This window comes from Kitasatospora saccharophila, assembly GCF_039529925.1.
Taxonomy (GTDB): domain Bacteria; phylum Actinomycetota; class Actinomycetes; order Streptomycetales; family Streptomycetaceae; genus Kitasatospora; species Kitasatospora saccharophila.
Genome location: NZ_BAAANS010000006.1, coordinates 109322 through 165943 on the forward strand (window position 1 = coordinate 109322; position 56622 = coordinate 165943).

Below are 56622 nucleotides of genomic sequence, written 5' to 3' on the forward strand. Positions count from 1 at the left end.
CCGTCCGGCTACGACCTGCTGGCGGACGGCCAGATCGCCGGACGCACCTCGCCCGGCCTGCTCGACCTGGCGGCCGCGCTGGCCACCGGCTTCGCGGGCGCGGTCGCGCTGGCCCGCCGGGACGTGGCGGCGGTGCTGCCGGGCGTGGCGATCGCGATCTCGCTGGTGCCGCCGCTGGTGGTGGTCGGGGTCTGCGCCGGGCAGGGCGCCTGGTGGCTGGCGCTGGGCGCGCTGGTGCTGTTCGTCTCCAACCTGCTGGCGCTGGTCTTCGCCGGGATGGTGGTGTTCGCCGCCATCGGCGCGGGGCCCTCCAGGCGCGGCCCGCGCCGCGCGTACGCCACGGTGGGGGTGCTGTTCGCGGCGGTCGGCGTGCTGCTCGCGGGCAGCACGGTCGGCACCGTGCTGGTGCACGTGTGGACCAACCGCACCTCGGCCGCCGCGACCGCCTGGCTGTCCGCCGTTCCCGGCGCGCAGGTGGTCGACGTCCAGGCGCGCTCGCGCACCCTGCACGTCGCCGTCCGCACCCCCGCCGAACTCCCGCCCGTGGAAGGGCTGTTGGCCGCGCTGCGCGGCGAAGTCCCGGACGGCGTGCCGGTGGTGGTCACCACCACCGAGGGCCGCCGCATCGAGGCGGGCCGGGTCGGGCGCTGAACCCCGGGGCGGCGGGTCGGGGGAGCGGGGTCAGCGGCGGCGGACGGGGACGGCGGCGAGGCTGGCGAGGAGGGCGATGACGTTGATGCGCACGGTCTTGTCGTTGGTCGACGCCTGGTGGGCTTCGATGGTCTGCCGGTCCACGTCCTGGCCGGGCGGGGTGAGGCCCACCATCATCAGGTCGACGCCGTAGCCGACGTAGCGGGCGTGGTCGGCCGCGGCGTTGGCGGCCGTGACGTGGTCGATGCGGACCGGGTCCGCGCCGCGGATCAGGGCGGGGGTGGGCGCCGGGCCCAGGACGCCCCTGATCCACTGGGTGACGGCCTCCCGGGAGCAGCCCGGTTCCAGGTCGCTCGCCGACGAGGCGGCGAGCGCCAGGTGGATCAGGAGCAGGGCGAACCAGTTGGTGGTTTCGGCGGGAGGCGTCTTCACGCCCGCCGGCGGCATCACGGACTCGTACAGGCCGGCGGCGTCACCGGCCTGCACGGCGGAGATGACGGCGCTCACGGCCCTGTCGATGGCAGCTTGCTCGCCGGACACGTAGCAGGTCCCCCTCGCATGTCGGTGGCTGGGAGTCCAACGTAGCGTTCCCGCAAGCGGATCCGGGCCGATTCGGCACGGCTCACTCCCCGGTGGGATACTCCGGCGCCGCGGGGCGCCGCGGGGCCCGAGGGGCGCCGGACACGCCGTTCACCGGAAAGGGTGACGGTCACCCGGGCGGTCGCCGATCCTTCCTAGGATTCGGCCCCATGAACGAGCAACTCACCATGCCCACCGCGGTGCAGGAGGCGTACGGGCCGGACGACGTGAGCCGGAAGCCCGTCTTCGCCGGAGGGTTCATCAACTTCGGGCACTGGCAGGACATCGACCTCGGCCGGCCGCTCGACGGCGCCGCCCGGATCCGCAGCCAGGAGAACCTCTACCGGTGCGTCCTGGACGCCGCCCTCCCGCCGGGCGCACCGGCCCCGCGGGTCCTGGAGGTCGGCTGCGGGATCGGCATGGGGTGCGCGCTGGCCCTGCGCGAGTACGGCGCGGCGCTCACCGGGATGGACATCCACCCCGAGCAGCTGCGCCGGGCCCGCGCCGCGCACGCCGAACTGCTCGCCGCCGAGCCCGAACGGCTGCGGTTCGTCCACGGGACGGCCGAGCAACTGCCCTTCGAGGAGGGCGAGTTCGATGCGCTGGTCAGCGTGGAGGCGGCCCAGCAGTTCCCGGAGCTGACCCCCTTCGCGGCCGAGACGGCGCGGGTGCTGCGCCCGGGCGGCCGGGTGGCCGTGGCCACCTTCTTCGCCGTCGACGACGCGCCCGGGCGGCGGGCCCGACTCGCCGAGCTGCTGCCCGAGTTCCCCGCCGGGCTCGACCACGCGCGCCCGGTGCGGGCGCTCACCGACGCCTTCGCCGCCGCCGGGCTGACGGAGGTCCGGGCCACTTCGATCGGGCCGCACGTCTGGTCCGGCTGGGACGCCTGGGTCAGCAAGTTCTGGGCCCCCGAGACCCGGCCCCGCAACTTCCTGCGGGCCTACCGGGAGGGCTGCTACGACTACTACCTGGTGACGGCCGGAGCACCGCGCTGACGGCCGGCGGGCCGGGGGCGGGCCCGGGCCGTCAGCGGTCCGCCGCCAACGGCACGCCCAGCAGCGCTTCGAGCCGGGCGATCGTCCCGACCGGGTCCCCGGCGTGCACGGTGGCCATTCCCAGTTCCTCGGCGGCGGGCAGGTAGCCGGCGGTGTCGTCGACGAACACGCAGGCGGAGCCGGGGAGTTCGAGCAGTTCCAGCACCACCCGGTAGATCGCCGGGTCGGGCTTGCGCAGGGCGTGCCGCTCGGAGAGGACGACGGCGTCGTAGCGGCTGTCGAGCTGGTAGTCGGCGTAGAGGTTCCACGGGTCCAGGCCGCCGCTGTTGGACAGGATGCCGACCTTGACGCCCGCCGCGCGGGCCCGTGCGGCCGCGTCGATCATGCGCCGCTCGGGCCGCAGGTCGGCGAACATCCGCCGCATCAGGTCGTCCGGGGGCACGCCGAGGGCCGGGGCGATCAGCCGGTTCCACTCGGTCTGGGTGAGCCGGCCCAGCTCCAGGTCGTGGGTGAGCCGCCGGCTGTCCTCGTCCAGGTACATGGCGGTCAGGCAGGCCCCCTCGGGCAGGCCCTCGCGCTGCTCGAAGGCGCGGACCGCCCGGGGGAGCGGGGTGGTGAGCACGCCGCCGAAGTCGAGGACCAGGCCGGTGCGGTTCACGCGGGCACTCCACCGGTCAGGGCCGACGGCGCGGGCGGGGCCGACGGGGTCGATGGCGCGGGCGGGGTCGAGGGAGCCGACGGGGTGGTGGGGGCCGACGGGGTGGTGGGGGCCGACGGGGTGGTGGGGCGGATCGTCGCGGGCAGGGGGCCGTGCGGGTGAAGGGTGGCGGCGAAGACGGGGGCGGGCGGCGGGGTGCGCAACTCCGCTGCGTAGTGCGGGAGTACGGCTTCGAGCAGCACCTCCATCTCCAGCAGGGCGAACTGCCGCCCCAGGCAGACCCGGGGGCCGAGCCCGAAGGGCAGGTGGGTGTCGTGGGCCGGGCGATCGGGGCCGAGGAACCGGGCCGGGTCGAAGGCGTCGGGCTCGGGGACGCGCTCCGGATCGCGCTGGGTGAGGTAGGGGCAGGCCAGCACGCGGGTGCCGGCCTCGATGTCGAAGGGGCCCAACGGGCCGTCGGACTCGGCCTGGCGGGGCAGCAGCCAGACCGGCGGGTAGAGCCGCAGCGTCTCGGACACCAGCGCCTGCAGTGCCCGGCCGCGGGCGGGGGAGCCGACCGGGCCGCTGTCCAACGCCCAGGCGCGCCAGTGCGGTTGGGCGTGCAGCAGGAGGTGCAGCCAGGTCAGCGCGGTCGCCGTGGTCTCGTAGCCGGCCACCACCAGGGTGACCAACTCGTCGCGGACCAGGGCCTCGGGGTAGGGACCGCTCCCGTCGGCGAGGGCCGGATCGAGCAGGTCGTGCAGGATCCCGCGCGGGGTGCCGGAGGCGGAGTCGGTGGGGTCGGTGGGGGAGCCGGGGCTGGCGGGGAAGTCGGTTGCGCCGGTGCGGAGTTCGGCGCGGGCGGTGGCGATCACCTCGCGGGCGACCTCGTCGATCTCGGCGATCCGGTCCGCGAGCCGGGCGTCGGTGGCGGGGTCGGTGCCCATGGTCGGCAGGGCGGCCACCACCTCGTCCAGGACGGCCAGTCGGCGGGCCGTCGCCGGGTCGAGCTCCCGGCCGGTGAGCACCCGCCAGATCGCGTCCAGGGCGTAGTGGCGCATGTCCTCGCCGAGGTCCGTGGTGGCGTCCGCACGGGTGGAGAGTGCGGCCCACCGGTCGGCGGTGCGGCGGGCCGCGGCGGTGATGTGCGGGAGGCTGCGGCGCAGTCCGACGCCGGTGAAGTAGCCCTGCAGGCGGCGGCGTTGGCGCTTCCACCGCTCCCCGGAGGCCGAGATCAGGCCGTCGCCGAGCAGGACGCGGGCCCGGTGCGACTGCTTGGTGAACCGCGCGTCGCCGTCCACCAGCAGGGCGCGGAGCTGCTCGGCCCCGGTCACCAGGACGGCCCGCCGGCCGCCGAGGTCGAGGCCGGTCGTCGGCCCCAACCGCTGTGCCGCCCGCAGCAGTTCGATCAGGCTCCGGGGGTCCTCGACCGTCCGGCTGTCCAGGTCGGGCGGTACGCGGGTGGCGGTCATCTGAACTCCACGGATAGCGGTGGCGGGCCGTTCTCGACCGCCTTGACATCGCGCAGCGTATCGCCTTACATACGCACCGTGACGAATCGATCTTCCGGTGCGAGCACTGGCGAGCCCGTCGACTACGTGGACGGCGCGGACCGGCGGGTCGCCACCGGAGTGCGGGGGCGCAGACCGCTGGACGGGCTCTTCCACCGGGTCGCGGCGACCGTCGTGCACGACGGCCGGGGCCGGGTCCTGGTCTACCGGCGGCCGGACCTGGCCCGGGTGCTGCCGGGGCACCACGACGTCCTGGTGGGCGGCTCGGTGCGCTCCGGGGAGAGCTACCTGGACGCCGCGGTAAGGGAGTTGGCGGAGGAGTTCGCCGTATCGGCCCGGCCCGAGGAGAGCTGGCGGGAGCCGCGCGACTCGCCCGACGGGCCCTGCCGGCTGGCCGTGCACCACTGGCGGCTGCCCGCCGACGCCCGACTCGCGCCGCTGGACGCCGAGGTGGCGTGGCACGCGCTGCGGCCGCTGGAGGAACTGCTCGCCCGGCCGCCCCGGCCGTTCAACCCGGTCGGCCGGGACGCCCTGCTGCGCCTCGCCCGGCTGGGCGTCCTGGGCACCCCGGGGGTCCCGAGCGTCCCGGGCGTTCCGGTGCCGCAGTAGCGGCCAGGGGCCCGCCCGGACCCGCGACCCGACGACCCCGAGGAACACATGATCACGGCCGGGATCCCCGCCGCCCCCTCCCCGCTGGTCGGTACCCCCGCACAGCACCGCTGCCGCGACCGCCTGAGCCGCCGGGTGCTGGCGCTCCTCGGTGCCGACGGGCTGGTCCGCGCCCCGGTCGAGAGCCGGGTGCTGGAGTCCTCGCTGCTGCTCGTCCTGGTCGAGGACCTGCTGCCCGCCCACCCCGCCCGGGACCGCCTGGTCCGCCACCTCAAGCACACCCTGGACACCGCGCCGCCCGACGCCCTGCAGGTCGCCGTCGCCCGGAGCGTGCTGGACGGCTCCCCCGGGGCCGCCGCCGCGGCCGAGGCCGAACTGGACCGGTTCGGCCACTTCACGGCCGGCCGCAAGCGCCTGATGTTCCGCACCCTGCTGGCCGAACTCGGCGCCGTCCCGCACCCCGCCGTCCGCTGGGAGTCGTACGCGGCCCCGGGCGAACAGTCCTGGCTGCTGGTGGAGATGACCGCGCTCAAGGCCCTCGCCGCCCACGGCCGGGGCCGCCCCGAGCGGGTCGGCGACGGCGAGTGGGCGCTGCTGGCGGCGGTGGTCCGCGAGGAGCGGATCTGGGAGGGCAACTTCCTGGCCCGGCTGCTCGCCCTGCTCGCGCTGCGGCACCACCCCGCGCGGCGGGCAGCCGCCGCGCGCGGGACCGAGCACACGCTGCGCCACCTGCGGGCCGACGGCGGCCTGCCGTTCATCACCGGGATGGACGTGTTCGCCACCGCCCTCGCGGGCCTCGCCCTCACCGCCGCCGGGCACGCCGGACACCCCGCGCTGGCCGGCGCGGCCCGCGCGCTCGCCGAACTCCAGCACCGGGACGGCGGGTTCGGGTTCACCCGGGGCGTGCTCCAGAGCGACACCGACGACACCGCCTACTGCCTGGAACTCCTCCGGGCCACCGACCCCGTCCGGTACGCCGGGCAGGTCCGCCGGGCCGAGGACTACCTGCTGGCGCAGCGCAACGAGGACGGCGGGTTCCCCACCTTCGCCCGCGGGGTGGCCTCCGAGCGGGCCATGACCGCGGCCGCCGTCAACGCGCTGGCCCCCGCCGCCCGGTGCCGGGACGCGGTGGCCGACGCGCTGCACCACCTCACCGACCCCGCCCGGCTCGCGCTGCCCCCGGAGAGCAGCTGGAGCCGGAACACCACCAACGCGGCCTTCCGGACCGTCCTCGCCCTGCGCGCGGCCGAGCCCGGGGCGGCGGACGGGACGGGCCACGGCACGGCGGACGGGGTCGCCGTGCTGCGCGGGCGGATGCTCGACCACCTGCTGGCGGGCCAGGGCCCGGACGGCGGCTACGGGCACGACGCGGACGGGCCGAGCGACCCGATCAGCACCGCGTACGCGGCGATCGCCCTCGCCCACCTGCCGCCCGGCTCGCCGGGGGCGGCCCCCGCCCTGCGCCGGGCGGTCGACCACCTGACCGGCCGCCAGCGCCCGGACGGCGGGTTCACCTCGGTGCCCGACCAGGCCGGTCCGCGGCCGCTGCTGTACGACGCCCCGGTGCTCGCGGACGTGTGCGTCCTGCTCGGCCTGGGCCACGCCCTCCGCCCCCGGTGCTGACCGCCCCCGCCAGGCCCTGACCGCCGCCCGCCCCGCCCCGCCCCGGCCCGGCCCGCCCGCCTCGCCAGGCCCCGACCGTCCCCGCCCCGACCGCCCGCGTGACAAGGAACGTCCAAGCAGCATGCACGACTTCGCGCCCTCCGCCCCCGGCGGGCTCCCGCTGATCGGCCACACGGCCCGGCTGGTCCGCGACCGCCTCGGCTTCCTGGAGGAGCTCCGCGACCGGGGGCCGGCGGTCTGGATCCGGCTCGGCCGCCGACGGGTGCTCGTGCTGGGCGACCACCGGCCGGTGCGCGAACTCCTCACCCGGCGGGCCGCCGACTTCGGACTGAGCCCGCACTTCCGGGTGATGAAGCAGATCATCGGCAACGGCCTGCTCGCCACCGACGGCCCCTTCCACCGGCAGCAGCGCCGGACCGTGCTGCCGGTGCTCGCGCAGTCCAGGATGCCCCGGTACGCGGAGGTGATGGCCGCCCTGGCCGGGCAGCGGGCCGCGAGCTGGAGCCCGGGCCAACAGCTTGACCTCGACCGGGAGTTCACCCACCTGGCGACCGAATCCGTGGTGCGCTGCCTGTTCGGCGCCGACGTCACCGGGCGGGAGCTCGACCAGGTGGTGCGGGCCGTTCCCGAGCTGATGGCCTGGGCCGGCACCCGGAGTATGGACCCGACCGGACTGCTGGCCCGGCTGCCGCTGCCGCTCAACCGGCGCTTCCGGCACGGCATGTCCGACCTGACCCGCCTCGTCGACGCGCTCGTCGCCCGCCGCCGCGACGCCACCGGCACCCCGGACGACCTGCTCGCCGCCCTGCTGGCGGCGCGGGACCAGGAGAGCGGGCGGCCGCTGCCGCCCCAGCAGGTCCACGACGAGATCATGACCTTCCTGATCGCGGCCGTCGAGTCGGTCTCCCGCACGCTGTCCTGGACCGTCCACCAGCTCTCCGCCCACCCCGAGGTCCGGGCGGCGCTGGAGGCCGAGGTGGACGGGCGGCTGGCCGGCCGCCCGGTGACCGCCGCCGACCTGCCCCACCTCCCGCTGACCCGGCGGGTGCTCACCGAGGTGCTGCGCCTCTACCCGCCGGGCTACCTGGTCTCCCGCACCGCCGTGCGCGACACCCGGCTGGCCGACCGGGTCGACGTTCCCGCGGGCACCATGGTGATGTTCTCCTACTACGCCCTGCAGCGGGACCCGCGGTTCTTCCCCGAGCCCGCCCGGTTCCGCCCCGACCGCTGGGCCGGGCCGGACGCGGGCCGGTGCCGCGAGGCGTTCCTGCCCTTCGGGCTCGGCGCCCACGGCTGCCTGGGCGAGTCCTTCGCCTGGACCGAGATGGCCGTCGTGCTGGCCACGGTCACCGCGCGCTGGCGGCTGGACTCCCCGAACCCCGCGCCCCCGGAGCCGGTCGCGGCGTTCTCCCTGACCCTCACCGACACCCGGGTGACCGCCGGGGCCCGCCCCGGCCGCGCCGCCGCCCCCCGCGACCCCCTCGCCCCCGCGGCGGCCCCCGCGCCCACCTCCGTACCGCAACCCGTACCGCAACCCGCGCCGGAACCCGCACCGGGATCCGCGCCGACCGGAAGCCGTGTGACCACATGACCGTCGAGCAACTCAAGGCCGTCCTCGCCACCATGGGCACCGAGGCCGACATCGACGCGGACACGCTCCGCGAGGAGGTCGGCCTGGACTCGCTGGGCCTGGCCGAACTCGCCGAGGTGCTGCGCGTCCAGCACGGCCTGCACGTCCCCGAGGAGGTGCTGCGCGGCACCGTCACCATCGGCGACCTCGCGGCGGTCACCGCCGGTGCCGGGAGCGCGCGTTGACGCCGACCCCGAGCCCGAGCCCGATCGCGGTCCCGGTCGCCGTCACCGGCATCGGCCTGTTCACCCCGGCCGGGGACGGGACCGCCGCCACCTGGGAGCGCGTCCTCAAGGCGCTGCCGACCTGCGTGGTCACCCGCCTCCCCGACCCGCGCGAGGGGGTCGGGGAGGAGACCGTCAGCAGCTACCTCAGCTGCCCGGCCCCGCCCTTCGCCGCCGAACGGCTCGGCACCGCCCGGCACCGCCGCCTGGACCGCTGCGTGCAGTTCGCCCTGCTCGCCGCCGTCGAGGCGGTCCGCGACGCGGGCATCGGCGTCGACCCGCACACGCTCGCGGCCGACTGGGACGCCGACCGCACCGCCGTCCTGGCCGGGACCGGCGCGGGCTGCGTCACCGCGTACGACGCGCACCACCTGAAGCTGCGCGCGGACGGCCCGGCCGCGCTGTCGCCGTTCGCCGTCCCCTCCTCGCTGCCGAACTCGATCGCCGCGCAGGTGTCCATCGCCCTGCAGGCCCGCGGGCCCAGCACCACCGTCGGCTCCGCCTGCGCCGCGGGCGCCACCGCCCTCGGCCTCGCCGCCGACCTGCTGCGCCTGGGCCGCTGCGACACGGCGGTGGTGGTCGGCACCGACGCCCTGCTCACCCCGTTCCACCTCGCGGGCTTCGACCGGATCGGCGCGCTCTCGCACCGGCTGGACGACCCCGCCGGCGCCCCCCGGCCGTTCGACGCCGACCGGGACGGGTTCGTCGCGGGCGAGGGCGCGGGCGTGCTGGTCCTCGAACGGGCCGAGCACGCCGCCGCCCGCGGCGCCCGGGTCCGGGCCCGCCTGCTCGGACACGGCTCGGCCAGCGAGGCGTACAACGCGGTCCGCCCCCGCGACGACGGCTCCGGCCTCACCGCCGCCGTCCGGGCCGCCCTCGCCGACGCGCGGCTCGACCCGGCCGACATCGGCTACGTCAACGCGCACGCCACCGGCACCCCGCAGGGGGACGAGGTGGAGGCGGCCGCGCTGGCCCGGCTGCTGCCGCACCGGCCGCCGGTCTCCTCCACCAAGGGCGTCACCGGCCACCTGTTCGGGGCGGCCGGCACGGTCGAGGCCGCGCTCACCGCGCTCGCCGTGGCCGAGGGCACCGCCCCGCCGACCGCCAACCTCGCGCACCCCTCGCCCGGCACCACCGGCCTGCACCTGCCCACCGCCCCGCTCCGGCTCGGCCCGGTCCGGGCGGGCCTGAGCGTCTCCGCCGGCTTCGGCGGGCACAACGCCGCCCTCGTCCTCGCCCCCGCCTAGGAGCCGTCCCGTGGCTCTGCCGCACCCCGCCGCCCTCCGGTCCGCCGCCCCGCCGCCCGCCCGGCCGCTCTCCAGCCGCGACCGGCTGATCATGGAGATCGCCGGCCTCGGCCCCGACCCCCGTCTCCACCTCGGCACCCTGCTCACCTTCCCGGGCCGGGCGCCCGGGCCCGACCGGCTCGCCGAGCACCTCCGCGAGCGCCTCCCCGCGCTGCCCGAACTCACCCTCCGCCCCGACGCCCGGCGGCGGCGCTGGGAGCCCGCGCCCGCCTTCGACGTCCGCGACCACGTGCACGCCCTGACCGTGCCCGGCGACCTGCTGGCCGACCCCGCCACCGCCCTGGACGCCGTCCTCGACCAGCCGCTCGACCACACCCGGCCGCTCTGGGGCCTGTGGATCGTCGGCTCCGCCACCGCCGACGGCTTCGCCCTCGCCTACCGCGCCCACCACGCCTTCCAGGACGGACGCGCCGTCACCGAGACGGTCGATCTGCTCCTCGGGCCCCCGTCCGGACGCACTCCCGGACGCGCCCCCGGACGCCCTGCCGGAACCGCCGCACCCGCGCCCCGCGCCCCGCGCGGCTCCGCCCTCGCCGCCGCGCTCCGCGAGGACCTGCTGCCCCGGCAGCGCCACCGCCCGACCGACTGGCCCCCCGCCCGGCAGCCGGCGGCCGGCGCCCGGCGGGCCGTGCTCGGCACGTACGACCTCGGCCGCCTGCACGCGCTCACCCGCCGGACCGGCGCGGGCACCAGCCACCTCACCCTGGCCGTCCTGACCGGGGCGCTGCGCGCCTGGCACCCGGACACCTGGCGGGACGCCCCCGCGCCGCTCCCCGCCACCTTCGCGCTCAGCGTCCGCGCCCCCGACGACCCGTACCGGCTGCTCGGCAACCGCGGCGCCGTCGCGGTGCTCCCGCTGCCCTGCCAGCAGCCCTCGCCGGCCGCCCGGCTGGAGAGCCTGCGCGCCGAAGCCTCCGCCGCCCGGCTCGCGGACCTCGCGCGCCGGCACAGCGCGCTGTTCGACCGGCTGCCGCACTGGTGCGCCCGCAAGGGCCTCAAACGCACCATCGACGCCCGCCGGGTGCCCCTCGCGCTGGCCGACGTCCGGCTCCGGGCCGACCCGACCTGGCAGGGCACCCCCGCGCGGCACGTCCACCTGATCCCGCCGTCCGTCCCCGGGCAGCCGCTGTTCGCGGCCTGGACCACCCACCGCCGGCAGTTGCGGCTCACCTTCCTCGCGGACACCGCCCTGCCCGGACTCGACGCCCTGCCCGGCCACTTCGACCGGGCGCTCACCGAACTGGACGCCGCGACGGCCCCCTGACGCCCCCGCCACCCGCCACCCGCCACCACCGCCCCTCCGAGGAACTTCCCGTGCCCCACCTCTCCGCGCCCCTGGCCCCCGGAGCCGTGCCGTTCGCCGGCCACGCCCCCGCCCTGCTGCGCGACCCGACCGGCTGGCTGAGCCGCTGCGCCGAGACCGGCCACCCCGTCCAGCAGGTCAGGCTCTGGAACCGGCCCGGCGTGTTGGTCACCGACCCCGAACTGGCCCACACCGTCCTGGTGACCCGCACCGACGCCTTCGACAAGGACGGCCACTTCTACGGCAACGCCCGCACCGTCCTCGGCGACATCCTCGGCGTCGCCCCCGGCCCGCTCAACCTCCGGCTGCGCCGCCGCCTCCAGCCCGCCTTCCACCGGACCCGGATCGTCGAGGCCGTCCCCGCGATGTGCCTGGAGGCCCGGCGGCTGGTCGAGGGCTGGCGGGCCGGCCGCCGGATCGACGCGATGGAGGCCGTCGCGCCGTACGTCCACCGCAGCGCCGTGCGGACCATGCTGCCCGTCGTCCCGACCGCCGAGGTCGACCGGCTCGCCGCGGCCTCCGAACGGCTGCTGTCCTCGCTCTACCTCTGCGCCCTGCTGCCCGCCCGCGCGATGCCGCTGCTGGAACGGCGGCTGCGCCCCGCCCTGGAGGCCCTGCGCCGGGCCGAGGCCACCGCCCTCCCGAAGTACCGGGACGACCCCCGGGCGGCCGGGCTGCTCGCCGCCCTCACCGCGGCGGGCCCCGACGACCCGGGTGAACCGCTCTCCGCGGCGGAGGTCGGCGACTACTTCGTCTCGCTCCTGATGGCCAGCGGCGAATCCACCCACAGCGCGCTGGCCTGGCTGCTGCACCACCTGGCCCGGCACCAGGACCTCCAGCAGCGGATCGCCGACGAGATCGCCGAGGCCGCCCCCGACGGGCCGGGCACCCACGCCGACCTGTCCCGGATGCCGTTCCTGCACAGCACCATCGTGGAGACCCTGCGGCTGCGGCCGCCGACCTGGATGCTGGTGCGCACCGCCGTCCGCCCCGCCGAACTCGGGGGCCACCGCCTCCCGGCGGGCACCGACGTCTACCTGAGCCCCCACCAGTTCCACCACGACCCGGCCGCCTACCCGGACCCCGCGGACTTCGTCCCCGCCCGGTGGCCGGAGAGCGGCCCGTCCGCCCGGGACCACACCTACCTCCCGTTCGGGGCCGGCCCCCGCAAGTGCCCCGGCGACCACTTCGCGATGGCCTCGGTCGCCGTGGTGACCGCCACCCTGCTCGCCAAGTGGCGGCTGCTCCCGGCCGGTTCCGCCCCGCGGGTCCGCTTCCGCACCGTGCAGGTGCCCGTGCGGTGCCGGCTGACGGTCCGGGCCCGCTGACCACCCCCGACCCCACCCGATGGTCCGACGGCAGGGCCGCGCCACGGCGGCGCTACGGGCGGACGGGCCGCCCGGCAGAGCGGAACGGCATGTTCACCATAGCCGGCGTTGGCGAACGGCCGACTCAACTTCCAGCCTGTGAAGGTGAATCGGAAGATTCATGACGGTCCGTCAGTTCAACCGCGCAGCTCCGACCGGGCCAGCGCCGTCACCGACAGCAGCAGCACCGCCATGCCCAGCAGTGCCGCCGGGGTCAGCGGCTCGCCCAGCACGGCCGCCGCGAACACGGTGGCGCTGAGCGGCTCGATCAGCGCCACCACCGAGGCCGTCGCGGCCCGGATCACCGCCGCCCCCGCGAAGTACAGCGCGTAGGCGAGGGCGGTCGGCACGGTGGCGAGGTAGCCGAGCAGCAGCAGCGTCGAGGGCAGCGCACCGGTGGACGGCAGCGCGCCCTCGACCAGGGCGAACGGGAACAGGCAGACCGCGCACACCCCGAACGACCACAGGGTGGTGGCCGCCGGGTCGTCGGCGGCGCCGGTGCGCGCCGCCCGGTGCCGGGTGGCCACGGTGATCGCCGCGTAACCCGCCGCCGAGACCAACGCCCAGGCCAGGCCCGCCGGTTCGGACCCGCCGCCGACCCCGGCCGCGCCGCCGCCGAGCACCAGCACGCCCAGGCCGAGCACCGCCCCGGCCACCGCCGCCAGCCCGGCCCGGCCGAGCCGCTCGCCCATCAGCAGCCGCCCGCCGAACGCCACCAGCACCGGCGCCGACCCGAGCGTCACCACGGTGGCCACGGCCAGTCCGGCGTCCCGGACGGCCAGGAAGTACGCGGCCTGGAACAGCGTCAGCCCCAGGCCGTTGAGCAGGATCCGGTGCACGGCGGGCCGCGGGGCCCGGCGCGCCGGGGCGAACGGGCGCAGCGCCAGCAGCACGGCCGCGCCGCCGACCGAGCGCCAGAACGTCAGGGCCAGCGGGCCGAGGCCGCTGCGCTGGAACAGCAGCGCGGCCGCCGCCCCGGCGGTGCCCCAGGCGGTGGCGGCGAGGGCGACGTACAGCAGGCCCCGCCGGGCGGGCAGGGCGGAGGAGGAAGAGAAGGAGGACAACGGGGGACTCCCGGTAAGCCGTCACGGTCGGTGGGCCACGGAAGCGGGCAGCACCGACCGGCCCGGGGCGGCCGTCCACGGAGGGGGACGGGCCCGGGCGGGCTCAGGAAGTGGCCGGCCGCCCGCTCAGCGAGCGGGAGGGGGCAGGACGCCGCGATGCATGCCCGCCACTGTACGGGACGGCGGCGGGCCTGCGGGCGGGGCGTGCGGGCGGGACGGTGCCGGGGCGCTCAGGGGGCGGGGTGCTCAGGCTGGCGGTGTGCGCAGACTGGCGGGGTGCTCAGGGTGCCGGGGCGAGGGTGGCGACCAGGTCGGGGGCGGTGAGGCGGCGCAGGGCGTCCGGTGCGGCGTCCAGCGGGCCGGGGTGCAGGCGGTACAGCTCGCCGTGCAGGCCCGCCGCGGCGGGCAGGTCGGCCTCCAGCAGGGCGAGGAACGCCCGTCGCCCGGCGAGCAGTTCGGGCAGCGGCCCGCTGACCGGCGGCCCGTCCGGGGCGTGCCGCAGGCGCAGCCGCTCGGCGAACTCGCCGAGCTGCTCGGCGGGTTCGCGCCGCCAGCGGCGGACGGTGCCGTCCAGGCCGCGCACCAGCACCTCGCCGGTGGTGTGGGCGGCCCGGGCGCAGGCCACGTCCCACAGGGTGGCGCGCCGGTCGGGGGCGAAGTGGTCGAGCACGTCGGCGCAGAGCGCGGCCAGCTCGTCCCGGTGCCGGGCGACGCTGTGGTAGCCGCCGGTGGCCGAGGTGTTGAGGTCGGTCCAGGTGAAGCGGCGCTCCGCCAGGTCGACGATCAGCGGGACGGACACCTTGGCGTCCCCGGTCAGGTCCATCCGCTGCCGGACGGCCCGGGCCGACAGCGGCCCGCCGCCCGGACGGCCGTCGTCGATCCCGGCGAAACCGGTGAACGCCTCCGGGAGCCGGTCGAAGGACACGTCGTTGTAGCTGAACACGACCATCACCGCGTAGCGCGCCCCGGCGGCCTCCAGCGCGGCGAGGTCCAGGTCGACGAACTCGCTGGCGCCCTTCGGCGGCGGGGCCGCGACGTAGTCGCCGGAGTGCACGGCGGCCTGCCGCCCGAACGACAGCTGCGTGTAGTCGCACCGGCCCCGGAACGTCCAGTCGGCGTCGTACAGGGCCACCGACAGGTCCAGGTCGACGCGCTGGTGGTGCGGCTGCACCCAGTGCAGGAACAGCCGCAGCCGCTCGCCCGGCGGCAGCGGCAGCAGGCTGCCGCGCGGTACCGACACCAGCGCCCGGGACGCCGCACGCTCCGCGAACGGCACCGACATGCCGGTCAACGCCTCGTCCAGCAGGGCGACTTCGGGCGGCTCGGGCAGCGTCGCGGCGGACCGCCGGAGCAGCTCGGCCTCGATCGCGGCGACCACCGGGCCGCTCAGCGCGGCCGGGACGACGGTGCCGTGGTCCTCCCGCCCGTGCGCCGACGAGACCAGCCCGCGCGGGAAGTAGAGCCGCCGCTCGCCCGCGGAGCGCGGGCCGCGCAGCCGGCCGTAGGCGCCGAGCAGCGGCCCCGGGCCGACCCGGGGCAGCGCCCGGGCCAGCACCGCCGACAGCTCGGCGGGCGCCGGCGCACCGGGCGCCATGATCGTGTGCACCCGCAGCAGGTGGTGCAGGCGGCGCACCAACTCGCCCGGCCGGTGCGCCAGTTCGGCCAGTGCGCCGGAGACGTCGCCGACCGCGAGCAGGCCCTCCACCCGGCTGGCGAACCCGGTGTGGGCCACCCGGCGGCGGCCGCGCACCCGCTCCACCCGCAGCGGCGCGGGCGGCTCGGCGAGAGCGGCGGGGGCGGCGTCCAGGTCGGTGCCGCGCAGCAGCGCGAACGCCGCCGCCGCGGACGGGAACTGGCGGACGTACTCGAACGGGTGCAGCAACTCGCCCACGCGCAGCCAGGGTTCGCGGTGGCGACGGAGGTCCTCGGCCAGCGAGGCGGTCGGCAGCGCGTCCAGCACGCCCAGCAGGCCGCGGCGCAGCGGCCGCGGCAGCTTGCGCAGCCGCAGTCGGCGGGCCGTGCCCGGCAGCAGGTCCGGCTCGGCGCCCGAGTGCGCCCATAGCAGGCGCAGCACGTCGGTGGCGGTGGTGAGCCGCTCGGCCAGCGCCGGCAGCGCCGACGCGCCCTCGCGGCGCAGCAGTTCGGCCAGCGCCAGCGCCTTGGTCTCGCGGACCGGGACCTCGGCGGGCAGCAGCGCCGCCAGGTCCGCCGGGGCGTGCGCCAGCAGGGTGGCCAGGTCGTCGCGGTCCTGCGGGTTCAGCGGCGTGCGGCGGGTCAGCAGACCGGTCAGCTCGGCCAGCGCGGCCGTGGTCTCGTCCTCGTTCAGCAACCGCAGCGGGCGCAGCACCGAACCGCGCGGCTCCCGCGGCTCCGGGTCGCCCTTGCGCGGCGGGGCCTGCTCGCGCACGGCCTTGCGCTTGCCGCCGAACAGGAACGGGTGGACGGCCAGCGCCGTCCCGCAGGACGGGCAGCGCGGCGCGCCCTCCTGCGCGTCCAGGCAGTCCGGGCACAGCAGGTGCGCGCACGGGGCGAGCAGGCCGATGCCGACCTCCGCGCCGCGCCGCCCGCAGCGGGCGCACGGCTGGTGCGGCTGGGCGCGCAGGAACGCCCGCATCCGGCGGCTGTGGTGCAGCTGTGCGACCTCCGGCACCGCGTCCGGGAAACGGCGGAACAGCGGGGTGTGCTCGCGGTGGGTGCCCAGCAGGTGGTCGATCCGGCCGAGCAGCGCGCCGCCCAGCTCGGCCAGCCGCAGCGGCGCCAACCGGGCCAGCGCGGAGCGCAGTTCGACGGTCAGCAGGTAGCCGCGGTTCGCCAGGTCGGCGTCCAGCGCGGTCAGCCCGCGCAGGCTCCACGGGTCGGCGGCGGGCAGCAGCCCGGCCGGGTCCACCGCGACGGCGGTGCGGCGACGGAGCAGGAAGGAGCCGAGGTCGAGGTCGACACGGACGTCGAACGTCACCGGGATGGCTCGGGGCATGCGGAAGGAACCCCCAGGGGGAGGCGGAAGACGAAGAAGCGGGCGGAGAGGGGGCGCGCTGGTTCTTTTCGGAAAAGGGAGAAGGAAGCACGCCGCGGAGCCGCCCGCGACCGCCACCCTAGGGCCGACGCGCTTCCCGCACCAACGAATTAACCGCCCACGGGATCCGGGCCCGGCCGCCGGTCGGCCGGCTCAGGCCGGGTAGGCGTGGGTCTGGGTGGCCTTGACGGCGGCCCAGACCCGGGTGCCGGGGGTCAGGTCGAGTTCGGCGGCGGCGGTGGGGGTGAGGTCGGCGGCCATCGGGAGGGGGCCGGTGAGGTCGACCCGGAAGCGGTCGCCGTGCAGGTCGAGTCCGGCGACGGTGCAGGGGAAGAGGTTGCGGGCGCTGGTCTCGGGGCGGTGGCGGTGCAGGGTGACCGCGTCGGGCGGGAAGGCGACGAACGCGGGGCCGGTCAGGTCCTCGTCGGTGGCCAGCGCGGGGCCGTCGGGGAGGGTGACCCGGCGGCCGTCGGCGGTGCCCTGGTAGAGGTTGAGGCCGACCAGCCGGGCGATGTAGTCGGTGCGCGGGTGCCGGGCGACCTCGGCGGGCCGACCGCTCTGCACCACCTGCCCGCCCTCGATCACCACCAGCCGGTCGGCGAGCACCATCGCGTCCAGCGGGTCGTGCGTGACCAGCACCGCGACGGCCTCGAACTCGGCGAGGTGGCGCCGCAGTTCGGCCCGCACGTCGAGCCGGGTGCGGGCGTCCAGCGCGGCCAGCGGTTCGTCCAGCAGCAGCAGGCGGGGGCGGACGGCCAGGGCCCGGGCCAGGGCGACGCGCTGGGCCTGGCCGCCGGAGAGCTTCGCGGGGCGGCGTCCGGCGTGCTCGGCCAGGCCCATCCGCTCCAGCCAGGGCAGCGCCTCGGCCCGGGCGGCGGCCTTGCGCAGGCCCCGGGAGCGCGGGCCGAAGGCGACGTTGTCGAGCGCGGACAGGTGCGGGAAGAGCAGGTAGTCCTGGAAGACCACGCCGATCGGCCGCTGCTCGGCGGGCCGGAACACGCCGTCGGCGGGGGAGTCGAGCGGGGTGCCGTCCAGGTGCAGGTGCCCGTCGGTGAGCGGCAGCAGTCCGGCCAGCGCGCGCAGGGCGGTGGACTTGCCGGCGCCGTTCGGGCCGAGCAGGGCCAGCACCTCGCCGGGCTCGGCGGCCAGCGGCACGTCCAGGGTGAACGGGCCCCGGGAGACGGTCAGCCGGGCGTCCAGGGCGGGGCGGGCGTCCGCGGTGGGGCCGTCGGTGGCGGGGGGCTTCACGGCGCGGACATCCAGCGGTCGCGCAGTCCGGCGAGGACCGCGACGGAGACGGTGAGCAGGACCAGGCTCAGGGCGATCGCCGCCTCCGGGTCGGACTCCATGGCCAGGTAGACGGCCAGTGGCATGGTCTGGGTGCGGCCGGGGAAGTTCCCGGCGAAGGTGATGGTGGCGCCGAACTCGCCCAGCGCCCGGGCCCAGGCCAGCACCGCGCCGGCCCCGATGCCGGGGGCGACCAGCGGCAGGGTGACCCGGCGGAAAGCGGTCAGCCGGGAGGCGCCCAGGGTGGCGGCGGCCTCCTCGTAGCGCGGGTCGGCGGCCCGCAGCGCGCCCTCCACGCTGATCACCAGGAACGGCATCGCGACGAACGCCTCGGCGAGCACCACCCCGGTGGTGGTGAAGGGGAGGGTGATGCCGGTCCAGGAGTCCAGCCAGCGGCCCAGGATGCCGTTGCGGCCCAGCACCAGCAGCAGTGCCACGCCGCCGACCACGGGAGGCAGCACCAGCGGCAGGGTGACCAGGGCGCGCACCAGGCGGCGGCCGGGGAACTCGGTGCGGGCCAGCAGCCAGGCCAGCGGGACGCCGAGCACCAGGGCGACGCCGGTGGCCAGGGTCGCGGAGAGCAGCGAGAGCTTGAGCGCCTGCCACACCTCGGGCTCGGTCAGCAGCTGGGGCAGCGCGCTCCACGGGGCGCGCACCAGCAGCCCGAGCAGCGGCAGGACCAGGAAGGCCAGGCCGAGCAGCGCGGGCAGCAGCAGCGCGGCGGGGACCCGCCCGGCCCCCCGGGGCCGCCGCCGGCCCCGGGGGTGTGGTGCGGTGGTGGTGCGGGGGGTGCTCGGCGTCACGGCGCCTGGAAGCCGGCGTCGGTGAACACCCGGCGGGCGTCCGCGGAGCCGATGTAGCCGAGGAAGGCGGCCGCGCCGTTGGCGTTGGGGGCCTTGGCCAGGGTGGCGACCGGGTAGTCGTTGACCGCCTGCGCGGCCTCGGGGAAGTTCACGCCCTCGATCTTCGCCGAGTCGGCCTTGACGTCGGTCTGGTACACCAGCGAGGCGTCGACCTCGCCCAGTTCGACCTTGGTCATGGCGCCCTTCACGTCCTGCTCGTAGGTGACCGGGGTGAGCTCCACGCCGGCCGCCCCCAGCGCGGTGACGGCGGCGGCGCCGCACGGCACCTCCTTGGCGCACAGCGCGGTCTTGACGCCCTTGAGGTCCTTCAGGCCGGTGATGTTCTTCGGGTTGCCCTTGGCGACCGCGATCTCCAGGGTGTTGCGGACGAACACCGTCGGGTCGCCGCCGGTCAGCTTGGCGTCGGTGACGGTCTTCATGGTGGCGGGGCTGGCCGCGGCGAACACGTCGGCCGGGGCGCCGGAGACGATGTTCTGGGCCAGCGCGGAGGAGCCGCCGAAGTTGAAGGTCACCGTGGTGCCCGGGTAGGCCGCCTCGAAGCGCTTGCCCAGCTCGGTGAAGGACTCCTTCAGCGAGGCCGCCGCGAACACCGTCACCGTGCCCTTGACCTCGGGGCGGGCCGGGGCGGGGTTGTTCGAGGTGGAGCCGCCGCCGGAGCCGCTGCAGGCCGTCAGACCGGCCGCGAGGGCGAGGACGGCGGAGGCGGCGAGGAGTCGTCTGACGCTGCGCATGGATGGTTTCCCCTGGTCGTGTGGGCGGTGGCGGGAGAGGGTGGGGGTGCGATCAGGTGATCATAGTGCCGCAGCTGCGGGGCTCAGGACTGCTGTCTCATCGCACAAGCGACCTTAAGACGAACTTAAGGGTTGCATGTGCAATACCTCAAGGCCCGTCGCCCCTCCGCCGGAACGCGTCCTCGCACTCCACCACCCACCGGGGGATACTGACGCGGTTTCAGCGAACCACCACCGCACGGGGGTTCGCCCGTCGACGGAGGGGGACTCCATGACCGCCACCCGCGTGCCCGGCCCGCCCGGCCTGCCGCTGATCGGCTCGCTGCTCGACCTCAAGCGCGACGCCCTCGCCACCTACCTCTCCGCCCGGCGCGACCACGGCGACGTGATCCGCCTCCAGGCCGGCCCGCCCGGCCTGCGCGCCGAGCTCTGGATGGTCTTCTCGCCCGAGGCCGTCCAGCAGGTGCTCGCCACCGACGCCGCCAACTTCCGCAAGGACAACGTCTTCTACGGCGAGATCCGGGAGAGCTTCGGCAACGGCCTGCTCACCGCCCAGGACGCCGACTACCTGCGCCAGCGCCGCCTGGTCCAGCCGCTGTTCACCCGCAAGCGGGTCGACCGGTACGCCGACGCCATCGGCGCCGAGGCCGAGGCGCTCGCCGCCCGCTGGGCCGCCGCCCCCGGCGGCACCGTCGACCTCGGCGAGGAGATGAACCGCTTCGCGCTGCGCACCGTCTCCCGGATCCTGTTCGGCCAGGACGTCGAGGAGGCCGTCGAGACCGTCCACCACGCCTTCCCCGTCCTCAACAACTTCGTCCGCGACCGCGCCTTCTCCCCGCTGCGCCTGCCCCGGAAGTGGCCGCTGCCCGGCCACCGCAAGGCGCTCGCCGCCGAACGCACCCTGTACGAGGTCTGCGACGGCATCATCGCTCGCCGCGCCGCCCGGGGGGACGGGGCCGCCGACGACCTGCTCGGCCTGCTCGCCGACGCCCGCGGCGAGGACGGCGAGCGGCTGGACGCCACCGAGCTGCGCGAACAGGTGCTGATCTTCCTGCTGGCGGGCCACGAGACCACCGCCACCTCGCTGATCTTCGCCCTGCACCTGCTCGGCCGGCACCCCGAGGAGCAGGCCCGGGCCCACCGGGAGGTCGCCGACCTGCTCGGCGACGGCCGTCGGCCCACCGCCGCCGACTACGCCGAACTCCCGTACCTCACCCGGGTGCTGAAGGAGGCCATGCGGCTCTACCCGGCCGCCCCCGCGGTCGGCCGCCGGGCCGTCGCGGACACCGTGATCGGCGGCGTCCCCGTCCCGGCCGGCGCGGACGTCCTGGTCGCCCCGTACGTCACCCACCGCCACCCCGCGCACTGGGAGGAGCCGGAGCGCTTCGACCCCGAGCGCTTCACCCCCGAGCGGGAGGCCGCCCGGCACCGCTACGCCTGGTTCCCGTTCGGCGGCGGGCCGCGGGCCTGCATCGGCCAGCACTTCTCGATGCTGGAGTCGGTGCTCGCACTGGCCGTCCTGCTGCGCGGCTTCGAGGTCACCACGGTCGACCGGGAGGTGCCGCTCGGGCAGGGCATCACCCTCGAAGTGCGCGGCCCGGCCCGGGTCCGGCTCACCCCGCGCGGCTGACCCCGGCGGGCGGCCCGCCGACAGCAACGACGACGGCTCCGCTCCGGCGTGGCTGGGCCCTAGCGATCCCCGCAACACCCTGAGTTCGGGGAGTTGCGGGGATCGTGGGTTTTGAGGGTGTGAAGGCGGGGTTCTTCGAGGCGTTGGATCGGCGGGACGGCGGCGTTGCGGGGGCTGCTCGGATGGTCGGGGTGGATCGGCACACGGCGGCTGGGTGGGCGCGCAGGGCCGGTGTCCGTGGTCGCGGGAAGCCCGGTACGAGCGGGCACCCGGGGCGGGACGGGTATGGACACGCTGTTCCTCAGGGGAGTGGTTCGACCGGGAAGCAGGCGGAGAGTACCGGGTCCGGCCGACGGCGCGCAGCGGATTCCCGGGACGGCCCGCCCCGGGGAGCCGTCGGGCGGGCACACGTCGTCGGACCATTCGAACACAGAACCCCCATGGTGCGGGGTGCTTTTCACATCTTCCGGTGACCATTCATGAACCCTGGGTAGCGTCCACGATCCCTGAACACCAGAGCACGGGCGAGCGGCAGACACCTCTCGCGGGAGGCACCGATGGGATCGATGGACCACTTCAGCTTCGGCTGGCTCACGCCGACGCTCTCCTACGCGATGGCCTGCGTCGGCGCCGCCCTCGGCCTGCGCTGCACCCTGCGCGCCCTGTCCGCCACCGGCGCCTCCCGGCGCAACTGGCTGCTCACCGCCGCCGCCGCGATCGGCTCCGGCATCTGGACGATGCACTTCGTCGCGATGTTCGGCTTCACCGTCGACGGCACCGACCTGCGCTACGACGTCCCGCTGACCATCCTCAGCCTGCTGGTGGCGATCGCCGTGGTCGGCCTCGGCGTGTTCGTGGTCGGCTACGGCCGGCACCGCGGCCGCAGCCTGCTGCTCGGCGGCCTCACCACCGGCGTCGGCGTCGCCGCGATGCACTACCTCGGCATGTCCGCGGTCCGGATCCACGGCGAACTGCGCTACCAGGCGGGCACCGTGGCGCTGTCCGTGCTGATCGCCGTCGCCGCCGCCACCGCCGCGCTCTGGGCCGCCGTCACCATCCGCAACGTGTACGCCGCCGCCGCGGCCGCGCTGGTGATGGGCGTCGCCGTCAGCTGCATGCACTACGTCGGGATGGCCGCCGTGCACGTCCACATGGAACCCGCCCGCACCGGTCTCGGCGGCGCCACCCCGATGCAGTTCGTCTTCCCGCTCGCCGTCGGACTCGGCTCCTTCCTCTTCCTCACCTCCGCCTTCGTCGCGCTCTCCCCGACCGCGCAGGAACGCGCCGCCTACCGCGAGGCCGGCGAACTCGCCGTCGAGGACCTCGGCCGCGCCGCCTGAGCCCCCTCGCCCGGGCCCGCGCCCCGTCCGGGTCCTGCCGCGGCCGGTCCGGCCCGCACCGCCCACGGCCCGCACCGCCCCGCCACCCCCCGCCCCGACGACCCGTAGCCCGAAAGGCCGCCACACCCATGCGCGCAAGCCGAGGCACCTCCCGCAGCGGACCGCCCGCCCCCAGCACCCCGCGCGGACCCGCCCGCACCCGGCCCGGCACCCCCCGGCGCGGGGCGCACGCCGGACCGCCCGCCGACGAGACGCCGCTCACCCTCCCGGTGTCCACCCGGGTCGGCCTGCGGCCGCGCACCGTCCGGGCCCGGATCGTCGCCGTGCTGATGGTCCCCGTGGTGTCCGTGATGGCGCTGTGGGCGTTCGCCACCGTCACCGCCGCCGGGGACGTCTGGGACCTGCTGCGGATCAAGGGCGTCGACGCCCGGCTGCGCACCCCCCTGGACCGCACGGTCACCGCCCTGCAGGCCGAACGCGCCGCCGCCGGACAGTACTTGGCCGCCCCCGGCCCCGACCGGGAGGCCGCGCTGCGCGCCGCCGGACAGGACACCGACCGGGCCGCCGCCCCGCTCACCCTCGCCCCCGGCTACAACCGGGCCGACGCCGAAGGGCTCGGCCCCGAGGCCGCCGACCGCCTCGACACCCTCGGCCGGGTGGTCGGCGCCCTCCCCGCGCTGCGCGGCAAAGTGCTGGCGCACGGCGTCTCCTGGAGCGACGCCTACACCGTCTACACCGCCGCCGTGGACGACGCCCTCACCGCGACCGGCGCGCTCACCGCCCTCCAGGACCACCGGGTCGCCGCGGACGCCCGGGTGCTGCTCGAATTCGCCCGCTCCCGGGAACAACTCGCCCGCGAGGACGCCCTGTTGAGCGCCGCCCAGCGCGCCGGCCAGCTTACCGAGGCGCAGTACCGGCAGATCGTCCAGGCCGGCTACGCCCGCGCCCAGTTCGAGCAGACCGCCGCCCCCGACCTGCGCCCCGCCGACCGCACCGCGCTGGCCGCCGTCACCGGCAGCCCGGAGTACCAGGAACTCCGGCGCTACGAAGAACAGTTGACCATCGCCGCGGACCCGGCCGCCGCCCTGCAGTCGGTCTCCGACACTCGCTGGGCCGCCGTCACCGACACCGTCGCGCGCGCCCTGGCCGGAGTCGAGCGGCAGGCCGGCGCGGCCGCCGCCGAACGCGCGAACCCCTACGCGCTGGGCCTGTTCAGCACCTCCGGCGCCACCGTGCTGCTCGGCCTGGTCGCGGTCCTCGCCTCGCTGCTGATCTCGGTCCAGATCGGCCGCGGCCTGGTCGCCGAACTGCACGCCCTGCGCAACTCCGCGCTCGAACTCGCCGGACGCAAACTCCCGGCCACCATGCGGCGGTTGCGGGCCGGCGAGGAGGTCGACGTGGACGCCGAGGTGCCGCCGCGCGACCACGGCGGCGACGAGATCGGCCAGGTCCACCACGCCCTGGACAGCGTCCAGCGGGCCGCCGTCACCGCCGCCGTCGAACGCGCCGAGGTGCTCTCCGGCGTCTCCGGCGTCTTCGTCAACCTGGCCCGCCGCAGCCAGGTCCTGGTGCACCGCCAACTCACCCTGCTGGACGCCATGGAGCGCCGCACCGAGGACCCGGCCGAACTCGACGACCTGTTCCGGCTCGACCACCTCACCACCCGGATGCGCCGGCACGCCGAGGGCCTGATCATCCTCTCCGGCGCCGCCCCCGGCCGCGCCTGGCGCAAGCCCGTCCCGCTCACCGACGTGGTCCGGGCCGCCGTCGCCGAGGTCGAGGAGTACGCCCGGGTCGACGTCCACCGCCTCCCGTACGCGGCCGTCACCGGCCCCGCCGTCGCCGACCTCACCCACCTGGTCGCCGAACTCGTCGAGAACGCCACCGGGTTCTCGCCCCCGCACACCAAGGTGCAGATCCGCGGCGAGGCGGTCGGCAACGGCTACGCCCTGGAGATCGAGGACCGCGGCCTGGGCATGGGCCCCGAAGCCCTCGCCGACGCCAACCGGCGGATCGACGCCAGCGAGCAGGTCGACCTCTTCGACAGCGACCGCCTCGGCCTGTTCGTGGTCAGCCGCCTCGCCAAGCGGCACGGCGTCAAGGTCTCGCTGCGCCCCTCCGCGTACGGCGGCACCACCGCGATCGTGCTGCTGCCGACCGAGCTGCTCGACCAGCGCGAGAGCGAACCCCGGCCGGAAGCACGGGAGTTGGTCACTGTCCCGGAACTCCCGCCGACTGCCCGGCCGTTGCCGCCGACCCCCGCGCCCGCGGCCGCCCCGCTGGGCGCCCCGCGGCCGGCCCCGGCCCCGCCGTCGGTCTCGCGGCCGGTCCCGGTGGCGCCGCCCGCGCCGGTCCCGACCGTGCAGGCACCGCCCGTACCGGCGCTGCCCTCGCTCGCGCTGCCCGCCGAGCAGGAGGACGAACTCCCGCGCCGGGTGCGGCAGGCCAGCCTCGCCCCACAACTGCGCGACGCCCCCGAACCGCCCCGGCCCGGGCTGCGTCCCGCCGAACCCGCCGACCGCGACCCCGAACAGGCCCGCTCCGCGATGACCGCCTTCCAGCAGGGCTGGCAGCGCGGCCGGGGCCCCGCACCGGACGACACCCCCTTCGACAGAGGAGACCGTGCCCGATGATCGGCACCACCCGCCAGAGCGGCGAACTCAACTGGCTCCTCGACGAGTTGGCCACCCGGACCGCCCGGGTCAGGTTCGCCGTCATGCTCTCCGCAGACGGCCTGCCGATGGGCAACTCCACCGGCCTCGGCCGCGAGGACGCCGAACACCTGGCCGCCGTCGCCTCCGGCTTCCACAGCCTGGCCAAGGGCGCCGGACGGCACTTCGACGGCGGCGAAGTACGCCAGACCATGGTCGAGTTGGAACGCGGCTACCTGTTCGTCGCGGCCGCCGGGCAGGGCTCCTGCCTGGCCGTCTTCGCCGAACCCGACGCCGACCTCGGCCTGGTCGCCTACGAGATGGCCCGCCTGGTCCGCCGGGTCGGCGAACACCTGCACGCCGCCCCGCGCGGTTACTAGGCCCAGAAGTCCCCAACACCCGATCGAGAAGGGGGAGTTGGCCGATGGCCTACCCGCCCCGGGAGTACCTGCCCGGCACCCCGTTCGGCTACCCGCCGCCGCCCGAGCGCCCCGTCCAGTGGTACGACGAGGACGCCGGGCCGATGGTCCGCCCCTACGCCCTGACCAAGGGACGGACCCGGCCCGGCCAGCCCTTCGACCTGATCGCCCTGGTCGTCACCGACATCCCCGACCCGACGGGGCTGCCGGTCGGCCCCGAGCAGATCGCCATCCTGGAGATCTGCCGGGGCAACGCGCTGTCCGTCGCCGAGATCGCCGCCGACCTCGACCTGCCGCTGGGCGTGGTCCGGGTGCTGCTCGGCGACCTGCTGGACGCCGAGCACATCCGGGTCAGCCGACCCGTCCCGCCCGCCCTCCTCCCGCACGAACACATCCTCCAGGAGGTCATCCATGGGCTTCGCGCCCTCTGACAGCACCGACCTCGCCCTGAAGATCCTGGTCGCCGGGGGCTTCGGCGTCGGCAAGACCACCCTGGTCGGGGCCGTCAGCGAGATCAAACCCCTGCGCACCGAGGAGCAGTTGACCGCGGCCGGGACCGACGTCGACGACCTCGGCGGGGTCGAGCGCAAGACCACCACCACGGTGGCGATGGACTTCGGCCGGATCACCATCCGCGAGGGCCTGTCCGTCTACCTCTTCGGCACCCCCGGGCAGGACCGCTTCTGGTTCCTCTGGGACGAACTCGCCCAGGGCGCCCTCGGCGCCGTCGTCCTGGCCGACACCCGCCGCCTCACCGACTGCTTCCCCGCCGTCGACTTCTTCGAGCACCGCGGCATCCCCTTCGTGGTGGCCGTCAACCGCTTCGAGGGCAGCCGCTCCTTCCAACCCGCGGACGTCTCCCGGGCGCTGGACCTCGACACCGCGACCCCCGTGGTGCTCTGCGACGCCCGCGAACGCGCCTCCGGCAAGGACGTCCTGATCAGCCTGGTCGAACACGCCGGAAAGGTGCACGCGGCCCGGGTGCTCGCCCAGACCCGCAGCTGACCCGCCCAGACCCGCAGCTGACCCGGCCCGGCCCGCCGCTCCCGCCCGGCCCCCGCTCCCGCCCGGCCGTCCTTCCCGCCCGGGGCCGGCCCGGCCGTCCTTCCCGTTCGGGCCCGGGCCGGGGGAAGTCCCGGGCCGGGCCCGCGCCGGACCCCGTAGCATGGCGGCCGTGTTCCTCACCCGTGACTAGGACCCGCACCGCGACCGCACGCCGCACCCGGCGTCGCGGTCCCTTCGGCGTCCCCGTCCACCGGCGCACTCCGCGCCGTCACCGTTGAGGAACCCCTTCTCGCCATGGCTACGTCCTACCTGGCCGTGCTGCGCGCACCCGGCGCCGCCCGGCTGATCCCCGCCGCCCTGCTCGGCCGCCTCTCCTACGGCACCGTCCCGCTCTCCCTGTTGCTCGCCACCGCCGCCACCACCGGCTCGTACGCCCGGGCCGGCTGGCTGATGGCCGTCTTCTCCGCGGTCAGCGTCCTGCTCTTCCCGCCCCGCGCCGGACTCGTCGACCGGTACGGCCCCCGGCGCACCCTGCCGCCGATGGCCGCCGGGTACGCGGCCGTCCTGCTCGCGCTGGCCGCCACCACCTGGCAGCCCGGCACCCCCTACCCCGTCCTGCTGGGCCTCGCGGCCGCGGCCGGCGTGCTCGCCCCACCGCTCGGCCCGGTCACCCGGGCGCAGTGGAGCATCCTCGCCACCGACCCCGAACTGCGCCGCCGCGCCTACAGCCTGGACACCGTCGCCGAGGAACTCCTCTACGTCACCGGCCCGCTGCTCGCCGGACTGCTCGCCACCACGGCCCGCCCCGCCGTCGGACTGCTGCTCAGCGCGGTCCTCGCCCTCACCGGAACGCTCGCCCTCGCCGCCGTCGCCGTTCCCGCGGCCACCCGCGGCAGCACGGCCCCCGCGACCCGCTCCGGCACCCGCGAACTGCTCGCCCGGGCCCGCCAGCCGCTCTCCGCCGCGGCCGGCGCCGGCGCGGGCCTCGCCGCGTTCTCGCTGCTCGCGGTGGTCTTCGCGAGCCGGCACGGCCGTCCCGCGGGCGTCGCCTGGGTCGAGGCCGCGCTGGCCGCGGGCAGCGCGACGGGCGGGCTCGCCCTCGGCGCGGTCAACTGGCGCGCGCCCGCCGCGACCCGGCTCACCGTCCTCACCGCCGTCCTCGGCACCGCCCTCGCCCTCGCCGCCCTCGCCCCCACCCTCCCGGCCCTCACCGCCGTCGCCGCCCTGGCCGGCCTCGCCGTCGCCCCCACCCTCACCACCGCCTACCTGCTCACCGACGAACTCGCCGCCCCCACCGAACGCACCCGCGCCGGGGCCTGGGTCAACACCTCCTTCAACGCCGGGAGTTCCACCGCCACCGCCCTCACCGGCGCCCTGCTCACCCACCTCCCGCTCCCCACCTGCCTCCTCCTCGCCGCGACCCCGCCCCTCGCCGCGCTCGCCCTCCGGGGGAGGCGCTAGCCCGGCGCATCCAGGGGCTCGGTGAAGGACGGCGGGACGTGAAATCAGGGGCCCCGGGGAACGGCGGGGCCGTGCTGCCGGCGGCCGGAGCCCGTCGGAGGTTCGTGCTGCTGCGTGCCGTGAACGGAACCGGAAGCCGATGCGCACTCCGGCAGCGAACCGCTCGCAGCCACGGCCTCGCCGTTCCCGAGCCCCTGGCGGGGCTCTCCCGCCCGCCGATGAGTTCCGGCGGCGGGATCCGTCCGACCTGGCATGACACGAATCCAGGTGAACGGAACGACCCTCGGCGTCGAGTCCTTCGGCGACTGGCGGGCCCCCCTCGTCCTGCTGGTCGGCGGGACCACGATGCTCTCCTGGCCGGACGAGCTGTGCGAACGCCTCGCCGCCGGCGGCCGCCACGCGGTGCGCTACGACCTGCGCGACAGCGGGGAGTCGGAGAGCGCCGACCCGCAGGCGCCCGGTTACACGCTGCGCACCCTCGCCGCCGACGCGGCCGCCCTCGCCGCCGCGCTCGGCGAGGGCCCCGCGCACCTCGCCGGGATCGGGGTCGGCGGGATGGTCGCCCAGGTGGCGGCGCTCGACCACCCGGAGGCGTTCTCGGCGCTCACCCTGGTCGGCACCCGCCCGGTCGCCCCCGGCCCGGTCGACCCGGACCTGCCCGACCACGACAAGGCGACGATGGGCCGGCTGTTCTCCCGTCCGATGCCCGACTGGACGGACCGGGCGGCGGTCGCCGGGTTCGTCGCCGCCGGAGCGGAGGTCCTCGGCGACGATCCCGTCGCGGCCCGGGCCACCGCCGCCCGGATCTGGGACCGCACGCCCGGCACCGAACCCCCGGTGCAGCTGGCCAACCAGCTCGGCGTGGTGTTCTCCCGGCTCGACTGCACCCCCCGCTGGCGCGAACGCCTCCCCGGCCTCGACCTCCCCACCCTGGTCGTGCACGGCCGTCGCGACCGCTTCTTCCCGGTCGGCAACGCCGAGGCGCTGGCCCGCGAGATCCCGGGGGCGCGGCTGCTCGTGCTGGACGCCGCGAGGGCGCTGCCCGCTTCGGCGGCGGCGGAAGTCGCGGCGGCGATGCTGGAACTCTGAGAACGGCGCAGGGGACGGATCGGGGGCTCGGGGAACGGCGAGCCCGGGTCCGTCGGCGGTTCACCGCCGCCCGGCGCACGGGCTCCGGGCGCGGTCGAAGACCCGCAGCGGCCCGGACGCTCCGACGGGCTCCGGCCACCAGCGGCACCGACTCGCCGTTCCCCGGGCCCCCGGTGCGGATCCCGCCGTTCTCATCGAGCCGCTGGCGGTTCCACCGGCTCGACGGCCTCGCACAGTTCGGCGACGGCCTGGGCGACGAGTTCGGAGAACGCCGCGTCGGGCTCGGCCAGCCAGCGGGAGGTGGCCCGCCGGGCGACCGCGATCGCCACGTCGATGACGAAGCGCGCCTTGCCGGGTTCGACGCCACGGCGTTCGAGCGCCCGGGCCAGCGCGTCGGCGATGTCGGCGAGCTTGATCAGATCGCGCTCGGCCAGCGCCGGGTTGGCGGCGATCACCTTGACGCGGCGCAGCAGGAACTCGCGCGGGCGGAAGACCTCGTCCGCGGTCCCCAGCGCGGCCAGCAGTGCCTCGATCGGCGGGAGGCTCCGGTCGGCCGCTTCGACCCGGGCGACCAGGTGGGTCTCCAACTCGTCGCCGGCGAAGAGGACTTCCCGCTTGTCGGGGAAGTAGCGGTAGAAGGAGCGCTCGGTCAGACCGGCGGTGCGTGCGATCTGCGCGACCGAGGTGCGCTCGAAGCCCTGAGTCTCGAACAGGTCGAGCGCCGCGCGCTCCAACCGTCCCTGTGCGTCGGATTCCCATCGTGGCATGCCCGCCAGGATATGACAGCAGGAGCTGTCGTCACACTGCTAGGGTCGATGACAACAGATGCTGTCATCACACGGAGGTCGTCATGAAGGCCCTGCAGTTCGACCGGTTCGGCTCCCCGGACGTGATCGTGCTCCGCGACGTCCTGAAGCCGGAGCCGGGCCCCGGGCAGATCCGGATCGCCGTGCGGGCGTGCGGCCTGACGCCGGCCGACTGGCACGTCGTCGACGGCCTCCTCGCCGACCACCTGCCCCCGCTGCCGCGCGGACTCGGCCTGGAGGTCGCGGGCACCGTCGACGCGCTCGGCGAGGGCGTCACCGGCGTCCGGGTGGGTGACCGGGTGTTCGGCCCGGCCGCCTTCGACGGCCCGACGGCCGGCGCCGCCGAGTACGCGCTGATGCCGGCCTGGGCGCGCATCCCCGAGGGCATGAGCGCCGAGCAGGCCGCCGCGCTGCCGATGGCGGCCGAGACGGCGTGGCGCGCGCTCGACGACCTCGGCGTCCGGCCGGGTGAGCTGCTGCTCGTCCACGGCGCGGGCACCACCGTGGGCGAGGCGGCGGTGCGCCTCGCGCTGCACCGGGGCGTCCGGGTGATCGCCACCGCCGGGCCGACCCGGGCCGCCGCCCTGGCGGAGGTCGGCGCCCGGGTGACCGCCTACGGCGCGGGCATGGCCGAACGCGTCGGCGCCCTGGCCGCGGGCCCGGTGGACCGCGCCCTGGACGCCGCGCCGACCGGGGGCCGGATCGACCGGCCCGACCGGCCCAGCCCGGCCGGCGGCTCGCTGCCGACCCTGATCGGGCTGACCGGGGACCCCGACCGCGTCCTCACCGTCTCGGACTTCGCCGCCGCGGCCGAGTTGGGCGTCCGGATCACCACCGAGATCCGCTACGACCGGATGGACGAGTTCGCCAGGCTCGCCGGCGAAGGCGTCCTGGTCGTGCCGGTCGCCCGCACCTACCCCCTCGACCGGGTCCGGGAGGCGGCCGAGCTCAGCCGGTCCCGCCGCCCCGGCGGCAAGCTCGTGCTCGTCCTGTGACCGGCCGGAGCGCCGGGGATTGTCCCGCGGGGCCGGGTGCTCCCTGACGGGCCGGCCGTCGCGGGGGAGGTGTCACGGGGCTGCGGGCGCGGCAACTCGCGCCGCTGTCCGGCGCGTTGACGGCGGTGGCGCGCCCCGCCGGCTCGCAGCGCGCGCGGGCCGGCCCGGGCTTCAGAACGGGGGCCAGGCCGCGAGGGCGGCGTCGGCCATCTGCTGGAGCTCGTCGCGGCCGATGCCGCTCGCGGCCTGTACGGCGATGCCGAAGGCCAGGGTGCTGACGTACCGGCCGAGGAGGCCCGGGTCGGTGGTGGCGGGCAGGTCGCCTTCGTCCACGGCCTGCCGGAAGCGTTCGCGCAGGCGGTTGCAGCCGTCCTCGCGCCAGGCGGCGAGCAGGTCGCGGACGGTGGCGGCGGAGGTGCCGGTGGCCAGGGCGCCCTGGACGCCGAGGCAGCCGTGCGGCTGGGCCGGGCGGGTGGTGGTGCGCACGGTGCCGGTGAGCAGCGCGGTCGCCACGGCGCGGGCGGACGGCTCCTCCAGGGCCCGGGTCAGGTAGGCGCTCGGGCCTTCGGTGTAGCGCTCCAGGGCCTTGCGGAACAGGTCCTCCTTGTTGCCGAAGGCCGTGTACATGCTGGTGGTGGAGACGCCCATCGCCTTGGTCAGGCCGCTCAGGCTGGCGCCCTCGTAGCCGTGCTCCCAGAAGAAGAGCATGGCGCGTTCGAGCGCCGCCTCGGTGTCGAACGCGCGGGGCCGGCCGAGCGGGGCCCTCTGTCCGGTCTGTTCGGTCTCCACTCCGCCCACCCTACCCCTTCCGCATCGATCGATGCGGAAGACTTTTGCAGCGATCGATGCGGAAGTGCTACGGTCTGCCTTCCGCATCGAGCGATGCGGAAATACGCCCAGCTCAGCAGCTACGGCGGGGATCGATGGACAGCCCGGGGCGGACCCGCCCGGGGTGCCGTCGTCCCGCCGGGAGACGAGGATCCATGACCGTGATCGGCATCATCGGCGCGGGCGAGGTCGGCAGCACGCTCGCCCGGGCGGCGGTCGGGAGGGGCTACGAGGTCGTCATCGCGAACTCCCGGGGGCCGCACACCCTGGCCCGGCTGGTCGCCGAACTCGGGCCCGCGGCCCGCGCCGCGACCGCGGCCGACGCCGCCGCGGCGGGCGACTTCGCCATCGTGGCGGTCCCGCTCAAGCCGGTCAACGACATGCCCGCGGAGCAGCTCGCGGGCAAGATCGTGCTCGACACGAACAACTACATGCCGTGGCGCGACGGCCACTACCCCGCGGTCGACTCGGGCGAGCGGACCGTGCACGAGCTGCGCCAGGAGCAGCTGCCCGCCTCGAAGGTGGCGAAGGCGTTCACGCACATCCAGGCCCCGCGGTTCTTCGCCTCGGGCAGTCCGGCGGGCACGCCCGGCCGCCACGCGCTGTCGGTGTCGAGCGACTTCCCCGAGGCGGTGGAGCTGGTGTTCCGGCTGTACGACGAGTTCGGCTTCGACGCCGTCGACAACAGCCCGCTGAGCGAGTCCTGGCGCAGCGGCCCCGGCCAGCCGGCGTGGAACGCGCACCTGCACCAGACCCGGGAGGAGCTGGCCGCCCGGCTCGCCCTGGCGCGTCCGATCGTCGCGGCCTGAGCGGTCCGGGTCGTTCTTCCGGCCGACGGGCCCCGCCGGACCGGACCGGTCCGGTCGGGGAGCACGGCCGTCCACATTCCGCATCGATCGATGCGGAATTCCAGAGTGAGTACGACGGAGAGAAGGAGGCAGCCCGATGGGACTGCTCGAAGGAAAGACCGCCCTCGTCACCGGCGGCAGCAGCGGAATCGGCCTGGCCAGTGCCGAGTTGATGGCCGCCGAAGGCGCGCACGTGTTCGTCGTCGGCCGGCGCGCGGCCGAACTCGACGCGGCCGTCGCGGCGATCGGCCCGGCCGCGGCCACCGCCGTGGTGGCCGACATCGCGGACCCGGACGACCTGGACCGGCTGTACGAGGTGGTCCGCGCCCGGGGCGGCGGGCTGGACGTGCTGTTCGCGAACGCCTCCGTCGCCCGGTTCACGTCCTTGGCGGAGACCACCGAGGAGCACTTCGACCTCCACTTCGGGATCAACGTCCGCGGCACGCTGTTCACCGTCCAGAAGGCGCTGCCGCTGCTCAACGACGGCGCCTCGGTCATCCTGAACGGCTCCACCAACGCCGACAGCGGCGCGCCGGCGTTCGGCGCCTACGCGGCCTCCAAGGCGGCCACCCGGTCCTTCGCCCGGACCTGGGCCGCCGAGCTCAAGGGGCGCGGCATCCGGGTCAACGCCGTCGCCCCCGGCCCGACCGACACCCCCGGCCTGGCCGGGCTCCAGGCCGACCCGGAGCAGACGGCGCAGTTCCAGCAGTACCTGGCCGGCCAGGTGCCGCTGGGGAGGCTGGCCCGCCCGGAGGAGATCGCCGCCGCCGTGCTCTTCCTGGCCTCCGGGCAGAGCAGCTTCGTCACCGGTTCGAACCTGTACGTCGACGGGGGGCTGAACCAGATCTGAGGGCGGCGCACCCGCGCCCACCGGGCGGACCCGCCGAACCGCCCGGCGAGCGGACCCGCCGGGCGGACCCGCCGAGCTGCCTGCGCGGGCGCCTACGGCCTCCGCAGCAGCCGTTCCGCGACGGCCAGGTTGACGATCCAGGCGGCCCAGGCGCCGGAGGCGTAGACCGCGGCGGTGGGGAGGCCGGTCGGGCCGAGGGCGAGGAGCCAGAGGCGGAAGGTGACGGCGGTGAACATCAGGGCGTAGGAGCGGAGCATCCAGCGGCGGTGGGCGGGGATCCGGCCGTGCCGGGCGTGGTGGAGGCCGAGGGCGGTGGTGGCGAGGGTGAGGACGGCGAGCGCGGTGAAGCCGAGCGGGGCGACCGGGGGGTAGAGGCCGTGCGGGGCGATCAGGAGGCCGCCGAGGCCGGTCGCGGCGGCGGCCAGCACGTAGCCGCGGCCGGTCCAGCGGTGCAGGGCGGGGCGGCGGGCGCGCAGGCCGGGGAGGAACTGGAGCAGGCCGAGGGAGATCGCGGTGACGCCGCCGCCGATGTGCAGCAGGAGGGGCGCGAGGTGGGCGAGGTAGACGGCGCGCTGGTCGGCGAGGAAGGTGTCGGGGTCGAGGGTGAAGTAGCGGGCGGAGACGGCGGCGACGAGCAGTGCGAGGGTGGCGACGGAGATCCGGCCGGCCCGTCGCAGGGTGCCGGACTTCCGCGCGGCGGTGGGGAGTTCGATCGCGGCGGGACGGTGGGGTGTCATGGCGAGGACGCTACGGACCGGCCCTGACCTGCGACGTCCCCCCGCTGGGGTGTTCCGGACTACCCCAGCTGGGGTACCGGCCCGGGCTGGCCCCGGAGCCGGGTGGACGCCGGGGTCGGGGGCCGGCCGGGTCGGGTAGGTTCTCCCCGGTCGGCCCGGCTCCCGGCCCCGTCCCGACCCCCGCCCCCCAGCACCGAGGACCCCGCACGATGTCGACCACCGTCGCCAGCAGACTCCGACTCCCCGCCCTCGCAAGGCTCTCGGGCCGGGTCCCGGCCCCGCTCGCGGACGCCGCGCCCGCCGTCGTGCTGTTCGTCGCGATGCTGGTCGAGCGGCTGGGGGCGGCGGGCCGGACCGGCGGCCGGATGCCGTACGCGCTGGCCCTGACCGGGCTGCTCGCCGTCGCGGTGGCGGCCCGCCGCCGGGCCCCGCTGGCGGCGTACCTGCTGGCGACGCTGGCGCTGACGGTCGAGTCGCAGGCCGTCGTGCCGAGCCCGATCTCCCCGTACGCGAACCTGCTGGGGGCGTACGCGGTCGGCCGGTACGGGGGCCGGGGGCGGGGGTGGTGGGGGCCGCCGCTGGTGGTGCTCGGGGTGGCGGGGTACTTCGCCGGGCAGGACGTCGAGGTGGTGATGCCGGTGGGCGTGCTGGCGGTGTGGCTGGCGGTGTGGGCGTTCGGCTGGTCCGGCGCGTACCGGCTGGCCGAGCAGGCCGCCGAACGGCGGCGCGCCCGGGCGGAGTTGCTCGCGGAGGAGCGCAACCGGATCGCCCGCGAGGTGCACGACCTGGTCGGGCACTCGCTGAACCTGATGCTGGTGCAGGCCGGCGCGGCCCGCCGGCTGATCGACCGCACCCCGGAGCGCAGCCGCGAGCTGCTGGTGGAGATGGAGCGGACCGGCAATGACGCGCTCGGCGAACTCGACCGGGTGCTGGGCCTGTTGCGCGGCACCGGACCCCGACTACCGGACGGCGCAACGGACTTCGAGCCGGGCATCGCCGAACTCCCGCGGCTGACCGAGCGGATGGCGCAGGCCGGACTGGCCGTCGCCCTGCACCGCGACACCCCGCCGCTGCCCCCCGAGCAGGACCGCTGCGCGTACCGGGTGGTCCAGGAGGCGCTGACCAACGCGCTGCGGCACTCCGGGGCCGGGCACGCCACCGTCCGGGTCGTCCGGCGGGACGGGGGCACCCTGATCGAGGTCGCGGACGACGGCTCCGGGCCGCCGCCCGGCCACCGCCCCGGGCGCGGCCTGACCGGCATGGCCGAGCGCGCCGCCCGTCTGAACGGCACCGCCCAGCACGGGCTCGGACCGAACGGCGGCTTCCTGGTCCGGGTCGTCCTCCCGGTCGGGGACGAGCGGTGAGCGCCGCCGCGCCCGTCCGGGTGCTGATCGCCGACGACGACCCGCTGCTGCGGGCCGGCCTGGCCGTGGTGCTGGGGACCGCCGACCGGATCGAGGTGGTCGGCCAGGCCGGGGACGGGCTGCGGGCCGTCGAACTCGCCCGCGAACTGCGGCCCGACGTGGTCCTGATGGACGTCCGGATGCCCGGCTGCGACGGCGTCGAGGCCACCCGCCGCCTGGCGGGCACGCCGAGCCGGGTGCTGGTGCTGACCACCTTCCACCACGACGCGTACGTGTGGGGCGCGCTGCGGGCCGGGGCCGCCGGGTTCCTGCTCAAGCGGGCCTCGCCGGAACGGCTGATCGACGCCGTGCACGCGGTCGCGGCGGGGGAGGCCGTCCTCGACCCGGCGGTCACCCGCGACCTGCTCGGCCACCTGCTGGCCGCGCCCGCGCCGGAGCCGTCCCCGGCCGGTCCGGGCCCGCTGGCGGCGCTCACCGCCCGCGAGCGCGAGGTGCTGCGGCTGGCCGCCGAGGGGCACCCCAACGAGGAGATCGCCGCGCTGCTGCACCTCGCCGAGTCCACCGTGAAGACGCACGTCAAGCGGATCCTCGGCAAGCTCGGTGCGCGCGACCGCTCGCAGGCGGTGGCCGCCGCGTACCGGCACGGGCTGATGGCGTCGCGGCCCGGGGCGCCGCAGCACCCCTCCGGGCCCGGCGCTCCGTGACACTCCGTCACTGACAGGGTGTCAGGTTCTCGCGCCGGTGCGGTCGTACATTGAGCGGATGATCGTGGAGAACGGGCCGGGGCCCGCGCGGCCGCTGCGCTACGGGTGGGGCCCGTCCGGGCGGCGGCTCGCCGAGCAGGGCCGGTGGGACGAGCTGCTGGAGCGCTTCCGGCTGGCCAGGGCGCTGGACGACCCGCTGGCCGGGCCGCTCGGCCACCTGGTCGCGTACGGCGCCCCCGCCGCCCTCGCCGCCCGGCTGTTCGACCCCGACGGCGGGCCGGGCGCCCCCGCGACCACCGCCGACCACGACGCCGGACCGCTCTGGGAGGTGCTGGCCACCCGCCACCCCCGCCCCGTCCTGGACGCGCTGCCGCTGCCCCCCGAGATCCGCCGCCTCGCCGCCCACACCCGCGCCCTGCTCGGCGAGGACCCCGGCGACGACGCCCCCGACGAGGGCGGAGTCCCCTACCGGCTGCTGCCCTGGGAGGACGGCGGCTGGGAACGCGACACCAGGGTCCGCGAGTACCTCCCGGGCGGCGGCGCCCGGCGCGCCCTGCACCTCGCCCCACCCACCCGCGAGGGCCTCGCCGTCCTCGAACTCCCCAACCCCGGAGCCAGGTTGACCGGAGGAGCGGCCACCGCCGCGCTCGCCGGGCTCTCCGGCTGGACCACCGCCGTGTGCGTCCGCGGCCGCGCCACCGACGCCGCCGCCCAGCTCGCCGGCGGCCCCGAGGTCACCGGCGGCCGACTGCCGTTCGCCGCCCTCTACCCCGCCCTGGTCCACCTCGCCTCCGCCCGCCCCGACCGCGGCGCGGCCCAAGGACGGCTCGCCGTCTGGCAGTTGCTCGCCGCGATGGACGGCACCCCCGCCCCCGACCGCTCCGCCGCCGACGCCCTGGTCGCCCGCCTGCACTGCCTCGCCTGGACCGAACCCGCCGACGACCTCCGCCACCTCCACCTCGCCCTCGAAGACCCCGCCACCGGCCTCGCCTGGGCCCTCTCCGGCACCACCCCCGAACCCGCGTAGAGCCCCGCCGGAGAGCCCCGACAGGGGCTCGGGGAACGGCGAGGCCCAGTCTGCTGACGGTTCACTGCCGGAGCGCGCATCGGCTTCCGGTTCTGTTACTACACGCAGCAGCACGGACACTTCGATGGGCTCCGGCCGTCAGCGGCACGGCCTCGCCGTTCCCCGAGCCCCTGAATGCGGGCTCTCGTGAGCCCTTGGCGGTGGAACCGTCGAACCCCCGTTCGCGTGGAGGTTGTTGATCACACGAGCGGAGGTCCGATGGGGACGAGGGCGCTGGACTGGAAGGGCTGGCGGGTGCCGGCGAACGGTTGCGCCTGGGTGCCGTTGGCGGTGGCGTTCGGGGTGTGGGCGGCGCTGCGCGGCAGCGGTCTCTCCGGCGAGGCGTGGCGGTGGTGCCTGGCGCAGAGCGACGAGTCGCTGCCGGGCCGGTTCTGGCCGAAGACGGCGGTGATGGCGCTCTGCGTGGTGGTGATGCTGCTGGTCGCGACCCCGCTGGCCCGGCTGAAGGGCAGTTCCTGGTGGCTGTGGCCGGTGCTGCTGCTGGTCGGCTACGCGCTGGCCGCCCTGTACGCGTACGGGATGGGCACCCCGGCGGAGGTGCCGGCGGGGGTGGAGCCGGACTGCGAGCCGATGCCGCGCTGGCCGTTCGGCCCGCCGTACCTGGAGTGGCTCAGGAGCCGGTGACGGGCCGTCCGGCGGCCGGTGCGCCGCCCTGCGCGGGCAGTTCGACGGTCGGCGCGGCCGCGGCCCCCTCGTCGTAGGGGAGCGCGCCGGACAGCACGGACGCCAGCCGGGCCCGGTCGAGTTCGCCGGTCCAGTGCCCGATCAGGACGGTGGCGACCGCGTTGCCCGCGAAGTTGGTGAGCGCCCGGGCCTCCGACATGAAGCGGTCGATGCCGACGATCAGGCCGACGCCGTCGACGAGTTCCGGCCGGTGCGACTGGAGGCCGCCGGCCAGGGTGGCCAGGCCCGCGCCGGTCACGCCCGCGGCGCCCTTGGAGGCGAGCACCATGAACAGCAGCAGCGAGAGCTGCTCGCCCAGCGACATCGGCTTGTCCATCGCCTCCGAGACGAAGATCGACGCCATGGTGAGGTAGATCGCGGTGCCGTCCAGGTTGAAGCTGTAGCCGGTCGGCACGGTGATGCCGACCACCGGGCGGCTCACCCCGAGGTGCTCCATCTTGGCGATCAGCCGGGGCAGGGCGCTCTCCGAGGAGGAGGTGGAGAGGATCAGCAGGAACTCCCGCCCGAGGTAGCGCAGCAGCGCGAACACGTTCACCCCGGCGGCCAGCCGCAGCAGCAGGCCGAGCACCACGACCACGAACAGCGCGCAGGTGAGGTAGAAGCCGATCATGATCACGGCGAGGCTCCTCAGCGCGGCCGTGCCGGTCGCCCCGACCACCGCCGCCATCGCGCCGAACGCGCCGACCGGCGCCACCCACATGATCATCGACATCACCTTGAACACCAGCTTCTGCAGGTGCTCCACCCCGCGCAGCACCGGCGCCCCGGCCGCGCCCATCGCCTGCAGGGCGAAGCCGACCAGCAGCGCCACCAGCAGGGTCTGCAGCACCTGGCCCGCGGTCAGGGCGGACACCAGGGTGGTCGGGACGATCCCGAGCAGGAAGTCGGCGGTCGACTCCGCGCCCGCCGCGGCCTGCGCGTGGCCGGACTTGGCGAGCGCCGCGGTCAGGTGCAGCCCGCTGCCGGGCTCCAGCAGGTTGCCGACCAGCAGGCCGATGCCGAGCGCCACCGTCGAGGTCAGCAGGAAGTAGCCCAGCGCCAGGCCGCCGACCCGGCCGACCTTCGCCGCCCTGGTGACCGAGCCGACGCCCAGCACGATCGTGCAGAAGATCACCGGGGAGATCATCATCTTGATCAGGTTGACGAACCCGGTGCCCACCGGCTTCAGTTCCACCGCGAACCCCGGCGCCGCCAAGCCCACCACCACGCCCGCGACCACCGCGGCGATCACCGCCGGGTACAGGTAGTGGGTGCGATCCGACCGCCCGGTCCCGGACTTCCGCGCGCCGGACGGCGCTCCCTGCTGGGTCGGCTGCATGCTCGCGGCTCCTTCGCCGTAGGCGCGGTGGGGGATCGGGCCCGACGGGTGGCGGGCCGCGGCCCGACTATCCGGCCCGGACGCGGCCGGGGCACGCTTGCGGTCATAGCGTTCACGCCGCCGCCCCGGCCCCTCGGCGCACCGGCCCCGGCCGTGCACACTGGTCGGCATGCACTCGACCAGCGGCCCGCCGCCGCACCGCCGTCGGCGCAGCCTGGCCGGCCGGCTGTTCGCCGTCCAGGTGGTGATCGTCGCCGCCGTGGTCGCGGGCGGCGCCGTCCTGGCCTACCTGTTCACCGCGCAGCGCGCCGAGGACGCCGCGCTGCGGCAGGCCACCGCCGTCGCCCTCGCCGTCGCCGACACCCCCACCGTCCGGGAGGCCGCCGCCGGGCCCGACCCCAGCGCCGTCCTGCAGCCGTACGCGGAACGGGTCCGCACCGACACCGGCGTCGACTTCGTCACCGTGATGGACCCGGACGGCATCCGCTGGACCCACCCCGACCCGGCCCGGATCGGCCTGCCCTTCCTCGGCCACACCGACCGGGCCCGCGCCGGGCGGACCCAGCACGAGACGTACACCGGCACCCTCGGCCCGTCCGTCCGGGTGGTCACCCCCGTCCTGGACGGCGAGCAGCACGTGGTCGCCCTGGTCAGCGCGGGCATCACCGTCGACAGCATCACCGCCCGGCTGCGCGCCCCGCTGCTCGCCCTCACCGGCGTCGCCGCCGCCGCGCTCGCCCTCGGCGCCACCGCCAGCTACCTGCTCGCCGCCCGGCTGCGCCGGCACACCCACGGCATGGACGCCGAACAGCTCGCCCACCTGTACGACTACCACCAGGCGACGCTGCACTCCGTCCGCGAGGGGCTGGTGCTGCTCGACCGCGAGCACCGCGTCCTGCTGTGCAACGACGCGGCCCGCGAACTCCTCCAACTGGACGACGAGACCGATGGGTTGACGGTCCGTCAGCTCAGCCTGCCGGGGTCGCTCACCCGGGCGCTGGAGAGCGGCGACCCCGTCCGGGACGAGGTGCACCTGACCGCCGAACGCGTCGTGCTGCTCAACACCTCCCCGGTCGGACCCGGCCTGGGCAGCGTGGTCACCCTCCGCGACCACACCGAACTGCAGGGCCTCACCGGTGAGTTGGACAACGTCCGGGGCATCGCGGCGGCCCTCGACGCGCAGGCCCACGAGGCCGCCAACCGGCTGCACGCCGTCGTCTCGCTGATCGAACTCGGCCGCCACCGCGAGGCCGTGGAGTTCGCCACCGCCGAACTCGCCCTGGCCCAGCGGCTCACCGACCAGGTGGTCGGCGCCGTCGCCGAACCCGTGCTGGCCGCCCTGCTGCTGGGCAAGGCCGCGCAGGCCGCCGAACGCGGCGTCGACCTCGCGCTCACCGCGGACAGCCGGATCGACGACGGCGTGCTGCCCGACCGCCTCACCCCGCGCGACCTGGTCACCCTGCTCGGCAACCTGCTCGACAACGCCATGGACGCGGCGATCGAGAACGCCGCCCATGCCGCCCCCGCGGTCGCGGTCACCGCCCGCACCGAGGACGGCCACCTGCTGCTGCGGGTCGCCGACACCGGCCCCGGCGTCGACCCCGCCGCCGCCGCGGACGTCTTCCGCCGCGGCTGGACCACCAAGCAGCACGGCCGCGGCCTCGGCCTCGCCCTGGTCGCCCAGACCGCCCGCCGCAACGGCGGCGAGGTCCGGATCGACCGGCAGGACGGGCCCGGCGCCGTGCTCACCGTCCGGCTCCCGCTCCAGCGCACCGGAACGGACCCCGCCCCGTGACCGGACAGCCCATCCGCGTCCTGGTGGTGGAGGACGACCCGGTCGCCGCCGACGCGCACGCCCGCTACGTCGCCCGCACCCCCGGCTTCGCGGTCGCCGCCGTCGCGCACTCCCGGGCCGCCGCGCTGCGCGCCCTGGACGCGCACGCCCCGGTCGACCTGATCCTGCTCGACCTCTACCTCCCCGACGGCCACGGCCTGCAACTGTGCGCCGCGCTGCGCGCCGCCGGGCACGGCGCCGACGTCATCGCGGTCACCTCCGCCCGCGACCTCGCCGTGGTCCGCCGGGCGGTCAGCGCGGGCGTCGTCCAGTACCTGCTCAAGCCCTTCGGCGCCGCCGCGCTGGCCGAGCGCCTGCACCAGTACGCCCGCTACCGGGCCAACCTGGACCGCCCCGGCCAGGCGCTCGGCCAGGACGAGGTCGACCGGGCGCTCGCCCTGCTCCGCGGCAGCGACCGCAGCAGCCTCCCCAAGGGCCTGGCCGCCGACACCCTGGCCACCCTCGCCGCCGCCCTGCGCGCCGCCCCCGACGGCCTCTCCGCCACCACCGCCGCCGAGGCCACCGGCGTCTCCCGGATCACCGCCCGCCGCTACCTGGAACACCTGGTCGGCACCGGCCGCGCCACCCGCGAACCCCGCTACGGCCAGGTCGGCCGCCCCGAACTCGGCTACCGCTGGAGCGACGGCTGAGCCCGGTCCGCCAGCACCAGGTAGCGGCCCGGTTCGTCGGTGTAGGACAGCGGGGTCCAGCCGTTCGCGGCCAGCAGCGGGAAGAGGTGCTCGCGGGCGCGCAGGTCGTCGGGGGTGAGCGGGCGGCCCTTGCGGGCGGCGAGGGCGGCCCGGCCGAGCGGGTGGAACAGGGCGAGCCGGCCGCCGGGGCGGGTGACCCGGGCGAGTTCGCGCAGTCCGGCGGCCGGGCCCGGCAGGTGGGAGACCAGGCCCGCGCCGAACACCAGGTCGGCGACCGCGTCGGGCAGCGGCAGCCGGGTGCAGTCGGCCAGCAGCAGGGCGGCGTCGGCCCGGTGCGCGGCGGCCCGCTCCAGCATCTCGGGCGTCAGGTCGACGCCGAGCACGGTGCCGGCCGGGCCGACCGCGGCGCGCAGCAGCGGCAGGGCGCGGCCGGTGCCGCAGCCCGCGTCGATCACGAACTGCCCGGCGGCCAGGCCGGTGTCGGCGATCGCGGCGGCGTAGCGCGGGCTGTCGTCCGGGTACTTGCTGTCCCAGGTGGCGGCGCGTTCGGCGAAGAAGGCCCGGGTGTCGGCGAGTTCGCGGGCGTGGGCGGCGGCGTGCGGGGGCGGCGGGGTGTCCATGGACGGGAGGCTACCCGGGGGCGGGCCGTGACCCGTCGCGGTGCGGCTCGTTGGAGGGGCGGGGGCGTCCAGCGGGGGCCGGGCAGGGGAGCGGGTCGGGGATTCGCTCACCCGGACGGGTGATCAACGGGCCTGGTGGCGGCATCTGTCGAGCCCTCGGAGATAAGGTTAGGCTCACCTAACTTCGCAAGGGAGCTCCTGCTGTGACCCTCACCGTCGGCACCTCCGCCGCACCGGCCGGCGACGCGATCCTGCGCCGCCAGCGCATCCGCGAATCGGCCGCCCGCACCTACGCCCGGTCCTTCCCGATCGTCCCGGTGCGCGCGAACGGCATGACCGTGGAGGGCGCCGACGGACGCCGCTACCTCGACTGCCTCTCCGGCGCGGGCACCCTCGCCCTCGGCCACAACCACCCCGTGGTGCTCGACGCGATCCGTCGCACCCTGGACAGCGGCGCCCCGCTGCACCTGCTCGACCTCGCCACCGCCGAGAAGGACGACTTCACCACCGCCCTGCTGGAGAGCCTCCCGGAGAAGTTCGCCGCCAGGTCCCGGATCCACTTCTGCGGCCCGGCCGGCACCGACGCCGTCGAGGCCGCCCTCAAGCTCATGCAGACCGCCACCGGCCGCCGCGGCGCCCTCGCCTTCACCGGCGCCTACCACGGCATGACCGCCGGGGCCCTCGCCGTCACCGGCAACACCGCCGTCAAGGCCCCGCTGCCCAGCGGCGGCGAAGTCACCCGGCTGCCCTACCCGTACGCCTACCGCTGCCCGTTCGGCGTCGGCGGCGAACGCGGCGCCGAACTCGCCGCCGCCTACACCGAGCGCCTGCTCGACGACCCGTCCGGCGGCGTGCTGCCGCCCGCCGCGATGATCCTGGAGCCCGTGCAGGGCGAGGGCGGCGTCGTCCCCGCCCCCGACGGCTGGCTGCGCGAGATGCGCCGGATCACCGCCGAACGCGGCATCCCGCTGATCCTCGACGAGGTGCAGACCGGCGTCGGCCGCACCGGACGGATGTGGGCCGTCGAGCACAGCGGCATCGAACCCGACGCCATGGTGCTCTCCAAGGCCATCGGCGGCAGCCTCCCGCTCGCCGTCGTGGTCTACCGCGACGAGTACGACGGCTGGCAGCCCGGCGCCCACACCGGCACCTTCCGCGGCAACACCCTCGCCATGGCCGCCGGCGCCGCCACCCTCCGGTACGTCACGGCCAACGGCCTGGTCGCCCGCGCCGAGACCGTCGGCGCCCGGATCGCCGCCCGCCTCGACGGCGCCCGCGACCGCCTCCCGGTGATCGGAGACGTTCGCGGCCGCGGCCTGATGCTCGGCGTCGAACTCGTCGACCCCGCGGGCGAACCCGACAGTTGCGGCGCCCACCCCGCCGACCCGCGTCTCGCCGTCAAGGTCCGCGAAGCCTGCCTCGCCCGCGGCCTGATCGTCGAACTCGGCGGCCGCCACGACGCCGTCCTGCGCCTGCTGCCGCCGCTCACCATCACCGACGAGCAGGCCGACGCCGTGCTCGAACGGCTCTGCGAAGCGGTCGAGTTCGCGATGCGGCAGCCGGACGGCGGCAAGTAGCCGATCCGGCGACGGACATGACGACCAATCGGATATCCACCAGGGCGGGACGATGGACGGGCAGGGCATGAACCAGACGGCCGAACTCATCGGCGGAGCAGCCGAATCACCCGCTGCGGCGGCGGCCCGACTCTCCGGCGGGACGGCCGGGCCGGAAGCCCTGCGGCCACTGGTCGACCAGGTGCTGGCCGGACTCGGCGCCGGCGCGCTGCGCCGCGGCGGACCGATCGTCCCCGGCGAACCCGCCGCCGTCGCGGCCGCCGTGCGGGCGGCCCTGGCCCAGGCCCACGGGCCGGGCGCACTGGGGCAGTTGACCGAACTGCTGGCCTACGGGGCTGCCGACCCGGCCGACCCGCACTGCGCCGCCCACCTGCACTGCCCGCCGCTGGCCGTCGCGGTCGCCGCCGACCTCGCCGTCAGCGCGCTCAACCCCTCCCAGGACTCCTGGGACCAGGCCCCCGCCGCGACCGCCCTGGAGAGCGAACTGCTCGCCGAACTCGCCGAGCTGGTCGGCTTCCACCCCGACCGGGCGGCCGGGGTGCTGACCACCGGCGGCACCGAGTCCAACCTGATGGGCCTGATGCTGGCCCGCGACCAACGCCTCGGCCCCGACGTCGAGTTGAACGGGATCCCGGCCGGCGTCCGCCCCCGCGTCCTGGCCTCCGAAGCCGCCCACTTCTCCGTCCAGCGGGCCGCCGCCCTGCTCGGCCTCGGCGAACGCGCCGTCCGCGCCGTCCCGGTCGACCGCGAACTCCGGATGGACCCGGCCGCCCTGGCCGACGCCTTCGCCGAAGCCGGCTGGGAGGGCGCCACCCCCGTCGCCGTGGTCGCCACCGCCGGCACCACCGACACCGGCGCCGTCGACCCGCTGCACGCCGTCGCCGACCTCGCCGCCCGGCACGGCACCTGGCTGCACGTCGACGCGGCCTACGGCGGCGGCGCGCTCTTCTCGAAGCGGCTCGCCCCGCTCCTCGACGGCCTCGACCGCGCCGACTCGGTCTCCCTCGACTGGCACAAACTCGGCTGGCAGCCCGCCGCCGCCGGCGTCTTCCTGGCCCGCGAGGCCCGCACCTACGCCTCGCTCGCCCGCCGCGCGGTCTACCTCAACCCCGCCGACGACGAGGAGGCCGGCTACCCCAGCCTGCTCGGCCAGTCCCTGCGCACCACCCGCCGCCCCGACGCCTTCAAGCTCGCCGCGACCCTGCGGGTGCTCGGCCGCGACGGCCTCGGCGCGCTGGTCGACCGCTGCCACGAGAACGCCCTGCGGGCCGCCGCGATCGTCCGCCGCACCCCCGAGCTGGAACTCCACTGCGACCCGGTCCTCACCACCGTGGTCTTCCGCTACGCGGTGGCCGACCCGGCGGAGAGCGACCGCCGCAACGCCGAACTCCGCCGCCACCTGCTCCGCGCCGGCCGCGCCGTGGTCGGCCGCACCGAACTCCCCGGCCGGGGCCCGGGCCGGGTCCGCCTCAAGCTCACCCTGCTCAACCCGCACACCACCGAGGCCGAGCTGGCGTCCCTGCTGCACGCGGTCGTCGAGGCCGGGGAGAACGCGTAACGGGGAAGCGGGGGGTCTGCTGCCCCGCGTCCTCCGTTCTCCTACACGCCGTCGAGCAGGATCCCCCGGAGGGTCTCCCACTGGTCCGGGTCGGCGGCGACCAGGAGGCCGTCGACGCCGCCCGGGGCCTCCGGGCGGTAGGGGGTGCCGTCGAAGCGGGCGCTGCGGCCGCCGGCCTCGGTGACCAGGAGGGAGCCGGGGGCGTGGTCCCAGGGGAGGGTGCGCCAGTAGAGGATGAAGTCGTGGGCGCCGGTGGCGATCAGCGGGTACTCGATGCCGGCGGAGCCGCGGCCGGGGTCGAGCGGGCCGAGGGCGAGGGTGTTGGCGAGCAGGCGGTGGCCGGTGGGCGGGGCGAAGTAGCGGGTCTTGAGGATGCCGGTCCACTTCTCGGGGGCGGTGCTGACCTTCGGCAGGACCAGCCGCTCGCCGTCGCGCCAGGCCCCGGCGCCGAGTTCGGCGGTGTACGCGGTGCGGCCGCAGGGCTGCCAGATCCAGGAGGCGACGGTCTCGCCGCGCCGCACCAGGGAGGCCATCACCGCGTACGAGGGCCTGCCGGCGACGAAGTTGCGGGTGCCGTCGACCGGGTCGACCAGCCAGGCGGCGGGCTCCTCGTGCAGGGCGCGGGCCAGCGCGGGGTCGGCGGAGACGGCCTCCTCGCCGACCACCGGGACGGGGAGCAGTTCGCGCAGGCGCCGGGAGATGATCCGTTCGGCCTCCCGGTCGGCGACGGTGACGATCTCGCCGGGGGCCTTCTCCATCACCTCGCCGTCGGCCAGCGCCCGGAACCGCGGCTCGACCGCCTCGGCCGAGGCTTCGACCAGGATCTCGGTGACCTTCTCCATCAACACGCCCGTGCTCCCTTCGCCGTCCCCCACTCTCCCACGCCGGGGCGGTGCGGACGGTGCTCAGGTGATGCGGGGGACGGGTGGGGCGGGCCGGGGGCGGTCACTCCGCGGTGAGGCCGTCGTACTCGGCGCGCACCCGGCGGTCCATCGCCAGCGCGAACTGGGCGTCGTTGACGGCCCGGGCCAGCGGGCGCACCCGCTGGATCCGTTCGGTGAGCCGGGCCGCCTCGGCGGGGGTGAGGTCCTGGACCCGGGTGAGCGCGCCGAGCAGGTGCTCGTGGACCAGGGCGACGAACAGGTCGGCCATCGCGTCGGCGTACTCCGCGGCGCGGCGGCTGACGTCCAGGACGGCGGCCAGCGGCACGCCCTCGCCGACCAGGGCCACGGTGGCGTCCATCAGGCGGCGGCTGACGTGGGTGATGCCGTCGGGGTGGACGGTGACGTAGCCCTGGGCGACGGACTCGGCGGTGTTGGCCGGGGTGAGCTGGTCGCCGAACGCGGCGCGCAGCTCGTCCCAGTCGAGGTGGACGGGCGTCTCGTCGGACCAGGGGGCGACCAGCGCGGCCTGCAGGCCGATCAGCTCGGCGACGTCCCGGCCGTCCTCCCCGGCGCCGATCAGTTCGGCGATGCCGCCCAGGGCGTGGCCGCGCTCCAGGAGTTCGGCGATCAGGCGGAGCCGGTCCAGGTGCTGCTCGCCGTACCAGGTGATCCGGCCCTCCTTGCGGGGCGGCTGGAGCAGGCGGCGCTCGCGGTAGAAGCGGACGGTGCGCACGCTGACGCCGGCCGCCTCGGCGAGTTCGGCGATCCGGTAGGCGCGGGGGCGCCCGTCCTCCCCCCGCCCGGTCTCCTGCTCGGTCTGCGCCACGCGGGTCAGCATAGGGCCGCCGGGCGGCGCGGAAACAGCGACGCCCCGCGCTATTCCACTCGGTGTCAACAAGGGCTACTCTGCCGAACACGCCAGTGATTACTGGCAGCATCCGGTGCCACCGCCCCCGCCAGCGCCCCCACCCCCGCCAGGAGGCCCGCCCATGGCAGCCCGTAGCAAGCAGCCCCCCGCGCCCGGCACCGACCCCGGAGCACGGGCGACCGACCCCGGAGCGCAGGAGGCCGTCCCGCACGTCCGGGTCGCCGTCATCGGCTCCGGCTTCGGCGGCCTCGGCGCCGGCGTCCGGCTGCGCCGGGCCGGGATCACCGACTTCGTGATCCTGGAACGCGCGGACGCCGTCGGCGGCACCTGGCGCGACAACTCGTACCCGGGCTGCGCCTGCGACGTGCCCTCGCACCTGTACTCGTTCTCGTTCGCGCCCAACCCCGAGTGGCCCCGGGTGTTCTCCGGCCAGCCCGACATCCGCGCCTACCTGGAGCGGGTCGCCGACACCTTCGGGCTGCGCCCGCACCTGCGCCTGCGCGCCGAGGTCACCGAACTGCGCTGGGAGGAGGAGCACACCCGCTGGCGGGTCACCTCGACGGCCGGGAACTGGACCGCCGACGCCGTGGTCTCCGCCGCCGGGCCGCTCGCCGACCCGCAGATCCCGGACCTGCCCGGCCTGGACGCCTTCCCCGGCAAGGTCTTCCACTCCTCCCGCTGGGACCACGACTACGACCTCGCGGGCAAGCGGGTCGCCGTGGTCGGCACCGGCGCCTCCGCCGCCCAGATCATCCCGGCGATCCAGCCGACCGTGGGCGCGCTGACCGTCTTCCAGCGCACCCCCGCCTGGGTCCTGCCGCGCGCCGACCGCGAGGTCAGCGGCCCGGAGAAGTGGCTGCACGCCAACCTCCCGTCGACCGGGCTGCTGCGCCGCGCCGGGCTGTTCGCGATCCGCGAGCTCCAGGTCGACGCGTTCGTCCGCCGCCCGCAGCTGCTGGGGCTCGTCCAGCGGGTCGCGCTGCGGCACCTGCGCAAGGCCGTCGCCGACCCGGCGCTGCGCGCCAAGCTGACCCCGGACTACCGGATCGGCTGCAAGCGCATCCTGCTCAGCAACACCTACTACCCGGCGCTGGCCGCCCCCAACACCGAGGTGGTCGCGGGCGGCCTGCGCGAGCTGCGCGGCTCCACCCTGGTCGGCGCGGACGGCAGCGAGCACGAGGTCGACGCGATCGTGTTCGGCACCGGCTTCCACGTCACCGACCTGCCGATCGCCGAGCGGGTGTTCGGCGTCGGCGGCACCTCGCTCGCCGAGAGCTGGAAGGACGGCATGGAGGCGCTGCGCGGCTCCACCGTGCGCGGCTTCCCGAACCTGTTCTTCCTGATCGGCCCGAACACCGGGCTCGGCAACAACTCGATGATCCTGATGATCGAGTCCCAGCTGAACTACCTGATCGACGCGCTCACCACCCTCGACACGCTCGGCGCCACCGCCATGCAGCCCACCGAACGCGCCCAGCGCCGGTGGAACCTGGAACTCCAGCACCGGATGGACCGCACCGTGTGGACCACCGGCGGCTGCCGCAGCTGGTACCTGGAGGAGAGCGGCAAGAACACCGTGCTGTGGCCCGGCTCCACCAGCGCCTTCCGCCGCGCCACCCGGCACGTCGACCTCGCCGAGTACGAGCTGATCAAGCGCGCCGCGCCCCGGCCGGTCGAGGCGGTGACCGCGTGAGCCCCCGGACCCCCGCCGACTTCGTGCTGCCCGACCCGGCGGCCGTGCGCACCGTCCGCTCCGCCGACGGCGCCGAACTCAACGTCGAGGAGTACGGCCCGGCGGGCGCGCCGCTGGTCGTGCTCGCCCACGGCTGGACCTGCTCCACCGCGTTCTGGGCGCCGGTGGTCAACCGGCTGGCCGCCGACTTCCGGGTGGTCGCCTACGACCAGCGCGGCCACGGCCGCAGCCCCGCCCCCGCCGGCGCCGACGGCTACTCCACCGCCAAGCTCGCCGACGACCTCGAAGCGGTGCTCGCCGCCACCGTCCCCGCCGGGCGGCGCGCCGTGGTCGCCGGGCACAGCATGGGCGGCATGACCGTGATGGCGGCCGGCGACCGGCCCGGCGTCGCCGACCGCACCGCCGCCAACCTGCTGGTCAACACCGGCCCCGGCGCGCTGGTCGCCGAACTCGCCGTGCTGCCGCCCGCCGTCCGCGCCGAGCGGCTGCGCCGCTTCCTGCACCGGCGGATCCTGCGCTCCCGGCTGCCGCTCGGCCCGGTCACGGCGCTCACCAGGGCCGCGCTCAAGTACGCCACCATGGGCCCGGCCACCCCCGCCGACCGGGTCGACGCCTGCGCGCGGGTGGTGCACGCCTGCCCGGCGAAGGTCCGCTTCCACTGGGCCGGCGTGCTCGACACCCTCGACGTGCACGACGGCCTGGCCCGGATCGCCGCCCCCACCGCCGTCGTCACGGGCAGCCGCGACCGGCTGACCCCGCCGGTGCACGCCCGCCGGATCGCCGCCGCCCTGGCCGACCCGCGCGGCCTGCTCGAACTGTCCGGAACCGGCCACATGAGCCCCGTCGAACGCCCCGCCGAGATCGCCGCCGAGATCCGCCGCCTCGCCGCCCTGGCCGCCGAGGCACCCCCGGCCGCCGAGGCACCCCCGGCCGCCGAGGCGCCCCCGGCTGTCGCGGTGCCCCCGACCGCCGCCACCACGCCCCTTGAGGAGACCGCATGACACCGCCGCTGTCCTCGCAGGTCGTCGTCATCACCGGAGCCGCCCGCGGCCTCGGCGCGCTGATGGCCCGCAAGCTCGCCGAGCGCGGCGCCAAGGTCGCGCTGGTCGGCCTGGAGCGCGCCGAGCTCAAGGCGGTCGCCGCCCGGTGCGGCGAGCACGCCTCCGCCTGGGAGGTCGACGTCACCGACCTGGCGGCGCTCACCGAGGCCGCGGACCGGATCAAGGACCGGTACGGGCGGATCGACGCGGTGGTCGCCAACGCGGGCATCGCGCTCGGCGGCCCGCTGCTGGACAGCGACCACCGGGCCTGGACCAGGGTGGTCGAGGTCAACCTGCTCGGCTCGGTGGCCACCGCCCGGGCCTTCCTGCCCGCGCTCGCCGAGAGCCGCGGCTACCTGCTGCAGATCGCCTCGCTGGCCGCGCTCACCCCGGCCCCGCTGATGTCCGCGTACTGCGCCTCCAAGGCGGGCGTCGAGTCCTTCGCGCACGCGCTGCGCGCCGAGGTCGCCCACCAGGGCGTCAAGGTCGGTGTCGGGTACCTGAGTTGGACCGACACCGACATGGTGCGCGGCGCCGACCAGGACGCCGTGCTGCGGCGGATGCGGGCCAAGCTGCCCTGGCCCGCCAACCGGACCTACCCGATCGGCCCGGCCGTCGACCGCCTGGTGGCGGGCCTGGCCCGCCGCTCCGCGCACGTCTACGCCCAGGCGTGGCTGCGCGGCATGCAGCCGCTGCGGGGCTTCCTGCCCGGCCTGATCGCCGCGGTCGGCTCCCGCGACGTGGCCCGGCTGGCACCGGAGTTGAAGGCCACCGCCGCCACCCGGCTGGGCCCGGTCGGCGCGGGCGGCCGGGCCGACCAGGCGGCCCGGGAGGGCCGCTCGACCTGAGCCGGCCCGCACCGCGAGCGGACGGACCGCCCGCCCCGGAGAGGGGCGGGCGGTCCGTCCGCCGTTTTCGGCCACCGGGAGGCCGGGCCTTGACCTCCTGTTATGCCGGGACGGGGCAGCGGTTTTCCGCCCGCTTATACCGTGTGACTAGTATCCATCCGTCAGTGTCCTGTCAGATTCGACCAGTTGTGAACAACTGGTGTTGTCTCCAAGGAGAATGCCCTGCGCACGCGCGCTTCTCGGCGGATCAGAACGGGCCGGCTCTCGCTCCGCGCGACCCTGCTCGTGCTGGCCATCGTCCCCAGCGTGGCCCTGGCCGCCCTCTGGGCCGTCACCAGCGGACAGCTCCTGTTGGACTTCCAGCGCCAGGCGGCCCAGGGCCTGCTCGCGCAGGAGGCCGGCCAGCCGTCCAACATCGTCTACTACAACCTGCAGGAGGAACGGCGCCTCAGTGCCGACGTCCTCGCCACCCACAGCGGGGTCACCGACGCGCTGCGCAGCCAGCGCGCCAAGACCGACCAGGCCATCCGCGACTTCCAGAAGGCGTCCGACGTGGCCGCCTCCGACGCCCCGGACGAAGTCAAGGAGGCGGTCGGACTCGCCCGGCAGTCCATCAACCAACTGCCCGCCCAGCGCGCCCTGGTCGACAGCGGCAGTGAGCAGCAGCAGGCCGCGGTCTACGGCTACTACACCGACCTGATCGCGGTCGACCTCAAGCTGTTCGCCGCGCTCAGCCACGTCGACAACGGCCAGATGACCACCATCTCCGCGCCGCTGGTCGACCTGTTCTGGGGCAAGGAGATGATCTCCCGCTCGGACGCCCTGCTGGCCCGCGGCTGGCCCGCCGGCAGCCTGAGCGCCGAGGACTACCAGCAGCTGCGGCAGGCCGTCGCCGAGCAGGACTTCCAGTTCGGCACCAAGGTCGGGCCCTACCTGGCCGCCGACCAGGCCGCCAAGTGGAAGAAGATCACCGACAGTTCCGCCTGGAAGGCCAAGGGCGACGTCGAGCGGCAGCTGCTCGCGCCCGCCGCCGCCGACCGCAGCGGCCGGATCGCCCTCACCGGCGACCAGACCGCCTGGCGGCAGGCCGTCGACGCGCTCAACCCGCAGATCGTCGACCTGCTGGAGTACCGCACCGCCTACGTGGTCGACCACGGCAAGAGCAGCATCATCTCGCTCGCCGTCCGGCTGATCCTGACCACCGTCATCGGCCTGATCGCCGTCATCGTGGTCGCCGTCACCTCCTGGCGGATCACCCGCACCCTGCGCCGCCGGATCGGCCGGCTCCAGGAGCAGGCCGAGGACCTCCAGGCCACGCTGCCCGCGGTCGTCGAACGGCTCGGCAACGGCGAGCAGGTCGACCCGGAGGAGCACGCTCGGGCCGTCGCCCCCGACCCGTGGGGCCGCACCGGGGACGAACTCGCCAAGCTGGCCGAGGCGTTCAACCTGGCCCGGGGCAGCGCGGTGCAGTCCGCCGTCGCCCAGGCCGAGCAGCACCGCGCCTACGAGCGGCTGCTGCAGCGGATCGCCCGCCGCACCCAGCAGCTGATCGGCCAGCAGCTCAAGAAGCTCGACGAACTCGAACGCCGCCACGAGGACCCGGAGTTCCTGGAGGGCCTGTTCGACCTCGACCACCTCACCGCGCGCCTGCGCCGCTACGAGGAGAACCTGGTCATCCTGGCGGGCGGCTCCCCGCACCGGCGCTGGCGCAAGCCGGTCCCGCTGCTGGACGTGATGCGCTCCGCCCAGGGCGAGGTGCAGGACTACCAGCGGGTCGGCATCGACCTGGAGGGCAGCCCGTGGATCTCCGAGCGGGCCGTCGGCCCGGTCGCCCACGTGCTCGCCGAGCTGATCGAGAACGCGCTGACCTTCTCCCGCCCGCCGAACCCGGTCGAGGTCCGGGCCGGCCGGGTCAGCCGGGGCGTCGCGATCGAGGTCGAGGACCGCGGCCTGGGCATGGACGAGGACCAGATCGACGCCGCCAACGAGATGATGGCCCGTCCGCCGCGCGCCGACGTGCTGGCCCGCGGCGACGACATCCGCCTCGGCTTCTACGTCATCTCCCGGCTCGCCGAACAGCACGGCCTGCGGGTCGAGTTCCGCCAGTCCGCGTTCGGCGGCACCCGGGTCGTGGTGCTCGTCCCCGAGGAGCTGATCGTCCCCGACCCGAACGCCCGGCCCACCATCGTCCCCGCGCAGCCCTCCGGCGGCCTGCCGACCCGCAACCGCGGCCAGGCGCTGGCCGGCGTCACCGCGCTCACCGCCGGGTCCGAACCCGTCTCGGTGTCGTACAGCATGCCGCCGGAACTCCAGGAGGCACCGGCCGTGGACCAGTACCCCGCCGCGGAGCCGTACTTCCCGGTCGACCCGTACCTCTCCGCCGACCCGTACCCGCAGCACGAGCAGCCGGGCGGGCCGCAGGAGGACTACCGGGCGGCCGGCCACGAGCAGCCGTTCCCCGACGCGGTGCTGCCGCTGCGGCCCGCGCCCGTCCCGTACGCGCTGACCGCCGGGCACCACCCCGAGCCCGCCGCCTGGCCCGGGTCCGTCGAACCGCCGACGGCCCCCGCCCCGTTCCCCGAGGGGGCGTACCCGCCGCCCGGCGGAGAGCCCCCGCTGCCGCGCCGGGTCCGCCAGGCCAGCCTGGTCGACGAGCTGCGGATCGATCCCGCCGCTCCCAAGGAAGCACCCGCACCGCCCCGTTGGGACGAGAACCCGCTGTTCCGACCGGCCCCCCGACGGGCCGGAGCAGCGATCGGTGCGTTCCAGCGGCGCTCCCGCGAGGCGCGCGGCGGCCCGGCCGACCCGGCCGCCGACACCGTCGGCACCGAGGAGCGGACCGGCCCGGCCGACGGCTGGAACAACAACCACATCCCGACGAGAGAAGATCGGTCATGACGCGCACTACCGCCACCCACCAGGACCTCGACTGGCTGCTGGACGGCCTGGTGGACTCGGTGGCCGGCACCAAGAACGCCGTGCTGCTCTCCGACGACGGCCTCGTGGTCGGTCACTCCCGCACCATCGACCGCTCCGACGCCGAGCGGCTCGCGGCGGTCGCCACCGGCCAGCAGAGCCTCGCCCGCGGGGTGGGCCAGCTGTTCGCCGGCGGCCCGGTGCACCAGGTGATCGTCGAACTCGCCGACCTCTGGCTGTTCGTCATCGCGGCCGGTTCGGGCACCCACCTGGCCGTGATCGCCTCGCAGGACGTCGACGCCGAGGTCATGTCGCTGGCCATGCACAACCTGGTCCAGCAGGTCGGCCAGAAGCTCAGCACCCCGCAGCGCGGCGATTTCAACGCGTTCGGGGCCCGCAGCGGGCAACGCGTGTGAACGCGCTCCCCTGGGACGACGAGTACGAGTACGAGGACGGGGACGACGGCGCCGACAGCATGGTGCGGCCGTACACGATCACCCGCGGCCGCACCGCGCCCGAGCGTGACGACCTCACCCTCATCACCCTGCTCACCAGCGTGCCGGACCCGGTCGACGCCTACGGCGCGCCGGTCCGGCCCGCCCGGTTGCAGCCCGAGCACCGGATGATCATCGACCGGTGCCGGACCCCGGCCGCGGTGGCCGAGGTCGCCGCCGACCTCGACCTGCCGGTCACGGTCACCAAGATCCTGCTCGGCGACCTCGTCGCGCAGGGCCTCCTGAAGGCCCGGGCCCCGATCTCGGTGGCCCGGGCCGCGGGCGGCGCCGACCGCGGCCTGCTGGCCGCCGTACGTGAGGGCCTGAGGAGGCTTTGAGATGACGAACACCCCGGCCGCCGCGGCCGCGGTCAAGATCCTGATCGCCGGCGGCTTCGGCGTCGGCAAGACCACCCTGGTCGGCTCGGTCAGCGAGGTCGCGCCGCTGCGCACCGAGGAGTACCTGACCACCGCCAGCGTCGGCGTGGACGACCTGTCCGGGGTCGACCAGAAGACCACCACCACGGTCGCCCTGGACTTCGGCCGGATCACCGTCAGCCCCGAGCTGGTGGTGTACCTGTTCGGCACGCCCGGCCAGGAGCGGTTCTGGTTCATGTGGAACGACCTGGTCAACGGGGCGCTCGGCGGCGTCGTCATCGCCGACACCCGCCGGCTGGAGAGCAGCTTCGCCTCGATCGACTTCTTCGAGAGCCGCGGCATCCCGTTCGTGGTGGCGATCAACTGCTTCCACGGCGTCAACACCCGCAGCGACGCCGAGATCCGGGCCGCCCTCGACCTCGACCCGCACGTGCCGATGCTGGTCGGCGACGTCCGCGAGCGGTCGTTCGGCCGGGACGCCCTGCTGGCCCTGGTCGACCACCTGATGGCGATGCCCGTCGGCTGACCCGGCGGCCCCGCCGCACCCGCACGGCCCGCGCCCCCGCCCGGGCCGTCCCCCCGAATCCACGGAGAGACCATGGCAACACCCCTGCGCGTCCTCGTCCACGGCGGCGGCATAGGCGGCCTCAGCCTCGCCACCGCGCTGGCCCGGCGCGGCCACACCGTCGAGGTGGCCGAACTCCGCGAGCAGCTCGACGCGCTCGGCGTCGGCATCATCCAGCCCTCCAACGCGCTGCACGTGATGCGCGAACTCGGCGTGCTGGAGCAGTGCCTGGAGGTCGGCTTCGAATGGGAGGTGCTGACCATCTGCGACCCGGCCGGCAACCCCCTGGCGAAGATCCCGCAGCCCCGGATGGACGGCGCCCCCGCCAACAACGGCATCCCCCGCCCGGCGCTGGCCCAGGTGCTCGGCAACGCCGCCGCCGAGGCCGGCGCGACCGTCCGCTTCGGCACCACCATCGCCGAACTCGCCGACGACGGCGAGGGCGTGGACGTCACCCTGTCCGACGGCTCGACCGGCCGCTGGGACCTGGTGGTCGGCTTCGACGGCATCGGCTCGCCGCTGCGCACCCGGCTGTACGGCGACCGCTACCGCCCCGAGTACACCGGCTTCGCCAACTGGCGGGTCACCGTGCCCCGGCAGGACGAGGTGCAGGGCGTGGTGATGAGCACCGGCAACCAGGCCGCGAAGGCGCTGCTCACCCCGATCACCCCCGAACTCATGTACCTGGGCGCGGTGTTCGCCGAGGCCGAGGACTTCCGCCCGGACCCGGAGCGGGCCCACGAGCAGCTCGCCGAGCGGCTGGCCGGCTTCTCCGGCCCGGTCGCCGAGGCGCTCACCCACGTCACCGACCCGGCCGCGGTGGTGTACTCGCGGATCTCCCAGGTCACCGTCGAGGAGCCCTGGCACGTCGGCCGGGTGGTGCTGGCCGGCGACGCCGCGCACGCCTCCACCCCGCACCTGGCGCAGGGCGCCGCGATGGCCGTCGAGGACGCCCTGGTGCTGGCCCAGGAGCTGGACGCCGCCGCGGACGTGCCGTCCGCGCTGGACGCCTGGGAGGCCCGCCGCCGCCCGCGCGCGATGTTCGTCCAGTCGCTCTCCCGCGCGGTCCTCAAGCAGGAGACCGGCTCGGCGACCACCCCCGAGGAGGACGAGCTGCTGAAGGTCGGCATCCCCGGCGCCGCCCACGTGCTGGTCAAGCCGTACTGACGCACCCCCGGCGCCCCGCCTCCGGACGCGCGTCGGGCCCGGCCCCTGGGAGGGGCGGGCCCGGGCGTGCGGAGGCGGTGCCGGGCCGTCAGTGCCGAGCGGGGCGGCGCGGACGGGCCGGCGGTGCGACTTCTATGGAGCGGACGTGGAGCCGAACGGACATCAGTTCTCCTGGAAGGTACGGACGCCGCGTGGGACGGCGGCGCTGCCCGAAACCGTAGGGTGATCCGACCAACGCCGGGGCGGGGCGCGCCGCCGGCCCCGCCGGGGTCGCCCGAAGGGCCGAGGCGTCCGTGGTCCGGTCGGTCGATGCGGCCCCGG

51 protein-coding genes (1 of these 51 running past the window's edge) are annotated in these 56622 nt (G+C 76.0%); 36 read left to right on the plus strand and 15 right to left on the minus strand.

Annotated elements, in window-relative coordinates:
* Positions 1-651: the 3' portion of a DUF389 domain-containing protein gene (locus ABD345_RS06745; protein WP_344550879.1), read on the plus strand. The gene continues 336 nt to the left of window position 1, outside the view; only the last 651 of its 987 coding nucleotides appear in the window; the start codon falls outside the window, past its left edge; its stop codon occupies positions 649-651.
* Positions 652-681: 30 nt separating this feature from the next.
* On the opposite strand, the gene ABD345_RS06750 is transcribed toward ABD345_RS06745, so the two are convergent.
* Positions 682-1158 (minus strand): hypothetical protein, encoded by a 477-nt coding sequence (locus ABD345_RS06750; RefSeq protein ID WP_344550880.1) that lies wholly within the window; start codon positions 1156-1158, stop codon positions 682-684.
* A 242-nt stretch (positions 1159-1400) separates the two neighbouring features.
* Between ABD345_RS06750 and ABD345_RS06755 the strand changes: the two genes are divergently transcribed.
* A complete protein-coding gene (locus ABD345_RS06755; protein WP_344550881.1) occupies positions 1401-2225 on the plus strand; it encodes a class I SAM-dependent methyltransferase in 825 nt (274 codons plus the stop codon).
* A 31-nt stretch (positions 2226-2256) separates the two neighbouring features.
* Here the strand turns inward: ABD345_RS06755 and ABD345_RS06760 are convergent, their stop codons facing one another.
* On the minus strand, positions 2257-2883 hold the full coding sequence (locus tag ABD345_RS06760; protein WP_344550882.1) for an HAD-IA family hydrolase: 627 nt from the start codon (positions 2881-2883) through the stop codon (positions 2257-2259).
* Positions 2880-4334 (minus strand): cytochrome P450, encoded by a 1455-nt coding sequence (locus tag ABD345_RS06765; protein ID WP_344550883.1) that lies wholly within the window; start codon positions 4332-4334, stop codon positions 2880-2882. The genes ABD345_RS06760 and ABD345_RS06765 overlap by 4 nt, the downstream gene beginning before the upstream one ends.
* Before the next feature lie 78 nt (positions 4335-4412).
* Here ABD345_RS06765 and ABD345_RS06770 point away from each other — a divergent pair, with 78 nt between their 5' ends.
* The 7 genes from ABD345_RS06770 (at position 4413) to ABD345_RS06800 (ending at position 12397) form a co-directional block, all read left to right on the plus strand.
* Positions 4413-4982, plus strand: coding sequence for an NUDIX domain-containing protein (locus ABD345_RS06770; RefSeq protein WP_344550884.1), 570 nt, complete (start codon positions 4413-4415; stop codon positions 4980-4982).
* A 48-nt stretch (positions 4983-5030) separates the two neighbouring features.
* Positions 5031-6605, plus strand: coding sequence for a prenyltransferase/squalene oxidase repeat-containing protein (locus ABD345_RS06775; protein ID WP_344550885.1), 1575 nt, complete (start codon positions 5031-5033; stop codon positions 6603-6605).
* A 121-nt stretch (positions 6606-6726) separates the two neighbouring features.
* The gene (locus ABD345_RS06780) at positions 6727-8196 is read left to right on the plus strand and encodes a cytochrome P450 (RefSeq protein ID WP_344550886.1); all 1470 of its coding nucleotides are present in this window, start codon (positions 6727-6729) and stop codon (positions 8194-8196) included.
* Positions 8193-8420 (plus strand): acyl carrier protein, encoded by a 228-nt coding sequence (locus tag ABD345_RS06785; RefSeq protein WP_344550887.1) that lies wholly within the window; start codon positions 8193-8195, stop codon positions 8418-8420. The genes ABD345_RS06780 and ABD345_RS06785 overlap by 4 nt, the downstream gene beginning before the upstream one ends.
* On the plus strand, positions 8417-9706 hold the full coding sequence (locus ABD345_RS06790) for a beta-ketoacyl-[acyl-carrier-protein] synthase family protein (RefSeq protein WP_344550888.1): 1290 nt from the start codon (positions 8417-8419) through the stop codon (positions 9704-9706). The genes ABD345_RS06785 and ABD345_RS06790 overlap by 4 nt, the downstream gene beginning before the upstream one ends.
* A 10-nt stretch (positions 9707-9716) precedes the next feature.
* Complete coding sequence (locus tag ABD345_RS06795; protein ID WP_344550889.1) at positions 9717-11030, plus strand: wax ester/triacylglycerol synthase domain-containing protein; 1314 nt, start codon at positions 9717-9719, stop codon at positions 11028-11030.
* Between the two features lie 50 nt (positions 11031-11080).
* Positions 11081-12397 carry a cytochrome P450 gene (locus ABD345_RS06800; RefSeq protein ID WP_344550890.1) on the plus strand — a complete coding sequence of 439 codons (1317 nt, stop codon included), beginning with the start codon at positions 11081-11083 and terminating at the stop codon, positions 12395-12397.
* A 176-nt stretch (positions 12398-12573) separates the two neighbouring features.
* Here ABD345_RS06800 and ABD345_RS06805 read toward each other — a convergent pair whose 3' ends face one another.
* The 5 genes from ABD345_RS06805 to modA form a co-directional block, all read right to left on the minus strand.
* Entirely contained in the window at positions 12574-13500 is a 927-nt protein-coding gene (locus tag ABD345_RS06805) for a DMT family transporter (protein WP_344550891.1), read from the minus strand.
* 280 nt (positions 13501-13780) lie between these two features.
* Positions 13781-16474: an MXAN_6230/SCO0854 family RING domain-containing protein gene (locus tag ABD345_RS06810; protein ID WP_344550892.1), complete on the minus strand. Its 2694-nt coding sequence runs from the start codon at positions 16472-16474 to the stop codon at positions 13781-13783.
* Positions 16475-16666: 192 nt separating this feature from the next.
* Positions 16667-17761 (minus strand): ABC transporter ATP-binding protein, encoded by a 1095-nt coding sequence (locus tag ABD345_RS06815; protein WP_344550894.1) that lies wholly within the window; start codon positions 17759-17761, stop codon positions 16667-16669.
* Positions 17758-18603: an ABC transporter permease gene (locus ABD345_RS06820; RefSeq protein ID WP_344550895.1), complete on the minus strand. Its 846-nt coding sequence runs from the start codon at positions 18601-18603 to the stop codon at positions 17758-17760. The genes ABD345_RS06815 and ABD345_RS06820 overlap by 4 nt, the downstream gene beginning before the upstream one ends.
* The gene (modA, locus tag ABD345_RS06825; RefSeq protein WP_344550896.1) at positions 18600-19394 is read right to left on the minus strand and encodes a molybdate ABC transporter substrate-binding protein; all 795 of its coding nucleotides are present in this window, start codon (positions 19392-19394) and stop codon (positions 18600-18602) included. The genes ABD345_RS06820 and modA overlap by 4 nt, the downstream gene beginning before the upstream one ends.
* Before the next feature lie 271 nt (positions 19395-19665).
* Here modA and ABD345_RS06830 point away from each other — a divergent pair, with 271 nt between their 5' ends.
* The 8 genes from ABD345_RS06830 to ABD345_RS06865 all read left to right on the plus strand — a co-directional run bounded on the left by ABD345_RS06830 (position 19666) and on the right by ABD345_RS06865 (position 28989).
* Positions 19666-21024 (plus strand): cytochrome P450, encoded by a 1359-nt coding sequence (locus tag ABD345_RS06830; protein ID WP_344550897.1) that lies wholly within the window; start codon positions 19666-19668, stop codon positions 21022-21024.
* A gap of 557 nt (positions 21025-21581) precedes the next feature.
* A complete protein-coding gene (locus ABD345_RS06835; protein ID WP_344550900.1) occupies positions 21582-22364 on the plus strand; it encodes an MHYT domain-containing protein in 783 nt (260 codons plus the stop codon).
* A 128-nt stretch (positions 22365-22492) separates the two neighbouring features.
* A complete protein-coding gene (locus ABD345_RS06840) occupies positions 22493-24997 on the plus strand; it encodes a sensor histidine kinase (RefSeq protein WP_344550901.1) in 2505 nt (834 codons plus the stop codon).
* Positions 24994-25395 (plus strand): roadblock/LC7 domain-containing protein, encoded by a 402-nt coding sequence (locus ABD345_RS06845; protein ID WP_344550902.1) that lies wholly within the window; start codon positions 24994-24996, stop codon positions 25393-25395. The genes ABD345_RS06840 and ABD345_RS06845 overlap by 4 nt, the downstream gene beginning before the upstream one ends.
* A gap of 44 nt (positions 25396-25439) precedes the next feature.
* Positions 25440-25865 carry a DUF742 domain-containing protein gene (locus tag ABD345_RS06850; protein WP_344550903.1) on the plus strand — a complete coding sequence of 142 codons (426 nt, stop codon included), beginning with the start codon at positions 25440-25442 and terminating at the stop codon, positions 25863-25865.
* Positions 25846-26439, plus strand: a complete 594-nt coding sequence (locus ABD345_RS06855; RefSeq protein ID WP_344550904.1) for a GTP-binding protein — start codon at positions 25846-25848, stop codon at positions 26437-26439. The genes ABD345_RS06850 and ABD345_RS06855 overlap by 20 nt, the downstream gene beginning before the upstream one ends.
* A gap of 294 nt (positions 26440-26733) precedes the next feature.
* Positions 26734-27900 carry an MFS transporter gene (locus ABD345_RS06860; protein ID WP_344550905.1) on the plus strand — a complete coding sequence of 389 codons (1167 nt, stop codon included), beginning with the start codon at positions 26734-26736 and terminating at the stop codon, positions 27898-27900.
* Between the two features lie 267 nt (positions 27901-28167).
* On the plus strand, positions 28168-28989 hold the full coding sequence (locus ABD345_RS06865) for an alpha/beta fold hydrolase (RefSeq protein ID WP_425556777.1): 822 nt from the start codon (positions 28168-28170) through the stop codon (positions 28987-28989).
* 191 nt (positions 28990-29180) lie between these two features.
* On the opposite strand, the gene ABD345_RS06870 is transcribed toward ABD345_RS06865, so the two are convergent.
* Complete coding sequence (locus ABD345_RS06870; RefSeq protein WP_344550907.1) at positions 29181-29756, minus strand: TetR/AcrR family transcriptional regulator; 576 nt, start codon at positions 29754-29756, stop codon at positions 29181-29183.
* Between the two features lie 83 nt (positions 29757-29839).
* On the opposite strand from ABD345_RS06870, the gene ABD345_RS06875 reads away from it, so the two are divergent.
* Positions 29840-30790: an NADP-dependent oxidoreductase gene (locus ABD345_RS06875; protein WP_344550908.1), complete on the plus strand. Its 951-nt coding sequence runs from the start codon at positions 29840-29842 to the stop codon at positions 30788-30790.
* 171 nt (positions 30791-30961) lie between these two features.
* On the opposite strand, the gene ABD345_RS06880 is transcribed toward ABD345_RS06875, so the two are convergent.
* Positions 30962-31579: a TetR/AcrR family transcriptional regulator gene (locus tag ABD345_RS06880; protein WP_344550909.1), complete on the minus strand. Its 618-nt coding sequence runs from the start codon at positions 31577-31579 to the stop codon at positions 30962-30964.
* 194 nt (positions 31580-31773) lie between these two features.
* Between ABD345_RS06880 and ABD345_RS06885 the strand changes: the two genes are divergently transcribed.
* The gene (locus ABD345_RS06885) at positions 31774-32427 is read left to right on the plus strand and encodes an NADPH-dependent F420 reductase (RefSeq protein WP_344550910.1); all 654 of its coding nucleotides are present in this window, start codon (positions 31774-31776) and stop codon (positions 32425-32427) included.
* Positions 32428-32563: 136 nt separating this feature from the next.
* Entirely contained in the window at positions 32564-33316 is a 753-nt protein-coding gene (locus tag ABD345_RS06890; protein WP_344550911.1) for an SDR family NAD(P)-dependent oxidoreductase, read from the plus strand.
* Between the two features lie 92 nt (positions 33317-33408).
* Here the strand turns inward: ABD345_RS06890 and ABD345_RS06895 are convergent, their stop codons facing one another.
* Complete coding sequence (locus ABD345_RS06895) at positions 33409-34053, minus strand: DUF2306 domain-containing protein (RefSeq protein WP_344550912.1); 645 nt, start codon at positions 34051-34053, stop codon at positions 33409-33411.
* 209 nt (positions 34054-34262) lie between these two features.
* On the opposite strand from ABD345_RS06895, the gene ABD345_RS06900 reads away from it, so the two are divergent.
* The 4 genes from ABD345_RS06900 (at position 34263) to ABD345_RS06915 (ending at position 37832) form a co-directional block, all read left to right on the plus strand.
* Positions 34263-35417 (plus strand): sensor histidine kinase, encoded by a 1155-nt coding sequence (locus tag ABD345_RS06900; protein ID WP_344550913.1) that lies wholly within the window; start codon positions 34263-34265, stop codon positions 35415-35417.
* Positions 35414-36121, plus strand: coding sequence for a response regulator (locus tag ABD345_RS06905; protein ID WP_344550914.1), 708 nt, complete (start codon positions 35414-35416; stop codon positions 36119-36121). Before ABD345_RS06900 ends, ABD345_RS06905 begins: the two co-directional genes overlap by 4 nt.
* 58 nt (positions 36122-36179) lie before the next feature.
* Complete coding sequence (locus tag ABD345_RS06910; RefSeq protein ID WP_344550915.1) at positions 36180-37148, plus strand: hypothetical protein; 969 nt, start codon at positions 36180-36182, stop codon at positions 37146-37148.
* A gap of 258 nt (positions 37149-37406) precedes the next feature.
* The gene (locus tag ABD345_RS06915; RefSeq protein WP_344550916.1) at positions 37407-37832 is read left to right on the plus strand and encodes a hypothetical protein; all 426 of its coding nucleotides are present in this window, start codon (positions 37407-37409) and stop codon (positions 37830-37832) included.
* Here ABD345_RS06915 and ABD345_RS06920 read toward each other — a convergent pair.
* Complete coding sequence (locus ABD345_RS06920) at positions 37819-39210, minus strand: cation:dicarboxylate symporter family transporter (protein WP_344550917.1); 1392 nt, start codon at positions 39208-39210, stop codon at positions 37819-37821. The genes ABD345_RS06915 and ABD345_RS06920 overlap by 14 nt on opposite strands.
* A 169-nt stretch (positions 39211-39379) precedes the next feature.
* Between ABD345_RS06920 and ABD345_RS06925 the strand changes: the two genes are divergently transcribed.
* On the plus strand, positions 39380-41005 hold the full coding sequence (locus ABD345_RS06925; protein ID WP_344550918.1) for an ATP-binding protein: 1626 nt from the start codon (positions 39380-39382) through the stop codon (positions 41003-41005).
* Entirely contained in the window at positions 41002-41694 is a 693-nt protein-coding gene (locus ABD345_RS06930; protein WP_344550919.1) for a response regulator, read from the plus strand. The genes ABD345_RS06925 and ABD345_RS06930 overlap by 4 nt, the downstream gene beginning before the upstream one ends.
* On the opposite strand, the gene ABD345_RS06935 is transcribed toward ABD345_RS06930, so the two are convergent.
* Positions 41673-42314, minus strand: coding sequence for a class I SAM-dependent methyltransferase (locus ABD345_RS06935; RefSeq protein ID WP_344550920.1), 642 nt, complete (start codon positions 42312-42314; stop codon positions 41673-41675). The genes ABD345_RS06930 and ABD345_RS06935 overlap by 22 nt on opposite strands.
* A gap of 203 nt (positions 42315-42517) precedes the next feature.
* Here ABD345_RS06935 and ABD345_RS06940 point away from each other — a divergent pair, with 203 nt between their 5' ends.
* Both ABD345_RS06940 and ABD345_RS06945 read left to right on the plus strand, forming a co-directional pair.
* The gene (locus ABD345_RS06940; RefSeq protein ID WP_344550921.1) at positions 42518-43891 is read left to right on the plus strand and encodes a diaminobutyrate--2-oxoglutarate transaminase family protein; all 1374 of its coding nucleotides are present in this window, start codon (positions 42518-42520) and stop codon (positions 43889-43891) included.
* 67 nt (positions 43892-43958) lie between these two features.
* Positions 43959-45449 (plus strand): pyridoxal phosphate-dependent decarboxylase family protein, encoded by a 1491-nt coding sequence (locus ABD345_RS06945; RefSeq protein ID WP_344550922.1) that lies wholly within the window; start codon positions 43959-43961, stop codon positions 45447-45449.
* A 41-nt stretch (positions 45450-45490) separates the two neighbouring features.
* Here ABD345_RS06945 and ABD345_RS06950 read toward each other — a convergent pair whose 3' ends face one another.
* Positions 45491-46291 carry an inositol monophosphatase family protein gene (locus ABD345_RS06950; protein WP_344550960.1) on the minus strand — a complete coding sequence of 267 codons (801 nt, stop codon included), beginning with the start codon at positions 46289-46291 and terminating at the stop codon, positions 45491-45493.
* A 103-nt stretch (positions 46292-46394) separates the two neighbouring features.
* Positions 46395-47159: a MerR family transcriptional regulator gene (locus ABD345_RS06955; protein ID WP_344550923.1), complete on the minus strand. Its 765-nt coding sequence runs from the start codon at positions 47157-47159 to the stop codon at positions 46395-46397.
* Between the two features lie 163 nt (positions 47160-47322).
* Between ABD345_RS06955 and ABD345_RS06960 the strand changes: the two genes are divergently transcribed.
* The 8 genes from ABD345_RS06960 to ABD345_RS06995 all read left to right on the plus strand — a co-directional run bounded on the left by ABD345_RS06960 (position 47323) and on the right by ABD345_RS06995 (position 56301).
* Positions 47323-48894 (plus strand): flavin-containing monooxygenase, encoded by a 1572-nt coding sequence (locus ABD345_RS06960; RefSeq protein ID WP_344550924.1) that lies wholly within the window; start codon positions 47323-47325, stop codon positions 48892-48894.
* Complete coding sequence (locus ABD345_RS06965) at positions 48891-49895, plus strand: alpha/beta fold hydrolase (RefSeq protein ID WP_344550925.1); 1005 nt, start codon at positions 48891-48893, stop codon at positions 49893-49895. The genes ABD345_RS06960 and ABD345_RS06965 overlap by 4 nt, the downstream gene beginning before the upstream one ends.
* Entirely contained in the window at positions 49892-50782 is an 891-nt protein-coding gene (locus ABD345_RS06970; protein ID WP_344550926.1) for an SDR family oxidoreductase, read from the plus strand. The genes ABD345_RS06965 and ABD345_RS06970 overlap by 4 nt, the downstream gene beginning before the upstream one ends.
* 285 nt (positions 50783-51067) lie before the next feature.
* A complete protein-coding gene (locus ABD345_RS06975) occupies positions 51068-53680 on the plus strand; it encodes a sensor histidine kinase (RefSeq protein WP_344550927.1) in 2613 nt (870 codons plus the stop codon).
* Positions 53677-54114 (plus strand): roadblock/LC7 domain-containing protein, encoded by a 438-nt coding sequence (locus ABD345_RS06980; protein ID WP_344550928.1) that lies wholly within the window; start codon positions 53677-53679, stop codon positions 54112-54114. Before ABD345_RS06975 ends, ABD345_RS06980 begins: the two co-directional genes overlap by 4 nt.
* 59 nt (positions 54115-54173) lie before the next feature.
* A complete protein-coding gene (locus tag ABD345_RS06985) occupies positions 54174-54530 on the plus strand; it encodes a DUF742 domain-containing protein (RefSeq protein WP_344550961.1) in 357 nt (118 codons plus the stop codon).
* A gap of 1 nt (position 54531) precedes the next feature.
* The gene (locus ABD345_RS06990; protein ID WP_344550929.1) at positions 54532-55095 is read left to right on the plus strand and encodes a GTP-binding protein; all 564 of its coding nucleotides are present in this window, start codon (positions 54532-54534) and stop codon (positions 55093-55095) included.
* Positions 55096-55167: 72 nt separating this feature from the next.
* Complete coding sequence (locus ABD345_RS06995; RefSeq protein WP_344550930.1) at positions 55168-56301, plus strand: FAD-dependent monooxygenase; 1134 nt, start codon at positions 55168-55170, stop codon at positions 56299-56301.
* The last annotated feature ends 321 nt before the right edge of the window (positions 56302-56622 follow it).

Excerpts from the sequence above, each read along its gene's own strand:
- ABD345_RS06755 (WP_344550881.1), top strand. The coding sequence starts at position 1,401 with ATGAACGAGCAACTCACCATGCCCACCGCGGTGCAGGAGGCGTACGGG.
- ABD345_RS06765 (WP_344550883.1), bottom strand. The coding sequence starts at position 4,334 with ATGACCGCCACCCGCGTACCGCCCGACCTGGACAGCCGGACGGTCGAG.
- ABD345_RS06775 (WP_344550885.1), top strand. The coding sequence starts at position 5,031 with ATGATCACGGCCGGGATCCCCGCCGCCCCCTCCCCGCTGGTCGGTACC.
- ABD345_RS06780 (WP_344550886.1), top strand. The coding sequence starts at position 6,727 with ATGCACGACTTCGCGCCCTCCGCCCCCGGCGGGCTCCCGCTGATCGGC.
- ABD345_RS06785 (WP_344550887.1), top strand. The coding sequence starts at position 8,193 with ATGACCGTCGAGCAACTCAAGGCCGTCCTCGCCACCATGGGCACCGAG.
- ABD345_RS06810 (WP_344550892.1), bottom strand. The coding sequence starts at position 16,474 with ATGCCCCGAGCCATCCCGGTGACGTTCGACGTCCGTGTCGACCTCGAC.
- modA (WP_344550896.1), bottom strand. The coding sequence starts at position 19,394 with ATGCGCAGCGTCAGACGACTCCTCGCCGCCTCCGCCGTCCTCGCCCTC.
- ABD345_RS06830 (WP_344550897.1), top strand. The coding sequence starts at position 19,666 with ATGACCGCCACCCGCGTGCCCGGCCCGCCCGGCCTGCCGCTGATCGGC.
- ABD345_RS06835 (WP_344550900.1), top strand. The coding sequence starts at position 21,582 with ATGGGATCGATGGACCACTTCAGCTTCGGCTGGCTCACGCCGACGCTC.
- ABD345_RS06840 (WP_344550901.1), top strand. The coding sequence starts at position 22,493 with ATGCGCGCAAGCCGAGGCACCTCCCGCAGCGGACCGCCCGCCCCCAGC.
- ABD345_RS06845 (WP_344550902.1), top strand. The coding sequence starts at position 24,994 with ATGATCGGCACCACCCGCCAGAGCGGCGAACTCAACTGGCTCCTCGAC.
- ABD345_RS06850 (WP_344550903.1), top strand. The coding sequence starts at position 25,440 with ATGGCCTACCCGCCCCGGGAGTACCTGCCCGGCACCCCGTTCGGCTAC.
- ABD345_RS06855 (WP_344550904.1), top strand. The coding sequence starts at position 25,846 with ATGGGCTTCGCGCCCTCTGACAGCACCGACCTCGCCCTGAAGATCCTG.
- ABD345_RS06860 (WP_344550905.1), top strand. The coding sequence starts at position 26,734 with ATGGCTACGTCCTACCTGGCCGTGCTGCGCGCACCCGGCGCCGCCCGG.
- ABD345_RS06870 (WP_344550907.1), bottom strand. The coding sequence starts at position 29,756 with ATGCCACGATGGGAATCCGACGCACAGGGACGGTTGGAGCGCGCGGCG.
- ABD345_RS06875 (WP_344550908.1), top strand. The coding sequence starts at position 29,840 with ATGAAGGCCCTGCAGTTCGACCGGTTCGGCTCCCCGGACGTGATCGTG.
- ABD345_RS06885 (WP_344550910.1), top strand. The coding sequence starts at position 31,774 with ATGACCGTGATCGGCATCATCGGCGCGGGCGAGGTCGGCAGCACGCTC.
- ABD345_RS06890 (WP_344550911.1), top strand. The coding sequence starts at position 32,564 with ATGGGACTGCTCGAAGGAAAGACCGCCCTCGTCACCGGCGGCAGCAGC.
- ABD345_RS06895 (WP_344550912.1), bottom strand. The coding sequence starts at position 34,053 with ATGACACCCCACCGTCCCGCCGCGATCGAACTCCCCACCGCCGCGCGG.
- ABD345_RS06900 (WP_344550913.1), top strand. The coding sequence starts at position 34,263 with ATGTCGACCACCGTCGCCAGCAGACTCCGACTCCCCGCCCTCGCAAGG.
- ABD345_RS06910 (WP_344550915.1), top strand. The coding sequence starts at position 36,180 with ATGATCGTGGAGAACGGGCCGGGGCCCGCGCGGCCGCTGCGCTACGGG.
- ABD345_RS06915 (WP_344550916.1), top strand. The coding sequence starts at position 37,407 with ATGGGGACGAGGGCGCTGGACTGGAAGGGCTGGCGGGTGCCGGCGAAC.
- ABD345_RS06920 (WP_344550917.1), bottom strand. The coding sequence starts at position 39,210 with ATGCAGCCGACCCAGCAGGGAGCGCCGTCCGGCGCGCGGAAGTCCGGG.
- ABD345_RS06925 (WP_344550918.1), top strand. The coding sequence starts at position 39,380 with ATGCACTCGACCAGCGGCCCGCCGCCGCACCGCCGTCGGCGCAGCCTG.
- ABD345_RS06935 (WP_344550920.1), bottom strand. The coding sequence starts at position 42,314 with ATGGACACCCCGCCGCCCCCGCACGCCGCCGCCCACGCCCGCGAACTC.
- ABD345_RS06945 (WP_344550922.1), top strand. The coding sequence starts at position 43,959 with ATGAACCAGACGGCCGAACTCATCGGCGGAGCAGCCGAATCACCCGCT.
- ABD345_RS06950 (WP_344550960.1), bottom strand. The coding sequence starts at position 46,291 with ATGGAGAAGGTCACCGAGATCCTGGTCGAAGCCTCGGCCGAGGCGGTC.
- ABD345_RS06960 (WP_344550924.1), top strand. The coding sequence starts at position 47,323 with ATGGCAGCCCGTAGCAAGCAGCCCCCCGCGCCCGGCACCGACCCCGGA.
- ABD345_RS06970 (WP_344550926.1), top strand. The coding sequence starts at position 49,892 with ATGACACCGCCGCTGTCCTCGCAGGTCGTCGTCATCACCGGAGCCGCC.
- ABD345_RS06980 (WP_344550928.1), top strand. The coding sequence starts at position 53,677 with ATGACGCGCACTACCGCCACCCACCAGGACCTCGACTGGCTGCTGGAC.
- ABD345_RS06985 (WP_344550961.1), top strand. The coding sequence starts at position 54,174 with ATGGTGCGGCCGTACACGATCACCCGCGGCCGCACCGCGCCCGAGCGT.
- ABD345_RS06990 (WP_344550929.1), top strand. The coding sequence starts at position 54,532 with ATGACGAACACCCCGGCCGCCGCGGCCGCGGTCAAGATCCTGATCGCC.
- ABD345_RS06995 (WP_344550930.1), top strand. The coding sequence starts at position 55,168 with ATGGCAACACCCCTGCGCGTCCTCGTCCACGGCGGCGGCATAGGCGGC.